Origin of the sequence: Nocardiopsis sp. NPDC006139, assembly GCF_040614155.1 — a bacterium.
GTDB classification, from domain to species: domain Bacteria; phylum Actinomycetota; class Actinomycetes; order Streptosporangiales; family Streptosporangiaceae; genus Nocardiopsis; species Nocardiopsis changdeensis.
In genome coordinates, this window is record NZ_JBEXTT010000002.1 from 454,368 (window position 1) to 499,082 (window position 44,715).

Consider the following 44,715-nt stretch of genomic DNA (forward strand, 5'->3'; position numbering starts at 1 on the left):
ACCTGGCCGTCAAGGTGCGCACCCTGCTCTCCCGCCTGGAGATCGAGCGGGTCGACGACATCGACCCGGCGGCCACCCGGGACGCGCCCCGCGACCCCGTCGACGGCGCCCACAACGTCGCCGTCCTGTTCCGGGCCGGTCCCGGCGCCCGCCCCGGCGACCGGGTGCCCGAACCGGGCACCGTGGAGGCGGTGCTGGCCGACCTCGACCCCACCGAACGGGACGGCATCGACCCCGGGGCCATCGGGGACACCGCCCTCCAGGCCCTGCTGCGGGGCCCCGGCGGCGCCGCCGGGGCGGAACCGGACCCCGCCCGCGACCCCGGCGGGCCCGGCGCCGACCCCGTCCCGATCAGCGCCTCGCCCCTGGACCAGGCCCGGTACGCCGCGCTGTGCGCGGCCATGGCCGACCGGCTCACCGCCGTGGCGGCCCCGCCCGGCACCGGCGTCCACGACCTCGTCGACGCCGTCGTCCGCACCGCCGTCGGCTCCGGCCTGCGGGTCCTGGTGTGCGGGCGCACCGAGCACGACATCCGCGAGGTCCTGCGCCGGGCCGAGGGCGGCCACCCGGTCATGCGGGTCGGCGGCAAGGAGCACCGGGCCGCCGAGGCGCGCCTCATCGGGCGCCTGCTCGCCGACCACGGCGGAGCCCCGCCCCGCCACGAGGACCCCGCCGCCCACCGCGCCGACCTGGCCCGCCACTGGTCCGTGGTCCGCGCGGTCTGGGACGAGATGGACGGCATGGCCGCGGGCGGGTACGAGCTCGCCCACCTGGCCCTGGAGCGCGAACTGGGCATCGCCGCCGGCTGGGACCCCGACCGGCTGTTCACCCCCGCGCGCGGCGGCCCGGAGTACTGGCTGCCGCGGGCCGAACGCGCCTTCGCCGGCGGCCTGGGCGCCTTCCAGCACCGCTCCGCCATCCGCCGCGAACTGGGCCTGGACACCGACCCCGAGACCCTCGCCCGGCTGTGCGCGACCGCCCGCCTGGAGAGCCGCTGGCGCGCCGCCCTGGACCGGCGCACCCGGCACGCGCCCCTGGGCGAGCTGACGGAGCGGCTGGCCCGGGCCCGTGAGGAGCACCGCCGCGCCGGGGCCGACTGCCTGGCCGCCGCCGTCGAACCCCGGCTGTGGCGGGGCAGGCCCGCCCTGGAGAACCGGTTGGAGACCCTCAACTGGCACCACGGCCCGGGCTGGCCCGGTATGGACGGGCTGATCGAGGTGCTGCCCGCCTGGACGTGCCGCACCGACCAGGTCCGCGCCCTGCCCCCGCGCGCGGGCCTGTTCGACCTGGTCGTGGTGCTGGGCGCGGAGCGGACCCGGGTCTGCGAGCTGTTGCCCGCCCTGCACCGGGCGGCCCGGGCCCTGGTCGTGGGCGACCCGGCGCACCCCGGCCCGGCCAGCGCTCTGGAACCCGACGAGGAGCGCCGCGCCCTGGCCGCCGCCGGGCTCGCCGCCGACCGGCTGGACGAGCGGGGCCTGCGCCACGGGACCGGGTCGGCGCTGCGCGCGGCCGAGCGCGCCGCCGGCGGGATCCTGTGGCTGGACGAGCATTCCGGGGCGCCGCCCCTGCTCGCCGAGACCGCCTCGCGCCACTGCTACGGAGGGCGGGTGTCGGTGTCCACCGCCCCCGACCCGGGCGGCGGCCCGGCCTTCGAGTGGCGCGACGTCGCGGGCGTCTGCGAGGCCGCCCCCGGTCTGTCCTACATCAACCGGGAGGAGGCCTACCGCGCCGCCGTGGTCGTGGACGAGATCGACGAGCACCTGCCGCTCGGGCGCACCATCGCCGTGGTCGCCCCGACCCAGCCCCAGGTGGCGCTGCTGCGCCGCCTGCTGCGGCCGCGGGCCTTCCGCCACCGCGTCGTGGTCGGCGGACCCGACCTGCTCGGCGGCGACCTCGACCGCGCGGACATCACCGTCCTCTCGCCGCTGCTCGCCCGGGGCGCTCCCGCGATCATCGAGCGCCGCGTGCGCCGCATGGGACACCTGTGGGCCGCGGTGCTCACCCGCACCGGGCAGCGGCTCGTGGTCGTCGGCGACCGCTCCCACTGGGAGGCCGGCGACGGCCCGCTCGCCGAACTGGTCGCCGTACCCGAGAACACCCCGGACGGCGCCTGCCGGGCCCTGGTGGACCGGCTCCGGGAGGCGGGCACCCGCGTCGGCGTCCAGCAGACCGTGGAGGGCTGGACCGCCGACCTCGTGGTCCGCTTCGGAGCCCGGCGCCTGCTCATCCTCCTGGACCGCGAACCCGACGGCCGCGGGCTGCGCCGGCTCATGGCCCGCGGCGACGCCCTCAACCGCATCACCGGCGACCCCGTCGTGGTGGTCCCCGCCTGGCGCTGCCTCGCCGACCCCGACCGCCTCGTCCGGGAGATCCTCGGGGCCCGCTGACCCGCACTACCCTGGACGCGGCGGGGACGAGGCCCCGCCGTGCTCAGGGAGGCAAGGGGGATCGGGTGCCCGAGGGCCACACTCTGCACCGGTTGGCGGCGCACTTCGACAAGGCCTTCGGCGGCGGCGCCGTGCGGGCCTCCAGCCCCCAGGGCCGCTTCGCCGACGGGGCGGCCCGGATCGACGGCCGGGTCCTGACCACCGGCGAGGCGCACGGCAAGCACCTGTTCCTGGGCTTCGACTCGGGGGAGTGGCTGCGGGTCCACCTGGGCCTGTACGGCGCGTGGACCTTCGGCGACGCCGACGGCGAGCGCCACCTGGGCGCGCCCCGCGCCGCCGGGGCCGGCCGGACCGACCTGGTCCGCGACGCGGACGGGTTCGTCGTGCCGCCCGCGCCGACCGGCACCGTCCGGGCCCGGCTGGTCAACGCCTCCGGCTGGGCCGACCTGCGCGGCCCCTCGGCCTGCGAGGTCGTCACCGAGGAGGAGAAGCTGGCGGTCCAGGAGCGTCTGGGGCCCGACCCGCTGCGCCCCGACGCCGACCCCGAACGCGCCTGGCGTGCGGTCTCCCGCTCCCGGACGAGCATCGCCGCCCTGCTCATGCGGCAGGAGGTCATCGCCGGGATCGGCAACATCTACCGCGCCGAGTCCCTGTTCCGCGCGGGCCTGGACCCGATGACCCCCGGCCGCGACCTCACCCGGCGGCAGTGGGACGCCCTCTGGGACGACCTGGCCGGGCTGCTCCGGGACGGCGTCCGCGACGGCTACATCATCACGACCCGACCCGAGCACCGGCCCGACCCCGGCGCGCTCCCGGTGCCCCGGCCGGACACCCTGTACGTCTGCTACCGCACCGGCGAACCCTGCCGGGTGTGCGGATCCCCGATCGCCTCGGCCGAGCTGGCCGGACGAACGCTCTACTGGTGCCCGGGCTGTCAGCCCGCGTGAGACCCGGTCCCCCTCCCCGGCGAACGCTCACGGAGCGTGCAGTACAATCCCACATCGCCGCTTAACCGGTTCAGGACTCGAGTTCAGGGGGACGTGTGGGGGGTTTGATGCGACGGCCGACCATCATGGACATCGCCAAGGCCGCGGGGGTGTCCAAGGGGGCGGTCTCCTACGCCCTCAACGGCCGGCCCGGGGTCTCCCAGGAGACCCGCGAGCGCATCCTGGCGATCGCCCACGACCTGGGCTGGGCGCCCAGCAGCACGGCGCGCGCCCTGTCGCCCGGCGGCCGGGTGGGCGCGTTCGGGCTGGTCATCGACCGGCCCGCCCGCTTCCTGGGGGTCGAGCCGTTCTTCATGCAGTTGGTCTCGGGCATCGAGGCGGAGCTCGCGGTCGCGGGCACGGACCTGCTGCTCCAGGTCACCGACGACCGGAAGGCGGAGGAGGGCGTCTACCGGCGCTGGTTCGCCGAGCGCCGTGTGGACGGGGTGATCATCGTCGACCTGCGGGTCGACGACCCGAGGATCGCGCTGGTCGACGAGGTGCCGCTGCCCGCGGTCGTCCTGGGCGGGCCCGGCGGGGCGGGCTCCCTGCCGTGCCTGTACACCGACGACGCCTCCTCCGTCCGGGAGGTCGTGCACTACCTGGCCGCCCTGGGGCACCGGCGGGTGGTCCGGGTGGCGGGGCCGGACGACTTCGTGCACACCAGGGACCGGACCCGTGCCTTCGAGGAGGCCGCCGCGGAGGCGGGGCTGCCGGGGGCGGTCACGGTCCACTCCGACTACACGGGGGAGTCGGGCGCCCGCACGACCCGCCGCCTGCTGGCGCGCGCCGACCGGCCCACCGCGCTGGTCTACGACAACGACCTCATGGCGGTGGCCGGCCTGGGCGTGGCCCGCGAGATGGGGGTCGACGTCCCGGGGCAGCTGTCCATCGTGGCCTGGGACGACTCGGTGCTGTGCCAGGTGGTGCACCCCTCCCTGACCGCGGTCGCCCGGGACGTGGTCGCCGCGGGCCGGGAGGTCGCGCGGATGCTCGCCGAGGCGGTCGAGGGCGGCCCCGTGGGCAGCCGCGAGACGGTTCCGGGGGAGCTCCAGCCGCGCGGCAGCACGGGCCCCATGGCGGGCTGAGCGACCGGTGCGCAGGCGTCGGCCGAACGAGCACCTCCGGCATGCCTCCCGAGCCTCATGGGAGCGCTACCAAAACATCATTCACTGTGGAAAACTACGCGCAAGCCGTGCGCTGCGTCACAACGCACACGAGGGGAGAAGCCCGATGGTGAACCGGTTCGACGGTTGTCGGCTGGCTGACTTGCCCACATCTGTGCTGTTACAAGCGAATAACAGCGGAGTGACGCCCATTGACGCCCTTCCCGTCGGCGTGTTGTTGTTAACGTCACTTACCCGGTTCAGCAACGGCCTGTCTCCGCGCCCCTGATTGGGAGCGCTCCCACCTCTTCGGGCCCCGGAGAGGGAAGTTCCCCCCCACGAGCGGCCGACCGGGTGGAAGAAGGAGGAGTCGAGATGAGATCTCTTCGGCTTCCGGCGGCACTCGCGGCACTGACCCTCGCGGTCACGGCCTGCGCGGGTGGCGGCGGCGGAAACGGAGAAGGTTCCGGCGAGTACCCGCGGAACGAGACGCTGTACACCACCGGGACCGCGTGGGGCCCGCCCGCCAACTGGAACCCCTTCATGCAGGGCCAGTACGCGGTCGGCACGGTGGGGCTGGCCTACGAGCCGCTCTTCCTCTTCGACCCGAACACCAGCGAGTACGTCCCCTGGCTGGCCGAGAGCGACAGCTGGCCCGAGGAGAACGTCCACGAGATCGTCCTGCGCGAGGGCATCACCTGGACGGACGGCGAGGCCTTCGACTCCGCCGACGTGGTCTCCACACTGGAGATCGGTCAGTTCGGGTCCGTCCCCTTCAGCAACCTGTGGAACTTCATCGAGAGCGTGGAGGCCGTGGACGCGCAGACCGTCCGCGTCACGTTCAGCGAGAGCCGCCCGCAGGAGTGGATGAACTGGGTCTACTCGCACCCCATCGCCCCCGAGCACATCTGGGGCGAGAAGACCGAAGAGCAGATCATGAGCGACGTGAACGAGGACCCGGTCGGCACCGGTCCCTACGTCTACGAGTCGCACACCGACGAGCGCCTGGTCTGGGAGCGCAACGACGACTGGTGGGGCACCGCGGCGCTCGACTACGAGATGAAGCCCCGCTACATCGTCGACCTCGTCAACGCCTCCAACGACGTCACCCTGGGCATGCTCCAGCAGGGCCAGGTCGACCTGTCGAACAACTTCCTGCCGGGCATCGACCAGATCATCAACGGCAACGAGACCATCACCAGCTTCTACGACGGTCCGCCGTACATGCAGCCCGCCAACACCGCCTGGCTGGTGCCCAACACCACCAAGGAACCGCTGAACGACCCCGCGTTCCGGCAGGCGCTGGCCCACTCGATCGACATGCAGCAGATCATCGAGGGCCCGTACTCCAACCTGGTCGAGGCCGCCAACCCCACCGGTCTGCTCCCGCTCTGGGACGACTACATCGACCACGAGCTGGTCGAGGAGGAGGGCTTCTCCTACGACGCCGACGAGGCGGTGGCCATCCTCGAGGACGCGGGCTACCAGGACCAGGACGGCGACGGCTTCGTCGAGACCCCGGACGGCGACCCCATCGCCCTCACCCTGGAGGTCCCGGCCGGCTGGACCGACTGGATGGAGGCGTCCAACGTCATCGCGGCGAACGCCCAGGCCGTCGGCATCAACATCGAGGCGCAGACCCCCGAGTTCGACCTGCTGGTGGACAACCGCAACTCCGGTGAGTTCGACCTGATCATCAACAACGAGCGCCAGGCGAGCAACACCCCCTGGACCTACTACGACTACCTCTTCCAGCTGCCCATCAACGAGCAGCAGACGACGGTCAACTTCGGCCGTTACGAGAACGAGGAGGTGTGGTCCCTGGTCGAGCAGCTCGCCGCCGTCCCCGCGGACGACGTCGAGGCCGCGGCCGAGATCACCTCGCAGATCCAGGAGATCCAGCTGGCCGAGCTCCCGGCCATCCCGCTCTGGTACAACGGCATGTGGTCGCAGGCCAACAACACGTACTGGACGAACTGGCCGAGTGAGGCCGAGGGCGCGCCGAAGAGCGCCGCGACCCTCTGGAACGGCTGGTGGCAGCTCGGCGCCATCACCACCCTGGCCACCATCGAGCCGGCCGGCGAGTAGCCGCACCACGGTCGGCGGGCCGGAGCACCCCTCCTCCCGAGTCCCGCCGACCGCCCGGTCCCGGCCGGGAGCGGCGCGAAAGCCCGACCGGGACCGCCCCGGAGCGGGCGGGACGGCGGAACCCCGCGGGGACCCCCTCGCCCGGGTCCCCCTCCGCCTCCCGCCCCGCCCGGGGCTCCTCGTCCGTCCGCCACCATCACCTGGAGGAACGTGTGTGGCGCTACATCGGCCGTAAGCTCTTCGTCTACCTGCTTACGTTCGTCATCGCGGTCACCATCAACTGGATGATCCCGCGCTTCATGCCGGGCGACCCCGTCCGGAGCATGCTCTCCCGCGCCTCGGTCGGCAACCCCGAGGCCCTGCAGCGCATGAACGATTACTACACGGGGGTCTTCGGCCTCGACACCCCCCTGCACGAGCAGTACCTCGCCTTCTGGGCCGGCCTGCTCCGGGGCGACCTGGGCGTCAGCGTGATGCTGTTCCCCCAGCCCGTCCTGGACATCATCATGAGGTCGGTGCCCTACACCCTGGGACTGCTCCTGCCCGCCATCCTGCTGAGCTGGATCGTCGGCAACCGGATCGGCGCCTTCGCCGCCCGCAAGAAGCTGCTCGACAACACGATCCTGCCCGTGGGGTACATCCTCACCGCCATGCCCTACATGTGGCTGGCCCTGCTGCTCGCCTGGAGCCTGGGCATCGTCGCGGGAGTCCTGCCCACCGCCGGCGGCTACGCCCCGTCGCTGCGCCCGGAGTTCAGCTGGCTGTTCATCTCCAGCCTGATCTCCCACTGGTTCCTGCCGTTCCTGTCCATGTTCATCGTGGCCCTGGGCGGCTGGGCGATCGGCATGCGCAACATGATCATCTACGAGCTGGAGGCGGACTACTCCAACTACCTCCAGGCCCTGGGCGCCCCCACCCGCCTGATCCGCCGCTACGCGTTCCGCAACGCGATGCTGCCGCAGATCACCGGCCTGGCCGTCCAGCTGGGCACGGTCCTGTCCGGCGCCCTGCTCACCGAGATCGTGTTCAACTACCCCGGCCTGGGCACCCTGATCCTCCAGGCGCTGAACAACCGCGACTTCTTCGTGCTCCAGGGCACCTTCCTGTTCGTGGTCGTCGGCGTGCTGATCGCCAACTTCATCATCGACATCGTCTACGTGCTGGTCGACCCGCGCACCCGGGTCCAGATGACGGGAGGCGCCGCGTGAGCGAGATCGCCGGAGCCCCGGGCGCCGCGGATCCCGCGGGCGACCCCCAGCCCACCCCAGAGCGCAAGACCTCCGAGGTCCTGCACTTCGCCGTGCGCAACCCCAAGCTGCTCATCGGCCTGGGCATCGTCCTGAGCCTGCTGCTGCTGGGCATCTTCGGGCCGTTCTTCATCGACCACGACCCCAACGAGTACATAGGCCCCAAGAGCCAGCCGCCGAACGGCGAGTACTGGTTCGGCACGACCAGCTTCGGCCAGGACGTCTGGGCCCAGTTCGTGTACGGCCTGCGCTCGACCTTCCTCATCGGCGCCTTCGGCGGCGGCGTGGCCTTCGTCATCGGCACGGCGGTCGGGTTCGTCGCCGGTTACAAGGGCGGGATCGTCGACGAGATCCTCAACATGCTCACCAACGTCGTGCTGGTGCTGCCCGCCCTGGTCGTCCTCATCGTCATCACGGCCTACCTGGAGGTGCGCGGCGTCTTCATCCAGGGCGTGTTCATCGGCCTGACCTCCTGGCCGTGGGCGGCCCGCGCGGTCCGCTCCCAGGCGCTGTCGCTGTCCACCCGCGACTACGTCGACCTGGCCCGGCTCAGCGGTCGCCGCACCTGGCGGATCATCACCACCGAGATCGCCCCCAACATGAGCTCCTACCTGGTGATGTCCTTCATCCTGCTGTTCGGCGGGGCGATCCTCATCGCCGCGGGCCTGGACTTCATCGGCCTGGGCCCGACCAACGGCGTCTCGCTCGGCCTCATGCTGGAGAGCGCGATGAAGTGGAGCTCCCTCTACCTGGGCATGTGGTGGTGGTTCATCCCGCCGGGCCTCGGGATCACGATGATCGTGGGCTCCCTGTACATCCTGAATGTCGGGCTGGACGAGGTGTTCAACCCCAAGCTGCGGGAGCTGTAGATGACTCTGCGCGTCAACGACCTCAAGGTCTACTACCAGACCCTGCGCGGGGACGTCCACGCCCTGGACGGCGTGACCTTCGATCTGGCCGACGGCGAGATCATGGGTCTGGCCGGCGAGTCCGGGTGCGGCAAGACCACGCTGGGCAAGAGCCTGATCCGCCTCGACTCGCGCATGCGCCACGTCGGCGGGACCGTCGAACTGGACGGCAAGGACGTGCCCATCGCCGACGACAGGGCGATGGTGCCCCTGCGGTACCACGAGATCTCGCTCATCCCGCAGTACGCGATGAGCGCGCTCAACCCCACCCGCAAGATCGGGCGGATGATCAACGACCTCCTGCGGGCGCGGGGGGTGCGCCCGGCGGACATCGCCGCCGAACTCGGACGCCGCCTCGAACTGGTCGGACTCGACACCGACGTCCTGGACCGGTTCCCGATCGAGCTGTCCGGAGGCATGAAGCAGCGCGTCGTCATGGTGATGTCCACGCTGCTCAACCCGTCGCTGCTGATCGCCGACGAGGTCACCTCGGCCCTGGACGTGTCCACCCAGCGCGCCGTCGCCGAGTCCCTGGTGGAGTTCCGGGACCGCGAGTACATCAAGAGCATGGTGTTCGTGACCCACGACATCTCGCTCGTGTACCAGATGGCCGACACGATCATGGTGATGTACGCGGGCCACGTCGTGGAGAAGGCCTCGGCGTCGACCATCGTCAACGCGCCGCGGCACCCGTACACGCAGATGCTCATCTCGGCCCTGCCCGAGGTCGGCACCACCACCGAGCAGGGCCGGCTGGAGGGCATCCCCGGCACCCCGCCCGGGCTGCTGAACCCGCCCACCGGGTGCCGGTTCAAGGACCGCTGCCCGCTGGCGTTCGAGAAGTGCAACGAGCGGCCCCCGCTGGTCGAGATCGAACCCGGCCACTTGGCCGCCTGCTGGAAGACGGGGTGAGGACGTGCTGGAACTCAGCCACGTGCACAAGGTGTACCGGGTCGGGGCGTTCGGCGGCGGGCGGCTGCGCGCCGTCCGCGACGTCAGCCTGAAGGTCGGGTCCGGAGAGGTGGTCTCCCTCATCGGGGAGAGCGGCAGCGGCAAGAGCACCATCGGCAAGATGGTGCTGGGGCTGTTCAAGCCCTCCGCCGGGACGATCTCCTTCGACGGCACCGACATCACGACCATCCGCGGGCACGCCGCCCGCAAGGCCTACTACCGGCGGGTGCAGGGGGTCTTCCAGGACCCGTTCAGCTCCTTCAACCCGATCTTCAAGGCCGACCGGGTGTTCGAGATGATCCGGAGCTCGTACTTCCCCGGGACCTCGGACGCCGACTGGCGGGAGCGGGTGCTCAAGGCGGTCGGCACGGTCCGCCTGGACCCGGAGAACGTCCTGGGCAAGTACCCGCACCAGCTCAGCGGCGGTCAGCTGCAGCGCCTGCTCATCGCGCGGGCCCTGCTGCTGGACGTGGACCTGCTGGTCGCCGACGAGGTGATCAGCATGCTGGACGCCTCCACCCGGATCGACGTGCTCAACCTGCTCGCCGACCTGAAGGAGCGGGGGATGGCGATCCTGTTCGTCACCCACGACCTGTCGCTGGGCAACTACGTCAGCGACCGGTCGGTGATCCTGCGCAAGGGCGCGATCGCCGAGATGGGGCCCACCGCCCGCGTGTTCGAGAACCCGCTGCACCCCTACAGCCGCCACCTGCTCTCCTGCGTGCCCCAGCTGCACCGCACCTGGGCCGAGGTGGACGCCGAGCTGAAGGCGAATCCGCCGGAGGACGTCGAACTCCCCGTCGCCCCGGACGACGCGTCCGCGCCGCTGCTGGAGGCGGAGGAAGGGCATTTCGTCGGGATCGATCAGGGCTGAGAACGGACCGCCGTCCGCGCCGTGGCGCGGCATCCCCGCACTGGTAGGGGGTGCCGCGCCCGTCGCTGTCAGGACCCCGGATATTCCCCTGCTGTTCGTGCGTGTTGCCACACCGAAAACCCTCGCGATCCGGGGTGCCTGTGGTACGTTCGAGGTGATTGTTAGTCGTTGAATTTCGCAGTTGGTGTCTTGCCCGCGGAGTTTGTGACCGGCGGGCGGTTTCCCTGGGGAGTCGGCTCGCGGCAATTACTCGGGCGCGAGGTTGCGCCCGATGTACACCGAGCTGAAGGAGACAACATGGCTCAGGGAACTGTGAAGTGGTTCAACGGCGAGAAGGGCTTCGGCTTCATCTCCCCCGACGACGGTGGCCCCGACGCCTTCGTTCACTACAGCGCCATCCAGGGCACGGGCTTCCGTAACCTGGAGGAGAACCAGCGCGTGGAGTTCGACATCGTCGCGGGCAACCGCGGCCCGCAGGCCGAGAACGTCGTCGCCATCTAACTCCTCGTGAGCTAGATCACCACGACTCGGGACGGCCCCGTCCGGAGGTCCTCGACCTCCCGGCGGGGCCGTCCTTCGTCTTCCCCGGGCGGGCCCGGGTCCGAGACGCGCGAAGGCCCCGGAGGGTCGGACCCTCCGGGGCCTTCGCATGTCCGGGGCGCCGGCCGGGCGCCCCGTCGGATCAGCGGACGGCGGGCACGGGCGCGCCGAGAAGCCGCTGGACGCGGGCCCGGACCCCGGGTGTCTCCAGGCCGCGTACGGTCACCGTGGTGCGGCGGCGCAGCACGTCGTCGACGGTCACCGCCCACTCGCGGTCGCGGGCGAACACCACCTGGGCCCACACGTCCGGGCCGTCGGGGTGGATGCGCTCGCCCAGCGCCGGGTCCTCGCGGATGAGCGCGGCGATGTCCAGGGCCAGGCTGCCGTAGTGGGAGGCCAGGTGGCGGGCCACCGGCGGCTCCATCCGGGCGCCCGGCTCGCGGTCGATCAGGATCCGCTGCGCCACCGCGTCCGGGCTGGCCAGCCCGGGCAGCGGGACGGTCCGCAGCGGGTCGGCCATCTCCTCGGCCAGCGGCACCGCGCGCACCTTGCGCAGTTCCTTCAGGACGGCCCGGCCGATGTGCCGGTAGGTCGTCCACTTGCCCCCGGCCACCGACAGCATGCCGCCGCGGCCCTGGGTGACCACCGTCTCGCGCTTGGCCGCGCTGGTGTCCCCGTCGCCGCCCGGCAGCACCCGCAGCCCGGCGAAGGCGTAGTCCACGTGGGAGGCGTCCAGGTAGGGCGCGTCGATGCCCAGCTCGGCCTCGCCCAGGATCTGCTCCACGTCGGCGGGCACCACGGCCACCTCGGCGGGGTCCCCGGTGTACTCCTCGTCGGTGGTGCCCAGCAGCAGGCGCCCCTCCCACGGGATGGCGAACGACACCCGGTGGCGGTCCACCGGGATGGTCAGCGCCGCCCGCCACGGCTCCGGGGTGCGCAGAACCAGGTGGGCCCCCTTGGACAGGCGCACGCTCGGGGCCGCCGCGGGGTCCTCCATCCGGCGCAGGCGGTCCACCCACGGGCCGGTGGCGTTGAGGACCAGGCGGGCGTCGACACCGAACTCCGTGCCGTCGGCGCGGTCGCGCAGCTCGGCACCGGTGACCCGGGTCCCGGTGCGGCGCAGGTCCACGACCTCCGCGTGGTTGAGGACGACGGCCCCCGCCTCGACCGCGGCCCGCACGGTCATGATCGCCATGCGGCTGTCGTTCATCTGGTGGTCGCCGTAGGCGGCGACCGACTTCAGGCCCTCGGTGCGCAGGCCCGGGGCCAGCCGGGCGGCCTGGGCCGGGGACAGCAGCCGCCCCATGCCGTCGCCGAACGCCGACAGCGCCGAGTACAGGAACACGCCCGCGCCCATCTTGGCCGCGCCGTGCGGGCCGCCCTCGTACACCGGCACCAGGAACGGCAGCGGGTTGACCAGGTGCGGGGCGACGGTGGTGGCCAGGGAACGGCGTTCGCGGTGGTTCTCGGCGACCAGCCTGAGGTTCCCGGTCTGGAGGTAGCGCAGGCCGCCGTGGACGAGCTTGGAGGAGGCGCTGGAGGTGGCGCCGGCGAAGTCGCCCGCGTCCACCATGGCGACCCGCAGGCCGGACTGGGCGGCGTTCCAGGCGACGGAGGTGCCCAGGATGCCCCCGCCGACGACGAGGAGGTCGAAGGTGCCGCGGGAGAGCTCGGTGCGGGTGCGCGCGCGGTCCGCGCCGCGGCCCGGCAGCGCGACGGCGGCGGACACCGGGGACAGGGCGTCCGGGGTGCCGGCGGTCTCCGCGGCGGGGGCTTCGGTGTCTCGGGCGGCGGGCACGGAGGCGTCGGGGCGCCGGTCGGCCGGGTCGGGCGTGGTCGTCATGGCCGGGTACTCCTCGGAGAGGGATGGCTGTGCGGCCGCCGGAACGGACTCCGCGTTCCGTGCGGACATCGCAAAGATCATACGACAATGCCGCACGCTGGTGGAGGGGGAGGGGGTCCCTGTGGTGTTCTCGTCATGCTTTCGGTGCACTTCCCGGATTCGGGGCGTGTTGGTGTGACGGTCGGTGTCCGGTGTGTGGCGTGGGGTTCCTGTGATGCGTCATTGTCGAACGCGGTTCCATAGGTCGGCCGTGGACCGGGGCGTGGCCGACCGCGGGCACGGGTCGACGTCAACGCCCGGTGTGTGACCGGCGTCTCATTGGTGAGGGCGAAAGGAACGGGGGAGCACGATGCACGCAGGACGCGTACGGATCACGGCCGCGGCGGGGGCGGCGGCACTGGCGGCCGCGGCGGCGCTCGCCGGCGGGGCCGCCCACGCGGACGAGGGGGAGGATCCCCGCCCCTGCCGCAGCGACGACTTCCGGGTGACCGAGGTCGACCGGGGTGCGGCCGCCGGGACGATGTACGTCGAGTTCGGGTTGGACCGCACCGGGGACGGGGACCCCTGCCTGATGAGCGACCGGTTCGGCGTCCACTGGACCGACGTCCCCGGCGGGGACCGCGTGGGGGAGTGGGCCCGATACAGCGAGGAGATCCGGGACCCGTGGGTGGTGCCGGGCGACGGGCGTGCCCTGCTGACCATGGCCCGGCCCGATCCGGGGAACTTCGACCCGGGGGACTGCGGAGAGGTGCTCACCGCCACCGGGATCACCGTCTACCAGGAGTTCCACGGCGACCCGGGCGTGCACGGGGAGCTGAGCGCGCCGGTGCGGGTGTGCGAGCTGGAGGCGGGCGCCCCCTCCATGTCCGTGTCGCCGGACGGGTGATCCGGGACGGCGGGAGGGCGGCGGACACGGTCCGCCGCCCTCCCGCGTTCCCCGTGGCGGGGCCGCTCAGCCGCCGAAGCCGGTCAGCCTCCACACCCAGGCGCCGAGCACGCCGCCGATGAGCGGGGCCACCACCGGGATCCAGGCGTAGGACCAGTCCGAGGAGCCCTTGCCCGGGATGGGCAGCACCGCGTGCGCCAGCCGCGGGCCCAGGTCGCGGGCCGGGTTGATGGCGTACCCGGTCGGGCCGCCCAGGGACAGGCCGATGGCCAGCACCAGCAGGCCGACGAGCAGCGGGGCGATGCCGGTGGAGAACAGCCCCGACAGGTCGATGTCGCCCTGCGTCACGTGCCCGGAGTTGGCGCCGATGCCGAGCACGCCCAGGACCAGCATCGCGGTGCCGATGACCTCGGTGATGATGTTGGCGACCGGGTTGCGCACCGCGGGCGCCGTACTGAACACGCCCAGCTTGGTCGCCGGGTCCCCGGTCTCCTTCCAGTGCGGGAGGTAGGCCAGGTACACCAGCACCGCACCGGTGAACGCGCCGACCAGCTGGGCCGCCATGTAGCCCGGCACCAGTGCCCAGTCGAAGTCGCCGATGCTGGCCAGGCCCAGCGTCACCGCCGGGTTGAGGTGCGCGCCGCTGACCGTGCCGACCGTGTAGACGGCCATGGCCACCGCCATGCCCCAGCCGAACGTGATCACGATCCAGCCGCCGTTGAAGGCCTTGGACTTGGTGAGGGTGACGCCGGCGACGACGCCGCCGCCGAGGAGGATGAGGATCGCCGTGCCGAGGAACTCGGCGAGGTAAACAGACATGATGGCCTCCGCCCGTATGGGGCAGCCGGGTCACGGGGGCGGTGTCCGCCCGCGGACGCGGGCATGGTCGGACACACCCGTCACAGGGATGGGGTGGGTGGGGCCGCCCGCCGGGGAGGCCCGGTCCGCGCCCGGGGCCGCGGGGGTCGCGGGCCGGGCCCCGGGGCGCGGTCGTCGGGGGGACGGGTGGGTCCCGTCCGGTCACTTCTCGTCGTGCTCGACCCAGCCGAGGGTGCGCTTCACCGCCTTGTTCCAGTTGTGGTACTCCCGCTCGCGCACGGCGGGCTCCATCTCGGGCGTCCACTCGGCCGCCTTGTGCCAGTTGGCGCGCAGGGTCTCCACGTCGGGCCAGTAGCCCACGGCCAGGCCGGCCGCGTACGCGGCGCCCAGGCACGTGGTCTCGGCGACCATCGGGCGCACCACCTCGGCGTCCAGGACGTCGGACAGGATCTGCATGAGCAGGTTGTCCGCGGTCATGCCGCCGTCCACCTTCAGGGTGGTCAGCTCGATCTTGGAGTCGGCGTTCATCGCGTCGACGACCTCGCGGGTCTGCCAGGCGGTCGCCTCCAGGACGGCGCGGGCGATGTGGCCCTTGTTGACGTAGCCGGTCAGGCCCGCGATGACGCCGCGGGCGTCGCCGCGCCAGTGCGGGGCGAAGAGCCCGGAGAAGGCGGGGACGAAGTAGCAGCCGCCGTTGTCCTCCACGGTGCGGGCCAGCGTCTCGATCTCCGGGGCGGTGGAGATCAGGCCGAGGTTGTCGCGCAGCCACTGGACGAGCGAGCCGGTGACCGCGATCGAGCCCTCCAGCGCGTACACGGCCGGGGCGTCGCCCAGCTTGTAGCCCAGGGTGGTGAGCAGGCCGTTCTCGGAGGTGACGGGCTCGGTGCCGGTGTTCATCACCAGGAAGGTGCCGGTGCCGTAGGTGCCCTTGACGTCGCCCGGGTCGAAGCAGGTCTGGCCGAACAGGGCGGCGTGCTGGTCGCCCAGGGAAGAGGCGACCGGCACGCCCTCCAGGTATCCGCGGGCCTGGCCGTAGACCTCCGAGGACGAGCGGATCTCCGGCAGCACGGCCGCCGGGATGCCCATGGCGTCGAGGATCTCGGAGTCCCACTCCAGGGTGGCCAGGTTCATCAGCATGGTGCGGCTGGCGTTGGTCACGTCGGTGACGTGGCGGCCGGTCAGCTTCCAGATGATCCAGGTGTCCATGGTGCCGAAGAGGACCTCGCCGCGTTCGGCGCGCTCGCGCAGGCCGTCGACGTTGTCCAGCAGCCAGCGCAGCTTGGGGCCGGAGAAGTAGGTGGCCAGCGGCAGGCCGCAGGCGGCGCGGAAGCGGTCCTGGCCCTCGTCGGCGCCGAGTTCGCGGACCAGGGCGTCGGTGCGGGTGTCCTGCCAGACGATGGCGTTGTGGACCGGCTCGCCGGTCTCCTTGTCCCAGACGACGGTGGTCTCGCGCTGGTTGGTGATGCCGATGGCGGCGACCTGGTCGGGGGTGATGTCGCTCTTCTCCAGGGCGTTCTGGACGACGACCTCGACGTTGGTCCAGATCTCCTGGGCGTCGTGCTCGACCCAGCCGGGCTTGGGGAAGATCTGCCGGTGCTCGCGCTGGTCGACCGAGACGATGCGGCCGTCCCGGTCGAAGAGGATGCAGCGACTCGATGTGGTGCCCTGGTCGATCGCGGCGACGTACTGCTGACTCATCGGATGCTCTCGCCTTCAGTGGAGGGCTCGGGAACGGGGACGGACACGCGCGAACAACGGGCTATACCCGCACGTTGTACGACATTGACGTATGAGTAGGCGTTAGTTTCATCCGCTTTTCCCACCTGTGTCAAGACGGCGTGACGCAATCGTGTCGCGTGGGTCACGTACCCTCGCGAACACCGTGACAACACCTCGGGGCTGCGGCGAAGTCGCCGCGCCCGCCGTTCGCCGCAGGGGAACGCCGACAGGCCCGCAACGGCCCGACAACACCGGCCCCGAGGCCCGCCGCCGCGGCCGCCGCGCGGGGATCGCCGTGCAACACACCGCTGGAGCGCGCCTCCAGGGGTGGGCCAGCGGGACACCGGTGCGCGACGGCCTCCACGGGGCGCGTCGGCGGAGTGTGCGGGCAGGGGGCACAGAGGGGCGTGTCGGTGGGACACCGGTACGCGGGGCCTGCGCGGGGCACGTCGTGGAGTGCTCAGGTGGGACGTGCCGATGGGGGCGTGTCAGTAGGGGGTGGCGCCCAGTTCGCGGGAGATCGCGCGGGCGGCGTCGCGGACGTAGGACACCTGCTCCATGTCCAGCTTGTTGTCGGGCCCGCGCAGGCGTTCGACGGCGCCGCGCACCCCGATCGCCCCGACCGTGGTGCCCCGCCGGTCGCGGATGGGCGCGGCGATGGACACCTCGCCGTCCACCAGTTCCTCGGCCTCCCAGGCCCACCCGTTGTCGCGGACCTCCGCCAGCTGCTTCTCCAGCTCGCCGGGGGAGACGATCGTGAAGCGCGTGTAGGCGGGCAGGAACACCGGACCCTCCTCCACCGCGGTGTCCTCCAGCGGTGTGACCAGCGGGTCGAAGGCCATGAGGACTTTGCCCAGCGCGGTGGCGTGCAGCGGCAGCAGGGTGCCGACGTCCAGGGTCTGCCGGGAGGAGTCCGGGCGGAACACGTGGTGCACCACGAGCACCTGGCCCTGGTGCGGGGTGCCGATGCGCACGCTCTCACCGCTCCGGGAGGCCAGGGTGTCGGCCCAGTTCAGGGCGCGGGTGCGCAGCTCGTTGCCGTCGAGGTAGCGGGTGCCCAGGCTGAGCATGCCCCCGCCCAGCCGGTAGCGGCCGGACTCGGGGTCCTGCTCGACGAAGCCCACGTGCTGGAGGGTGCGCAGGATGCCCAGGACCGTGCCCTTGGGCAGTTCGAGAGAGCGGGAGATCTCCGCCAGGCTCAGCCCGCGGGCACCACCGGCCAGGAGGCGCAGGATGGCGGCCGCGCGTTCGATGGACTGGATTCTTCCCGGCATGGGGGTGCTACCACTCTCTAGTACGACAATGTCATACGCGCATGCTACTACGCGATGTGACGCCCGCCATGGGACGAGTGACATCGGATCGCGCGGAACGGCCCGCAGGGTCGCAACAGTGTAGTCGCCGGGCCTTCGGAGCCCGCGCCCGACGTGCACGGACGCGGGCGCGGGCGGCCGTTCACAGCTCGGCGGCGGCCTTGGCGATCGCCGTGGCGGCCTCGTCGACGTCACGGTCGGTGATCTCCAGGTGGACCACCAGGCGGATCGTCTCCGCGCCGATGTCCAGGGCCCGCACGCCGTGCCGGGCGAACGCCTCCCGGTAGGCGGCGGCCCGCCCCCGCGGGGTCTCCACCAGCACCATGTTGGTCTGCGCCCGCGCCCCGAGCCCGGGCACCCGGGCGATCCGCTCCGCCAGCAGCGCCGCCCGCGCGTGGTCCTGGGCCATCCGCTCCCGGTGGTGGCGCAGGGCGTACAGGGCGCCCGCCGCGATGATGCCGGCCTGGCGCATCCCCGCTCCCAGCAGCTTGCGGGCCCGCCGGGCCCGGGCGATGGTGGCGGCGTCCCCGGCCAGGGCCGAGCCCACCGGCGCGCCCAGCCCCTTGGAGAAGCACACCGACACCGAGTCGAACCCCTCGGCCACCTCGGCCGGGGAGACCTCCAGCGCCGCGGCGGCGTTCCACAGCCGGGCCCCGTCCAGGTGGGTCCGCAGCCCGTGGCGGTGCGCGAACCCGGTCACCCGGCGCTGCTCGGCCAGCGGGACCACCCGGCCGGTGAAGGTGTTCTCCAGCCACACCAGCGCGGGCTCGGCGCGGTGGACGTCGCCGCGCCCGGCGATCCACGACTCCAGCAGCTCGTCGGAGGGGACCGTGCCCTCGGAGTACAGCCGGGGCAGCGCCCGGGCCAGCACCGCGGTCGCCCCCTGCTCGTCCCCGATGAGGTGGTGGTGCTCGTGCGCCCACACCTCGTCGCCGCTGCGGACGGACACGTACAGGCCCAGCTGGTTGGCCATGTGCCCGGAGGTGACGTAGAGGGCGGCCTCCTTGCCGAGCAGGGAGGCGGTCTCCTCCTCCAGGGCGCGCACGGTGGGGTCCTCGCCGAAGACGTCGTCGCCCACCTCCGCCTCGGCCATGGCCCGGCGCATGGCGGAGGTGGGGCGGGTGACGGTGTCCGAGCGCAGGTCGATCATGGTCGCTTCCTCGAGAACGCGGCGGTGGGGTGTGCGACCGACGATACTGCCCGGCGGGTTCAGCCCCGCGGGCCGATCCTCTCCAGCGCCTCCGACAGCAGGCGCAGGGAGGCCAGCGCGTCCGCGGCGCCCTCCTCGCCGAGTTCGGCGACCAGCGCCTCGGCCAGCCGGCCGTGCGCCGGGTCGATCCGGCGCAGCGCGGCGATGCCCTCCCCGGTGGGGGCCAGGAGCTTGGCGCGGCTGTGCGCGGGGTTGGGCCGGTACTCGGCGAGCCCCTGCTCCACCAGCACGTCCGCGATGCGCTGCACGCTCTGCCGGGCGCTGCCGAGTTCGCGGGCGATGGCCGACACCGCCTTGGGCGCGTCGGTGACCGAGCCGAGCACCTGCCAGCGCGCGGCGGTCAGCCCCGCCGGTCTGGCCAGTTCCTCGGCCACCGACAGGAACTGGCCATTGAGGCGGAAGACGGTGAGGGCGGTCCCGCTGAGCAGTTCGGCGCTGCGGAGGTCGGGCCGCGCCATGGTCAGGCCCCCTCCATCAGAGCGAAGTAGGCGCCGGCGTCGTGCTGGGCGTGCAGCCGGTACCAGGCGTCCAGCGTCCGGGGCGTGAACAGGTCCAGCTGGGCGAAGATCTCGCGGGCGAACTCGATCGGCGCGGTGGAGCCCGCGGTGATCAGCCCGTCGTCGGTGACGGCCAGGGCGTTGCGGTACCTGGCCGCGCCGGTGTAGCCGGTGGCCAGCAGGTACTCGGGCGCGGAGCTGGTGTGGTCGCGGTAGTCGAGCAGGCCCTCGCGGGCCAGGCCGGCGGTGGCCCCGCAGATCGCCGCCACCGGGACCCCGGCGTCGAGGAAGATCCCGGCGGCCGAGGCGAGGGAGGTCATCGACTCCGGGTCGACGTCCCAGGAGGCCGCGCCCGGCAGGATCAGCATCGCGCTGCTGGACGGCTTGAGCTGGGTGAGCGTGAGGTCGGGCAGGACGGTGACGCCGCCCATGGTGGTCACCGGGGCGCCGCTGAGCCCGACGGTGACGACGTCGTAGCGGCCCGGGGTGCGCTGCCACTCGCCGCTGCGGATGGTGGAGACGGCGTGGCCGATCTCCCAGTCTGCGAGCCCCTCGTAGACGGCGAGGTGGACGGTCTTCCTGCTCTCGGTGTTCATGACAACATCCTGTCATCCTGACAGCATGCTGTCAAGAGAGTAGGGGTGTGGGAATCAGAGTTCACGTGCATTCGATCGGGTGTCCATTGCCGGTTTCCGGGCGGAGTGTTCCGCGGGGCGCCCTGCGCCTGAAGAGCATGGTGAACCATCTTCCGGGCCTTGTGCTTTTCCGGGCAGTGAGGAAATTCGGATAGGCCCCTCTCCCAAACGGGAGTACCTGATGTCTTCGCAGGTCGTTCGGGGTGTGGTGCGGGATTCGTCGTTATGTTCGGTCGCGCTTCGGGGGGCGTTCCGTCGGCGGGGGCGAGGGTCCGGATTTCGGTGGTTCGCGGGAAAAGTGGCGGAATGCGCGTTCGCGGCCCCGGGGTGCGCCCGCGAAGCGGAGTGTGACGGGGCTCACTCTCAGTCGGGAACGCCCGTGTCATCGGGGGTGCGGGTGACCCGCATCTCGCTCGGGTCACAGAAGCCCACGCGGGTGTTCACAGAAGCTCACAAATGGTACTACCATTTCGTCCGCCTGCCTCGAGGACAGGCCGAGGTCGCGATGTCCGGCGACCCCGCACCTCCGACTCCGCTCACCGGAAGGCTCCGCTGTGGAGAACTTCACCCCCGTCTACGGGACGGGTCCCCTCCTCGGGATCGCTGTCGGGGCCATCGCCCTGCTGCTCTTCCTGATCATCCGCCTGCGACTGCACGCCTTCATCGCGCTCGTCCTGGTCAGCCTGCTGACCGCGGTCGCTGCGGGGATCCCGGTCGCCGAGATCATGCCGACCCTCCTGGGCGGATTCGGCGGAACCCTCGCCAACGTCGCCCTGCTGGTCGGCCTCGGCGTCATGCTCGGCCGCATGCTGGAGGTCACCGGCGGCGCCGCCGTCCTGGCCGGGGCCCTCATCAGGGTCTTCGGCGAGAAGCGGGCGCCCCTGGCGCTGGGCGTCGCGTCGCTGCTCTTCGGCTTCCCGCTGTTCTTCGACGTCGGCCTCGTCGTCATGCTGCCGATCGTCTTCAGCGTCGCCCGCCGGGTCGGCGGCTCGGTCCTGACCTACACGCTGCCCACCGCGGGCGCCTTCGCGGTCATGCACGCCTTCGTGCCCCCGCACCCCGGACCGGTCACCGCCGCCGTCGAGGTCGGCGCGGACATGGGCCTGGTGCTGCTGATCGGCCTCCTGCTGGCCATCCCCACCTGGTACCTGTCCAGCTACCTGTTCGGCCTGTGGATCGGCAAGCGCGTCGTGATCCCGGTGCCCGACGACATCATGTCCGACGGCACCGTCAAGCACGAGAACCCGCCGCACCTGGCCACCGTCGTCGGCCTGCTGCTCCTGCCGATGCTGCTGATCTTCGCCAACACCGGCGTCACCACCCTCGTCTCCACCGAGACCGTCCCCGCGGACGCGCTGTGGGTGCAGGTCTGCCAGCTCGTCGGCCAGACCCCCGTCGCCCTGCTCATCACCGTGCTGGTCGCCATGCTCGTGCTCAGCCGGGGCCGGTTCACCCGCCAGGGCGTGGAGACGCTGGTCGGCGACTCCCTGGGCCCCGTCTGCGGCATCATCCTCATCACCGGCGCGGGCGGCATGTTCGGCATGGTCCTGCGCACCAGCGGCATCGGCGGCGCGCTCGCCGAGAGCCTGGACGCGATCGGGCTGCCGGTCATCGTGGCCGCGTTCGTGATCGCGCTCGCGCTGCGCGTCGCCCAGGGATCGGCCACCGTCGCCATCACCACGGCCGCCGGGCTCATCGCCCCCGCCGTGCAGGCGGCGGACGGGCTGTCGTCGATCGACCTGGCGCTGATCGTCATCGCCATCGCCTCCGGCGCCACCGCCCTGTCGCACGTCAACGACTCCGGGTTCTGGCTGGTCGGCCGGTTCCTGGGGATGGACGTCAAGACCACGCTCAAGACCTGGACCGTGATGGAGACCCTCATCGGCTTCATCGGGTTCGGCCTGGCCTTCGGGCTGAGCCTGGTGCTGTGACCCGGGGCGGCCCGGCTCAGACGGGGAGGTCGTCCTCGTCGTTCCGGGTCGGGTCGTCCTCCAGGGCCTCGACGACCTCGGTGACGATGGCGCGCATGGCGGCCTCGGCCACGTCGGGCAGGCCGTCGCGGATGGCCTGGGCGACCGCCTTGTGCAGCCGCAGCGCCTCGGGGCGCGGGTGGCGGGGCATCAGGTCGTAGGAGGTGCGTCCCACGAGGACCTCCGACACCACCTGCGACAGGCCCACCAGCATCTCGTTGCCCGACAGCTCCAGGATCTGCCGGTGGAAGGCGATGTCCAGCTCGAGGAAGGTGTCCAGGTCGCCGGCGCGGCCGGTGCGGACCATCTCGTCGGCGACCACCACCAGGTGGGCGCGGGCCTGGGCGTCGCCGCGCTGGGCGGCCAGGGCGGCGGCGCCGGGTTCGACCGCGGAGCGCAGCTCGTTGAGGGAGCGCAGCTGCTCCATGCGGCCGGAACCGGCCAGCCGCCAGCGGATCAGCTGCGGGTCGAAGATGTTCCAGTCCGGCATCGGGCGCACCCGGATGCCGGTACGGGGCCTGCTGACCACCAGCCGCATCGACTCCAGCACCCGCACCGCCTCGCGTGCCACGGTCCGCGACACGCCGAAGTCCACCTCCAGCCCCTGGAGGGTGAACGTGTGGCCGGTGGCGTACTCGCCCGCGGCGATGGCGGGCCCGAGGACCGCCAGCACCCGGTTGTGCAGCGTGCGGTGATCTGTGCCCATCGTTCTCCCTGTTTCGACCGGGGGGTCAGGCTGAAGCCTAGCCGGATTGATTGATATCACTATTGATGGTGGAACTTGCGGTCGTGCAGGTCCCCACGAGGAGAAACCATGCACTTCGTCTTCATGGGCGTGTCGGGCAGCGGCAAGACCACCGTCGCCGAGCGCGTGGCCCGCGAACTCGGGCTCCCCTTCGCGGAGGCCGACGCCTTCCACCCCCGCGCCAACATCGACAAGATGGCGGCCGGGACCCCCCTCACCGACGGGGACCGCTGGCCCTGGCTGCGCGAGCTCGCCGGGTGGATCGCCGCCCACGACGCGCTGGGCGAGTCGACCGTGATGGCCTGCTCCGCGCTCAAGAGGTCCTACCGCGACCTGCTGCGCGAGGGGGCGCCGGGGGTGCACTTCCTGCACATGAGCGGGCCGGAGGAGGTCATCTGGGAGCGGATCGCCGCCCGGACGGACCACTTCATGCCGCCCGCGCTGCTGCGCTCCCAGCTGGAGACCCTGGAGCCCCTGGAGCCGGACGAGGCGGGGCGCGAGTTCGACGTCCGGTCGGACCCCGACGTGCTGGTCCGGGAGGCGCTGGCGTACGTGGAAACGGTGCTGCAACCCTCCTGACCTGCCGTCTTGCGTTGAATTGGGGGAAGCGGGACCCTTTCGTCATGCAAGATTCCGTTTCGTCCCCCGCAGCCTCCCCTGTGCGGCCCCCGCTGGACGTGCGGCAGACGTGTGTCCTGATGTTCGTCGCCGCCCCCGTGTACGGCCTGCTGGGCTACCTGACCTGGTCGCTTTTCTCGGCCGACATCCCCCAGGAGGTGGTGGGCGACCTGTGGATCCTGCTGGTCCTCACGATCCTGGCGGGTGTCGCGTCGGCGGGCCTGGCGGTGCCGGTCCGCCGCGGGGACCACGCCCTGTGGCGCACCTCCCAGGCGGTGGCCCTGTTCGTGCTGGGCGTCCCGCTGTTCGCGCTGCACATCGCCTCGAAGCTCGCGGTGACGCCGCTGCTGCTCGGGGCCCTCCTCGCGGCGGTGGTGGCCATCGTCATCAACATCGCCCTGTGGACCACCGAGGTCCGCCGCTGGTGCTCCCCGCGGCGCGCCCGCAACACCGCGAGCGCCGAGGAGGTCGAGGCCATCGCCGCCGCGGTCGCCGGACCCCGCACCCCCTCCGCCGGCGCCCCCGAGCCCGCCGTGACCCCCGAGGGCACCGCCGCCCCGGTCGCCGCCGCCATGGCGTCCGTGGCCGCGGGCGCCTCCGTGCCCGTGGACGGGCCCGAGTCGGCGGTGAGCGCCGACGCGCCCGAGCCCGCTGTCGCCCCTGAGCCCGCCGAGGCCGCGGTGGACACCGACACGTCCGAGCCGGTCGATCCTCCTGAGGCCGTCGAGGTTCCCGAAGCCGCTTCTGTGCCCGCCGAGGAGTCCGAGGCGGTGGCGAGCGCCGGTGTGACCGAGACCGCCGTGGACGCCGATGCCGACGAGGCTTCTGAGACCGCTGTGTCCGTGGTCGCTGATGCCGCCGAGGCCGCGGCGGACACCGACACGCCTGAGCCGACCGTTACCCCTGGGCTTGCTGAGGACGGCTCCGAGGTCACCATGACCCCCGAGGACGCCGTCGCCCTGGTCTCCGCCGCTGTGGCGTTCGTGGACGAGTCCGAGTCGGCGGTGAGCACCGACGCGTCCGAGACGGCTGGTGCCCCCGAGTCCACCGAGGTCTCCGAGGCCGGTGTTCCTGGGCCCGTGGACACCCCTGCCCCCGCGGACGAGGAGGCGACCACGGACGCCGACGCGTCCGAGTCGGCTGATGTCCCTGAGCCCGTCGAGGCGGCCGGTGCCGAGGATGTCCCTGAGGCTGCCGTGGCATCCGGGGCCACCGATGCGTCCGGGACTGCGGACGATGCCGGAACCGCCGAGGTCTCCGCGACCACGGACGATGTCGAGGCGCCTGCGTCCGCCGAGGGCGCTGCCGTCGGGGCCGCGGACACCCCTGCCCCTGTGGACGAGGTGGCGTCCGCGACCACGGACGGCGCCGAGGCCACCGCGTCTGCCGGGTCCGAGGGGGCGGACGCGTCCCCGGAGGGCGACGGCGGGAAGGACGCCGAGCCGGCCGGGGGCGGCTCCGACAAGAAGAAGTAGACCGAGACCGACCGAAACGGGGGACCGGCGTGGCCGGTCCCCCGTTCTCGTGCGCCCGTTCCGCGGGGCGGCCGGGTCAGGAGCCCCCCGCGGGGTCAGTCCTCGTCGTCGGCGAGGGCGTGCAGGCGGGCGAGGTGGTCGCTGTCGTCGTCGCCGTGGCGTTCCACGTAGGCCTCGCGGGCCTCGTCGGCGATGTCGGCGCTCTCGTCCTCGAAGCCGTAGTCGCCGAGGTCGTCGAGCAGGTCGATGGCGCGGTGCAGCGGGTCGTCGTCATCGGGCTCCTCCGCGGGGAGGTGCTGTACGACGGCGGCGAGGAGGACCGCCCGGGCGTCGTCCACGGCGCTCTCCGAGCCCGCGGCGGCGGTCAGCCGGATCCGCGTGATGGGGTCGTCGTCCGCGGCGAGCATGAGCTGTTCGGCCAGCCAGGTGCTGTCCTGGCCTTCGAGGAACGCGGTCAGTGCCGCGTCGTCAAGGGGAGTGGTCACCCGGAAGATGATAGGCCCGCCCGCGCCCTGCCCGAGCTCACGACCCAAGTCCCGATATAGACAAAAGGCAGACAAAACAGTCATTCGCCCCATGATCCAATACCATGTTCCATCATTGTTTCCCAGACCCCGAAAAAGATGAATCCCGTGTTACCCCGGGATCATCCGCAGTTCTCTCAGGTCACTCCCGTAACGCCGGTATCGGAGTTTCGGTCCCGCCTGAACAAGGCGGTCAACAAAACACACCTATGGATCACGCCACAGATCTGAAACGGTTGTATTAATACCCGGACGTCTACCTTCCCCGCTGGTACGGGCCCGGTCTAGGGTCCTCTCAATCAACCCCCGGGCACAGGCGCCCACCCCCCACAGAGGTGGACATGTTCACGAAGACTTCCAGGAAACCGGCGGCCCTCCTGGCCGCGGCGGTGTCCGTGATGCTGTTGGCGACAGCGTGCGCGGAGAGTGAGCGGGACCCCGAAGGCGACTCCTCCGCGCCGTTCGTATTCGGATCCGCGGGCGACATCAAATCCCTCGACCCGTTCCTCGCGAGCGACGGGGAGACCTTCCGCTACAGCCGCCAGGTCTACGAGACCCTCCTCGAACACGAATCCGGCGGCAGCGAGATCGTGGGCGGCCTCGCCGAGACCTGGGAACAGTCCGAGGACGGCACCGAGTGGACGTTCCACCTCCGCGAGGGCGTCGTCTTCCACGACGGCGACGAGCTGACGGCCGAGGTCGTCTGCGCCAACTTCGACCGGTGGCACAACCTCTCCGGTGCCTGGCAGAGCTCCAACAACTCCTACTACTGGCAGGCCATCTTCGGCGGCTTCGCGGAGAACGAGGACGAGGGGCTGCCCGAGTCCCGCTACGTCTCCTGTGAGGCCACCGACGAGCTCACCGCCGTCATCACCATCTCGGAGTACTCCTCCATCTTCCCGGGCGGCTTCAGCCTCGCGGCGTTCGGCATCCTGAGCCCCACCAGCCTGGAGACCATCGCCGAGGCCGAGATCACCGGCGAGGAGGGCAGCTACACCCTGCCCGAGTACACCAGGGAGCCGGGCGCCATCGCGGGCACCGGCCCGTTCACGGCCGAGGCCTGGAACCGCGACCAGGCCGAGGTCACGCTCCAGCGCTTCGACGACTACTGGGGCGAGCCCGCCGGGTTCGAGACCATGATCCTGCGCGCCATCCCCGACGAGACGGCCCGCCGCCAGGCCCTGGAGGCCGGTGACATCCACGGCTACGACCTGGTCGCCCCGGCCGACGTCGAGCCCCTCACCGAGGCCGGCTTCCAGGTCCCGACCCGCGACGTCTTCAACGTCCTCTACCTGGCCTTCCAGCAGGAGACCAGCGAGGAGCTGGCCGACATCCGGGTCCGGCAGGCCCTGGCCCACGCCGTCGACCGCCAGCGCATCGTCGACACCATCCTCCCGGCCGGCGGCGAGGTGGCGACCCAGTTCCACCCGAACACCCTCGACGGCTGGTCGGAGAACGTCACCACCTACGACTACGACCCGGAGAAGGCCGAGGAGCTGCTGGCCGAGGCGGGCCAGGAGGACCTCACCCTCGACTTCTGCTACCCGACCGAGGTCACCCGCCCCTACATGCCCGCCCCGCGCGACATCTTCGACGTCATCAGCCAGGACCTCGAGAGCGTCGGCGTCACCGTCGAGCCGAAGTCCTTCGAGTGGACCGAGTACGTCCCCAACACCGACAGCGGCGAGTGCTCCCTGTACCTGCTGGGCTGGACCGGCGACTACAACGACGCCTACAACTTCCTGGGCACCTGGTTCTCCGTGAAGAACGACGCCTGGGGCATGGACGAGCCCGAGCTGTTCGACGCCATGGCCGAGGCCAGCTCCAACCCGGACACCGAGGAGCGCGTCGCCGCCTACCAGGGCCTGAACGAGCAGATCATGGAGATCCTGCCGGGCCTGCCCATCTCCAGCTCCCCGCCGTCCATCGTGTTCGCGGAGAACGTGAACCCGCCGAACGTCAGCCCGCTCACCCAGGAGGACTTCTCGGAGGGTTCCTGGAAGGAGTGACCCGCACGGCCCCGTGACCCGGGGCCTCGGAAGACCGCCTCCCGCACCGCGGGAGGGGGAGGCCCGGCCGATCCGTCCCCCGGTCGGCCGGGCCCCGTCCATGTCGACCCCGCCCCCGCCAGGGCGGGGGAAGCCTCACCCTCCACTGGCGAAAGGCGGCGAAGTGCTGCGTTTCATCGTCAGGCGTACTCTGCAACTGATCCCGACCCTGGGCGGTCTGTCGATCCTGTTGTTCATCTGGCTCCAACGCCTACCCGGCGGGCCCGAGTACGCCCTCCTCCCCGACGACGCGACCGACGAGCAGCGGGCCCAGCTGCGTCGCGCCCTCGGTCTGGACGAACCCCTCACCGTCCAGTACGTGCGGTTCCTGCGCAACATCCTCCAGGGGGACCTGGGGACCTCCCTGCAGACCGGGCAACCGGTCATGGAGGAGTTCTTCACCCGTTTCCCGGCCACGTTCGAGCTGTCGGTCACCGCGATCCTCATCGCGGTCGCCGTCGGCATCCCGCTCGGCTACCTGGCCGCCCGCCGCCGCGGCGGGATCCTCGACTTCGCCGCCGTCGGCGGCTCCCTGCTCGGCATCTGCACGCCGGTGTTCTTCCTCGCCTTCATCCTGAAGGTGGTCTTCGCCGAACGCCTGGGCCTGTTCCCGTCGGCGTTCCGGCTCTCCCCGGGGCTGAGCCGCACCGACCTGAGCGGGTTCGTCATCCTCGACGGCCTGCGCACGGGCGAACTCGACGTCGTGTGGGACGCCCTGATGCACCTGGTGCTCCCGGGCCTGGCGCTGGCCTCCATCCCGCTGGCCGTCATCGTCCGGATGACCCGGGCCAGCGTCCTGGAGGTCCTGGACGAGGACTACGTGCGCACCGCCAACGCCAAGGGCCTGTACCGCCGGACGGTCCGCGGCCGCCACGTGCTGCGCAACGCGATGCTGCCGGTGGTCACCGCCATCGGCCTGCTCACGGGCAGCCTGTTCGCCGGCGCGGTCCTCACCGAGAGCGTGTTCGCGTTCCCCGGCGTCGGCTCGTTCGTGTACGCGGCGACCCAGACCCGCGACTACCCGGTCCTGACCGGGTTCATCCTGCTCATCGCCACCATGTACGTGCTGATCAACCTGCTGGTGGACATCTCCTACAGCCTCCTCGACCCGAGAGTGCGGGCCCAGTGATGCCGACGACACCCAACGCGCAGAACCCGTCGGACGACCCGGGGACCCCGGACACCGGCCCCGCCCGCCAGGACGGGGGTGGCACCTCCCTGCTCACCCGCAAGGCCGACAGGATCGACCGGCTCGCGGAGCTCATGGGCCCCCGCGACGACGGCTCCGGCGGCGCGGGCATCTGGCGCACCGCGTTCCGCCGCCTGCGCCGCAGCCCCATGGCGATCTCCGGCGCGGTCATCGTCGCCGTTTTCGTCCTCATCGCCCTGTTCGCCCCGCTCATCGCCCCCTACTCGGCCACCGCGCAGACCTGGGGCGGGGAGGTCTTCCCCAACCAGAACATCTTCGTCGGCCCGCGGGCCGAGAACTGGCTGGGCCTGGACAACCTGGGCCGCGACCAGTTCTCCCGCATGGTGATCGGCGCCCGCCAGACCCTCCTGGTCGGCGTCGTGGCGACCCTGGTCGGATTCGGCGTCGGGGCCCTGATCGGCGGCACCGCCGGCGCCGCGGCCACCCTGGGCGGGCGCTGGGGCCGGGTCGTCGACAACGTCATCATGCGCGTCATCGACATGATGCTGGCGCTGCCCACCCTGCTGCTGGCGGTCACCGTGGCGGCCCTGATCGGGGCCAGCCTCACCACAGTCATGCTCGCGGTCGGCATCGCCCAGGTGCCGGTCTTCGCCCGCCTGCTGCGCGGCGCGATGATCGCCCAGGGCAACCGCGACTACGTGCTCGCCGCCCGGGCGCTGGGGGTGCGCACCCACAAGATCGCCCTCACGCACATCCTGCCCAACTCCCTGGGGCCGGTCATCGTGCAGTCCACGCTCACCCTGGCCACCGCCATCATCGACGCGGCGGCCCTGTCCTACCTGGGCCTGGGCAACCCCGACCCGTCCTTCCCCGAGTGGGGGACGATGCTCGCCGACGCGCAGCGGTTCCTCTCCAGCGCTCCCCAGCTGGCCGTCTACCCGGCGCTGGCCATCATCGTCACCGCGCTGGGCTTCACCCTGCTCGGTGAGGCGATGCGCGAGGCCCTCGACCCGAAGCTGAGGAAGTAAGCATGGGTTCCAGCACACCGCTGCTCGCGGTCGAAGAACTGTCCGTCGTGTTCGGCGGCCGCGGCTCCGACGAGGTCCGGGCCGTGGACGGGGTCTCCTTCACCCTGGAGGAGGGCCGGGTCACCGGCCTGGTGGGGGAGTCCGGCTGCGGCAAGAGCGTCACCTCGCTGGCCCTGATGGGCCTGCTGCCCTCCCGCGGCGTGCGGGTCGGCGGCTCCGCCGTCCTGCGCACCGGCGACACCGGGGTCGACCTGCTCGGGCTGTCCCCCGCGCGGATGCGCGACCTGCGCGGCTCACAGCTGGCGATGATCTTCCAGGACCCGCTCAGCTCCCTGAACCCGGTGGTCCCCATCGGCCGCCAGGTCACCGAGATCCTCACCCGGCACCGGGGCCTGCGCGGATCGGCCGCCGAGAAGGAGGCCGCCGACCTGCTGTACCGGGTGGGCATCCCCGACCCCAAGAGGCGCCTCAAGGAGTACCCGCACCAGCTCTCCGGCGGCATGCGCCAGCGGGCCCTCATCGCCATGGCGGTGGCCTGCCGCCCCCGGGTGATGATCGCCGACGAGCCCACCACCGCGCTGGACGTCACCATCCAGGCCCAGATCCTCGAACTCCTCAAGGACCTGGTCACCGAGGAGGGCACCGCCCTGCTCATGATCACCCACGACCTGGGCGTGGTGGCGGGCCTGTGCGACGACATCAACGTCCTGTACGCGGGGCGCGCGGTGGAGACCGCCCCCCGCGCGCCCCTGTTCGCCGACCCCACCCACCCCTACACGGTGGGCCTGCTCGGGTCGATCCCCCGGCTCGACGCCCCGCGCGGCGAACCGCTCACCCCGATCCGCGGGTCGGTCAACGACAACATCGCCTGGTCCGACGGGTGCGCGTTCGCTCCCCGCTGCGACCACTACACCCTGGACTGCCTCCAGGGGCCGCCGGAGCTGGTCGTCTCGGGCGCCGACGGCGCCCACGCGCACCGCTGCGTCAACCCCGTCCGGCACGCCGACGTGGTGGACCGGGCCGTTCTGGAGAGCCCGTCCGTGGTGGGCGACGAGGAGGAGAGCGCATGAGCCTGTTGCGGATCGAGGACCTCAAGGTCCACTTCCCGATCAGACGGGGCGTCGTGTTCGACCGCACCGTCGGCCACGTGTACGCGGTGGACGGCGTCAGCCTGAGCATCGAACGCGGCAGCACCTACGGCCTGGTGGGCGAGTCCGGCTGCGGCAAGACCACCCTGGGCCGGGCGGTGCTGCGCCTGGTCGACATCACCTCCGGCTCCGTCGTCCACGACGGCCGCGACCTGGCCACGCTGGGCGGCGAGGAGATGCGCCGCGAGCGCCGCAACCTCCAGATGGTCTTCCAGGACCCGCTGGGCAGCCTCAACCCCCGGCAGAACATCGGCTCCATCCTCATGGAGGGGCTGGAGACCCACGGCATCGGCGGCCCCTCCGCGGAGGAGGCCGCGTCGATGAGCGCCGCGGAGCGCAGGGAGGCCACGCGGGCCGACCGGCGGAAGCGGGTCGTGGGGGCGCTGGAGCGCGTCGGGCTGTCCTCCAAGGCGCTGGACCGGTACCCGCACGAGTTCTCCGGCGGCCAGCGCCAGCGCATCGGCATCGCCCGCGCCCTGGTGCTGGAGCCCGACCTCATCATCTGCGACGAACCCGTGTCGGCGCTGGACGTGTCCATCCAGGCACAGGTCCTCAACCTGCTGGAGGAGCTCCAGGAGGAGCTGGGCCTGACCTACCTCGTCATCGCCCACGACCTGGCGGTGGTCCGCCACGTCAGCGACACGGTGGGCGTGATGTACCTGGGGGCCCTGGTGGAGGAGGCGCCCAGCGACGACCTCTACGAGACGCCGCTGCACCCCTACACCCGGGCGCTGATGTCCGCGGTGCCCGTCCCCGACCCCACGGTGGAGGACACCCGCGAGCGCATCCTCCTGGCGGGCGACCTGCCCTCGCCCGCGGACCCGCCCCCCGGCTGCCGGTTCCACACCCGCTGCCCCTGGCGGCAGGAGGAGCTGTGCGACACGGAGCGCCCGGAGCTGCGGCCGATCAACGGCGGCGCGCACCGGGTGGCCTGCCACCACGCGGAGAGGATCCTGTCGGGGGAGATCCTGCCGAGCGAGGAGCGCGCCGAGCGCATCGTGCACGGCTCCGCGGGATGACCCCGGGCCGGCGGCGGGCGGGGAGAGCGCGCCCGCCGCCGGACCCGGTCCGCCCCCGCCCGCGGATCCCTCCCGCGGGCGGGATTTCCGGACGTGCGTGCCGCCCGGGGGTTTCGGTCAGGGATGCCGGTGCGACTTCGTGACCAGGGTCGAGGGGTTTCCAACCGGACGATTGGCTATATTCGGCTTGTCCCGTATCTCCGGTATCCCCGCCTACCGGAAGCATCTCTGTCCCCAGGAGACCCTCTTGTCCCCCGACTTCCGTCCGGGTGCCCGCGCGCCCCGTGTCATCGCCGTCTCCGCGCTCGCCGCGGGCCTGGCCTTCGGGGCCGCCGCCCCGGCCTTCGCGTCCGCGCCCTTCGCCCCGCCCGGCGACAACGGCACCGTCAAGATCCACTCCCCGCAGACCCCGGAGGAGGACGACCGGAACGAGCCCAAGGTCTGCGAGTTCCAGGTCGTGGGCCACGGGTTCGACCCCGCCCAGGAGGTCACCTGGGAGATCCTCACCCAGGGCGGCAAGCCCTCCGAGCGCGAGGTCGTCCTGTCGGGCGGGCTCGAACTGGACGGGGAGGGCGCGGGGAGCACCGAACTGCTCACCCTCGACGACGGCCACTACCGTCTGGAGTGGACCTTCGAGGGCCAGCAGAGCAACGCCGCCAAGCACAAGGTCTTCAAGGTCGAGTGCTCCGAGGAGGAGCCCTCCCCGGAGCCCTCCCCGTCGCCCGGCGGCGAGCCCTCCACCCCGCCGGAGAGCCCCGAGCCCACCGACCCGCCCACGGTCGAGCCCACCGACCCCGCGACCCCGGTGGACCCGACCGAACCGGAGACCCCCGTGGACCCGACCGAACCCGCCACCCCCGGCCCGTCGGACGAGCCCACCGCCCCCGCCGGGGAGGAGCCGAGCCTGCCCCTGACCGGCTCCGCCATCGCCGGGCTCGTCGCCGCCGGCGCGGCCGCGGCCGCCGGCGGCGGTGCCGCGATCTACTTCGGCCGCAAGCGCAGGCTCCAGTAGGGGTCCGGGCCCGAGGAGCGCAGGGGTGCGCCGCGAACGTGGCGCACCCCTCGCCCCCCTCCCGCTTCGCCGGCCCCCGACCGGGTAGGGGCCGGATGTGACCCCTCCCCGGCGGCGGGGTCCCGCCGCTCCGGCGGGGGCAGGCCCGCCCGCCGGACCCGTATCCGCCAGGAGAGCGCGATGGCAGTGTTCCTGTACGACGACGACTGCGGTTTCTGCAAGCGCATGGTCGCGCTGGCGCGGGACCGGCTGGGCGCGCGCACGGAGTTCGCGGCCTGGCAGGACACCGACCTCGACGCCCTCGGCCTCACCCCCGAGCAGACCTCCGAGGCCGCCTGGGTGGTCCACCCCGACGGGCGCCGCTTCAGCGGCGGCGACGCGGTCGCCGAGGTGCTGCTGTCCTCCCGGCCCCTGCTGCGGCCCGTCGGCCGCCTGATGCGGCTGCCGCTGCTGCGCTCGGCCAACCGCCTCGCCTACCGGTGGGTGGCCGCCAACCGCTACCGCCTGCCCGGCGGCACCGCCTCCTGCGCGCTGCCCCGCCCCTAGGCTGTGCTTTTTGAACCTCCGCTGCGCTTCGGCCCGCCCGTCGCCCGCCACCGCCCTCAACGGATGGCCTACGGCCACAGGCTTTCCTCGAGGACGTCTCCTCCGGGCCTCCAGGACCCCACCGGGCGCCTCACGAAACCCCAGGAAGCACCGGAGAGCGTTCAAGAACAGGCGCTAGGCGACGGCCTCGCGCAGTGCGCGGCAGACGTCCAGCAGCCGCCCGCGCAGCACCGCGCCGCGCTCGGCGAACCCCTCCTGGCGGCGCATGTACTCGGCCTTGCCCTCGGCAGTCTCGATCCGCACCGGCGCGTACCCCCACTCCCGCAGGTCGTAGGGGGAGGCCCGCATGTCCAGTTCCCGGATCTCCCGGGACAGCTCGAAGCAGTCCACCACCAGCTCCGACGGCACCGCCGGGGACAGCTTGTACGCCCACTTGTACAGGTCCATGTTGGCGTGCAGGCAGCCCGGCTGGTCCAGCTCGGCCTGCGTCTCCCGGGTCGGCCGGAGCGTGTTGAGCGGCCGGGCCGGCTCGGTGAAGAACCGGAACGCGTCGAAGTGCGAGCACCGGATCCGGTGCGACTCCACCACCCGGTCGGTCCCCTCGGCCCCCAGCCGCAGCGGCACCTGCCCGTGCCGCACCTCCCGGGTGCGGTACACCATCGCCCACTCGTGCAGCCCGAAGCACCCCAGGTGGGCGTCCCGGGAGGCGACCGCCGACAGCAGCCCCTCCACGAAGCCGACCACCGGCCGGGCCGCCAGGAACGCGGCCGCGTCCAGGCCCACCCCCTCGGGGACGGCCGCCGCGAACCGCTCCGACAGCCGCTCGCGCGCGCCCTCCCCGGCCAGCACCGTGCCCACCCCGGGGTCCCAGCGCCGCAGCCGGGAGGGCTTGAGGTTGTAGTAGGTGAACAGGAAGTCCTCCACCGGGTGGCGCTCGCCCGCACGGCGGCGCCGCAGGTGGTCGGCGGTCAGCGCGTCCACCCGCTCCTCGTGGCGGCGGGCGCGCTCGCGCCACGCGTCCTCCGCCAGTACCTCCACGGCCCGCACGGCCCCGGTGTCCGTTCCCATCACGGGCCCCAGGGTACGCGGCGGTCAGTTGGACTGCTGCACGGGCAGATGGCGCCCGAGGTACCCGATGTACACCCGGTTGGTGGTCCCGGGCCCCAGGTCGGGGAAGAAGTACAGCCGCGGGCAGATCCCGTACTCGATGTCGAGCTTGATGTGCGCGTACATCGGCACCCGCCCGGCGGGGTGCACGTCCTCCGGCACCCGGAAGAACCGCTTCTCGTTGAGCTTGCCCCGGTTGCGGACGTGGTCCGACTCCTGCGACGCCAACCGCTTGACCGGGATCACCCGGTACCCGTCGGGGTTCTCCTTGAGGTACGAGTGGAACCCCAGCCCCCGGTCGGGGTTGTCGAACTGGTAGCGGGCGTAGTCGTTGAGGGCGATCAGGGCCTCCCAGGCCCGGGTCACCCACAGGGACTCCTTGCGGCTGTCGGACAGCTCGTAGACCGTCTGGTCCTCGATGGTGAAGTACAGGTGCGGCAGCGCGGTGTCGTCGGTGATCCGCTCCAGCAGCTCGGACACGCTGCGCGGCGGGCGCAGGGCCGGGTCGCGCGGTGCGGGGGCGGCGGCCAGCCGGAACAGCCCGGCCTCGCGGGCCTGCTCGCGCAGCCACCGCACCTCGTAGCGGGCGCCGCGCAGCCGCCCGCGCTCCTCGTCCAGCTCCTCGGCCAGGTCGGCGGTCTCGGCCAGCAGCTGGCGGCGCTCCTCGGCCAGCTCGCCGATCCGCTCGCCCTGCCGGGTGACCTCCTCCTTGAGGCGCTGCACCTGGAGCTCCAGGGCCTTGACCTCCTGGGCGGCCGCCAGGTCCGCGGCCTGTCCGGACTCGCCCGCCGGATGCGCCCCGGCGACGCCCGGGGAGACGCCGGTCTCGGGGGAGGGAGCGCGGCGCAGGTCCTCGGTCTCCTCGTCCAGGAGGGCGTCCACCGCGCGCAGGGGGCCGGGCAGGTCGATGTCCAGGGCGTTCTCGCGCACCCGCCGGGACAGCGCCGCGCCCACCCAGTTGCGGATGCGCTCCCCGTCGCGGGCGGTGTCCAGGGTGCTCGGGCTCATCCGGGGGTGCCGGGAGGGGTCGCCCCCCGTCCCGGGTAAGAAGGTCCGCACCCCGCCGGAGGGGATGTCCATCCCCTCCGGGAGCAGGTGCACGATCCGCTCCTGGGCGGCGGAGTCCAGCACGTACACCGACCCCATCCCGGTGCACCGGGACAGGGCGGCGGCCATCGCGGTGCGCCAGTCCGCGACGGTGACGTCGCCGGGGGCGCCGGTCGCCAGCACCGCGAGTCTTCGCTCCGGGTCGCGGATCGCGGACACCAGCGCGTCCATCAGCGTGTCGTCGCGGCCGCGCACGATCACCGGCACCGGGGGGATCCGGTGCCCGCCGTCGTGCGCGGGCAGGGCGTCCAGCAGCATCCGCGCGGCCTCGGGCGGCATGATGTCGAGCCGGGGCTGCTCGGAGGCGCCCGCGGTGTCCACCGCCATGTCCAGCCACAGGTACCGCCACGGTGCCAGCTCCGGGTCCACGACGACGGTGACGACCGTCCGCCACACCCCGTCGGGCTTGTCGGACTCGGTGGTCAGCCGCAGGAAGGACAGGCCCTCCTCGGGGTTGTCGTGCCGCACGACCAGGGCCCGGGAGCGGTTGCTCAGTTCGTAGCGCCCCGAGGCGGTGAAGTCCACCCGCGCTCCGGAGTTCCCCCGTTTGCTCAGCCACCGGGACAGCACGGCCGACGCGGTGGCGATGGGGTCCCCCTGGTCCTCCGGGACCGCGATGAGCGTGCGGTAGACAAGCGGCAATGGGCACTCCCGGGCTTCCGTCGTCGGCGGCGGACCCGAGGACCCGACCCGAACGAGCCGGTAGGGCCCTCATCACCACTGTGTACGAAAGAGCACCCCGGCGCCAGTCGGGCGACCGGAGGTGGTCTTCACGGGGTCCCGTCGCCCAGGGTGTACCCGTCCTCGGTCCAGGGAATCTCGGCGTCGTCGATGTGCACGTGCCACCGGGCGCCGGGCAGGGCGCGGCGCATCCTGCCCAGGGCGTCCAGGTAGTGGCGCAGCTGGGCGAAGAGGGGCTCGAACCCGCAGGCGGGCGGCGGCACCTTGCTGGACCCGGCCAGCACCTGCGCCCCGTGGAGGTGCTCCTCGGAGTAGAGGAACAGCCCCTCGAAGACCTCCGCGGGCGACCGGTACTCCTCGGGCATCTCGCCCGAGGCGTGCCAGGCCGGGAACAGCTCCAGGGCCTCCTCCCGCAGGGCCTCCTCCCCTTCGGAGGCCAGGCGCGCGATCGTCGCGCGCTCGTCCCCGGTCAGCGGGGTGTCGCGTTCGGCGCTGTAGTAGAGGGAGACTCCCATGGGCCGGCCTTCCTTCGGGTGCGGGTGTGCGCGGTGTGTCCTGTGGGACGACCCTAGAAGAGGGGGCCGACATGCTCCATTGCGGCCAATCCGCGGCGTCCGCCTGGCAAGTCTGGACAAGGCGGGGGCGGGGTCCGGGTACTAGCGTCCCTTCCATGTCCACGCACCCGTTCTGGCTGGCCGGCACCGCCGCGACCGGCGACAGCGAACTCACCGTCGTCAACCCCTACACCGGCGAGGTCGCGGGCCGCGTCTCCGTGCCCACCGCCGACCAGGTCGAGCAGGCCGTCGCCGCCGCGCACGCCGCGGCCGCCCAGGCCGCCGCCCTGCCCGCGCACGCCAAGGCCGCCGCCCTCGACCACATCTCGCGCCGCATCGGCGAGCGCGCCGAGGAGATCGCGCAGACGATCACCGCGGAGAGCGGCAAGCCGATCAAGTGGTCCCGCGTCGAGGCCGCCCGCGCCGTGTCCGTGTTCCGCTGGGCCGCCGAGGAGGCCCGCCGCGACAGCGGCGAGCTCCAGCGCCTGGACACCGACGCCGGCGGCACCGGCCGGATGGCCCTGGTCCGCCGGGTCCCGCACGGCCCGGTGCTCGGGATCTCGCCGTTCAACTTCCCGCTGAACCTGGTCGCCCACAAGATCGCTCCGGCGATCGCCGTCGGCGCCCCCATCATCCTCAAGCCGGCCCCGGCCACCCCGATGACCGCGCTGCTGCTGGGCGAGATCATCGCCGAGACCGACCTGCCCGCGGGCACCGTGTCGGTGCTGCCGATGCCCAACGACCTGGCCGGCCGCCTCATCGACGACGCCCGGCTCCCGGTCATCTCGTTCACCGGCGGCGCGTTCGGCTGGGAGATCCAGAAGCGGGCCCCGCACAAGCACGTCACCCTGGAGCTGGGCGGCAACGCCGCGGCCGTGGTGCTCGACGACGCCGACCTGGACTGGGCGTCCTCGCGCGTCGCCCTGTTCGGCAACAACCAGGCGGGCCAGGTCTGCATCGGCGTGCAGCGGGTCGTCGTCACCGGCGCCGTGTACGACGAGTTCGTGTCGCGCCTGGTCGAGAAAGTGGAGGCGCTGGGCACCGGCGACCCCGCCGACGAGGGCACCGACGTGGGCCCGCTGGTGGACGAGGCCGCCGCGGTCCGCGTCCAGGAGTGGGTGGAGGAGGCCGTGGCGGGCGGCGCGAAGCTGCTCACCGGCGGCACCCGCGACGGCGTGACCGTCGCGCCGACGGTGCTGGCCGACGCCCCCGCCGACAGCCGCGTGATGCGCCAGGAGGTGTTCGGCCCGGTGCTGGTGCTCCAGCGGGTCGCCGACACCGACGCCGCCTTCGCCGCGGTCAACGACAGCGACTTCGGCCTCCAGGCGGGTGTGTTCACCCGCGACCTGCCGACCGCGTTCCGGGCCCACCGGGAGCTGGAGGTGGGCGGCGTGATCATCGGCGACGTGCCGACCTTCCGCGCCGACCAGATGCCCTACGGCGGCGTCAAGGGTTCGGGCGTGGGCCGCGAGGGCGTGCGCGCGGCCATGACGGACCTGACCTACGAGCGTGTCATGGTGCTCACCGGCATCAGCCTGTGAGCCGCCGCCGACGGCTCCCGCTCACTGCCGGGCGGGGGCCGTCGGCGTACGGGGACCGCGGCCGCGGTCCGTCCGTACCGGGGGCGGCGCCGGCGCCTACGCCCCGGACGCGTGCTCGTACAGCCTGCGGGCCTCCTCGCCGAACCGCGGCCCGTACTGGGTCCGCCGGTCGTCGGCGTACTTGAAGCTCACCACCGAGGACACCGTCCCCACCCCCGTGGCGGGGTCGAAGCCGGTCAGCCACGGCCCGCCGCTGGAGCCCTGGGTCATCCCGCAGCGCATCCCGTTGGCGGTGGTCCCGCCGGTGTCGGCGCGGGTGCGGCCGGAGCAGTAGTGCAGCTCCCGGCCGTTGTACGGGGAGGCCGCCGGGTACCCGAACGAGTACACCTGCACCCCGTTGCGCACCCGCGTGTCCGTCCAGGTGTCGAACGCGATCCGCTGGGAGCCGACCCGGTCCTGCACGGTCCTGCCGTCGGCGGTGTTCACCACCGCGACCGCGAGGTCGTAGCTGTCGTCGGCCCGCTTGGACCACTCCGGCGACACCAGCAGGTCGCGGGCGGTGTAGCGGCCGTAGGGCGAGGACCCGTCGTCGAAGCCGGGCACGAACGTCCAGTTGCGCGCCCAGGAGCCGGTCCCGTCCTTGGCACAGTGCCCGGCGGTGACGACGGTGCTCCCGTTGGGGGCGTCCACCACCGAGGCCGAACAGGTGAAGTCGCGCCCGTCCATGGTCAGGAACACCTTGCCGGTGGTGCGCACGACCCGGCCCCCGGCCGTCCACCTCTCCCCGGTGCTGTCGTCGCGCGGGGCCGCCTGGTGCTCGGCCTCGGGGCGGGGGACCACCCCCTGCGCGCCGGACAGGGTCCGGTCGAGCAGCTCGGTGATGGGGCGGGCGGCGGCCATGCGCTCGGGGGTCCAGTAGGACAGCACGGCCCGCTGTTGGTCCTCGGTGACCGCCGCGCTCTGCCGCACCACCCCGTCGGCCTCGGAGAGGGCGGTGTGCGCCTCCTGGAGGCGTTCGGGGACGGTTCCGGCCTGTGCGGGGTCGGGCATCCGGTCGGCGTAGACGAGGCCGCCGACGGAGAGGGCCGCCGCGGCGAGGGCGGCCAGGAGCTTGTGCGCGGTGGACGAGGTCATGGACCGCATCTTTGCACACATGAAGTAATCGCATGACTACTTTGAGTTTGTGTCCGGGGTTTTTCGGGAAAGCGCGGACGGCCGCCTCCGACACGGGGGCCGTATCGGAGGCGGCCCGGGCGGTCGCGCCGTGCCGCGGGAGTGGTGCGGCGCGCCGCCGGCCGGGTGGCCCGCTTTCCGGTCACGCGCCCGGCGGGGTTCGCGTCGGTGCCGTTTCGGCGACGCGGGCCCCGCCGGAGCGGTCCGGGGCCGGTGTCCGGGGTCAGGAGAAGGGGATGGTCACCCGGGTGGGCTCGGCCTCGGGGGAGGACACCGTCACCCGGTTCCCGATCGTGCTCTCGCTGTCGTAGCGCAGGTCGCGGGTGTCCACCACGACGGACAGCCGGTGCCCGGCGGGCACGTCCCACACCACCGGCGCCAGCTCGGTCGTCACCGTCACCGGTGTGCCCGGGCTCGCGTCGCGCAGCGTGTAGGGGGCGTGCGAGAGCAGGGCGCCCCGGCCGCCGGCGTCGATCGCGTACAGGTACACGAACACCGACTGCGTGCTCGCGGTGGGCGTGAACGTGAACGTCGCCTCCGGGGTGCCCGCCACCCGGGCGCCGTCCGGGTAGGCCGGGCTCGTCCACACCCCGGCCCGGTAGCGGTCCACGGTGGGCAGCAGCACCCCCGTGGGCACGTCGAAGAACTGCTGGAGGGCGCCGCTCAGCATCACGGTCCCGCTCTCCGCGGTGGTGCCGATCCCGGTGCGCACCCGGTAGTCCCACCCCGTGTCGGGGTCGGCGCCCATGGCGCCGCTGTTCTGCCAGCGGGCCCAGTCCGTGCTGGGCTCGCCCAGGTAGAAGGTCTGCTCGCCGCCGGTCACCGACTCCCAGTCCGGGTACGAGGTCCAGGTCCCGCGCCCGTTGTTGGGCTTGACCATCACGGGGTCGGCGGTGTCCACGCCGTTGTCCTCGCCCTTGAGGTGGTGGTCGAACCAGTCGCCGACCCCCGCCCAGATCTCGTCGGGCAGCCCGGCCGCGCCGAAGATCTCCTGGGTGGCGTGGTCGCCGGGGGCGATCATGAGCCGCTTGGGGCCGGTCAGCTCACCGTAGAAGTCGGTGATGTGTCCGACCGGGAACATGCCGTCGTTCCAGCCGTGGGCCATCATCACGGCGGTGCCGTTGGCGTTGAGCCGGTCGACCTTGGTGGCGGCCGACCGGTCGGGGGCCATGTCCAGGGCGGGCCGGATGTCCCCGCGCCGGTAGGCGCGCTCCACGTTCTGGAGGGTCTCGCCCTTGCGGCCGGTCAGCGCGGCGGCGCCCAGCAGCAGCTCGGCGGACTGCACGTCGACCGTCTCGTTGGGGTAGAGCGACTCCCGGAGGTCGGCCCAGCCGCTGAGCGAGGCCACCGCCTTGATCCGGTCGTCCTCGGCCGCGGTGAGCAGGCTGATGCCGCCGCCGTAGGAGATCCCGGCCATGCCGATGCGCTCGGGGTCGGAGTCGGTGTTCTCCAGGGCCCAGTCGATGACCGCGCTGGCGTCGGCCCGGTCCTCGGGGCCGGCCACCTCGATGGCGCCGCCGGAGTCCCAGAAGCCGCGCGAGGAGTAGGTGACGACCTGGTAGCCGGACTCCTGGGCGAGCCGGGCCCCCGCGCCGACGTACAGCAGGTGCGGGGTGGCCCAGGCGGACGGCATGACCAGCAGGGGGTGCGGGCCCTCGACGCCGGTGGGCGTGATGACCTTGGCCTTGATCTCGGTGCCGTCGTGGCTGGTGATGGTCACGTAGCGGATCTCGGAGCCGATCGCCGCGGCGGCCGGTGCCGGGGTCAGCAGGACCGCGGCCAGTACGGCCGCCGCGAGCCCGGACAGCAGCCGGACGAGGGCGGGGCGGCGGAGCGGGGGAGAGGGACGCGGGGTCTGGGAAGGCATGTGTCGGGAACCTCGGGGGAGCAGGGACGGGAGGTTTCCGATGGGTCGTCGCGCCGCCGAGGCCATCGGGGGGTGCCGGCCGGGGGAGGCCGACGCGTAGGGGACCGCGCAGGGGGACGGGGGCAGGGAGATGGGGGGAAGGGTGACGGGGGTCGCAAGTGACTGTGAGGTAACTTACCCACCGGTTAAGTTAAGACAGCGGACGCCGCTTGTAAAGCCCGCGTGACACCGGGCTCCCCGCCGACCCGCGGGTCGGCTCCCGCGTCCGGTCCCGCGGACCTGACAGTTCGTCCACAGGCCCCGGCGGCGGTGCCCCGCTTGGGCGACAATGGGGACGTGCGACAAGAACAGCAGCGAACCGTAGTCCTCCTCGGCTCCACCGGCTCGATCGGCACCCAGGCCCTGGACCTCGTCCACCGCAACCCCGACCGCTTCCGCGTCGTCGGCCTGGCCGCCGGGGGCGGCCGGGTGGACCTGCTCGCCAAGCAGGCCGCCGAGTTCGGCGTCCCATGGGTGGCCGTCGCCGACCCCGCCAAGGCGGACGAACTGCGCCGCGCCCTGGCCGGGCACGGCTCCACCGCCACCGTGCTCGCCGGCCCCGAGGGCGTCGCCGAGCTCGCCGCCGAGCCCTGCGACACCGTCCTCAACGGCATCACCGGCGCCCTGGGCCTGGAGTCCACGCTGGCCGCGCTGCGCGCCGGGAGCACCCTGGCGCTGGCCAACAAGGAGTCCCTCATCATCGGAGGGCCGCTGGTCCGCGACCTGGCCCGGCCCGGCCAGATCGTCCCGGTCGACTCCGAGCACTTCGCCATCGCCCAGTGCTTCCCCCACCTGCCCGACGAGGAGCTGCGCAGCCTCGCCCAGGGGCACGTGGCCGCCCGCCGCGACGAGGTGCGCCGCCTGGTCGTCACCGCCAGCGGCGGCCCCTTCCGCGGCCGCCGCCGCGAGGAGCTGGAGGGCGTCACCCCCGCCGAGGCGCTCGCCCACCCCACCTGGAGCATGGGCCCGGTCATCACCGTCAACTCCGCGACCCTGGTCAACAAGGGCCTGGAGGTGATCGAGGCCAACCTGCTGTTCGACATCCCCTTCGACCGCATCGACGTCGTCGTGCACCCGCAGTCGATCGTCCACTCGATGGTCGAGTACGTGGACGGGTCCACCATCGCCAAGGCCAGCCCGCCCAGCATGATGATCCCCATCGCCTACGGCATGAGCGCCCCCGACCGCGTCCCCGACGCCGCGCCCGGCATGGACTGGACCAGGGCCCAGAGCTGGACCTTCGAGCCCCTGGACCACGAGGCCTTCCCCGCCGTCCGGCTGGCCTGCGAGGTCGGCGAGGCGGGCGGCACCGCCCCGGCCGTGTACAACGCCGCCAACGAGGAGGCCGTCGACGCCTTCCTCGCTGGAAACCTCGCGTTTCCGGCGATCCTGGACACCGTCGCGCGGGTAGTCTCTGAGCATCAGCGAACGGAACGCCCCGGTGAGGCGTCCCAGCGACCAGGGGGCCTCACCCTCGACGACGTGTACGCCGCTGACGGATGGGCCCGTACCCGAGCGCGCGAACTGGTCGCACGCCGGGCCTGACACCGGTGTAGGGAGAGATGCATGGTCCTGCTGCTGACCGTGGTCGGGATCGTCCTGTTCGTTCTGGGGCTGCTGTTCTCGATCGCCTGGCACGAACTCGGCCACCTGGGCACCGCCAAGCTGTTCGGCATCAAGTGCACCGAGTACATGGTCGGGTTCGGCAAGACCCTGTGGTCGTTCCGCCGCGGTGAGACCGAGTACGGGGTCAAGGCCGTCCCCCTGGGCGGCTACGTCCGCATGGTCGGGATGATGCCGCCGGCGCGGAAGACCGCCGACGACAGCGGCCGCAAGCTCTCCCGCTGGCGCGCCATGGCGGAGGACGCCCGCGAGGCCTCCTACGTCGAGCTGGGGCCGCAGGACCAGGACCGGCAGTTCTACCAGCGCGCGCCCTGGAAGCGCCTCATCGTCATGTTCGCCGGGCCCGGGATGAACGTCGTCCTGGCGGCCATCCTGCTCGGCGTCCTCTTCATGGGCATCGGTGTCCCGCAGCAGACCACCCAGATCGCGGTGGTCAACGAGTGCGTGGTCTCCGCCGAGGCCGAGAGCCGGGTCGACTCCTGCGAGGGGCTGCCGCCCACCCCCGCCAACGAGGCGGGCCTGCGGCCCGGCGACGTCATCGTCGAGGTCGACGGACGGCCCACCCCGGAGTGGAACGACGCCAACCAGCTCATCCGCTCCTCCCTGGGTCCCACCGAGATCGTGGTGGAGCGCGACGGGGAGCGGCTCCCGCTCACCGTCGACATCATCGAGAACGAGCTCCCGGCCCGCGACGCCGAGGGCGAGTTCATCTACGAGACCGACGCCGACGGCGACGAGATCACCGACGAGCAGGGCTTCCCCGTCTACAAGATGGAGACGGTCGGGTTCCTGGGCATCATCTTCGCCACCGAGCGCGCCCCGCTCACCCTCGCCGAGTCGGCCGGGGAGATGGGCAACATGATGATCGGCGTCGGCGAGGCGCTCATCGCGCTGCCGTCGAAGATCCCCGGGGTGTTCGCCGCCGCCTTCCTGGGCGAGGAGCGCACCGCGGACTCGCCGGTGGGCATCGTCGGCATCTCCCGCATCGGCGGCGAGATCATGGCCCAGGGGCTGCCCATCGCCGACACAGCCTCGATCATGATCCAGATCCTGGCGGGCGTGAACCTCTTCCTGTTCGCCTTCAACATGCTCCCGATCCTGCCGCTGGACGGCGGGCACATGGCGGGGGCGATCTGGGAGTGGATCAAGCGCGGCTGGGCCAGGCTCACCCGCAGGCCGGAACCGGCCCCGGTGGACGTGGCCATGCTGACACCGGTCGCCTACATCGTGGTGGCCTGTTTCCTGGCGTTCAGCGTGGTGCTGCTGATCGCCGACCTGTTCAACCCGGTCCGCCTGTTCGGCTGACCGGGCCCGGACCGGCCGCGGACCGCGGCCGGCCCGGGCGCCCGCCGCGCGCATCCGGGCGGGGTCCGGCCGCCTTCGGCCGGACCCCGCCCGGTCTGCGGGGATCCGCCCCGATACGTGGGTTCCGTGTGATGCGAGGCACCCCCCGGGGTGCGGGTAACCTGGGTGCGCGATCCGGGAACGGCGGCACGTCCCGCACGGCCGCCCCGCACAGGCGTCGATTCCCCGGTCGTGGCTCCGCGCAGCGCGCCGGGCGCCTTCTCTGTGAACCGGACGAAATTCCAAGTGCCGCCCCTCCCTCCGGCGGCAGACGAGGTGAATCAAGCGTGACGACCGTCGATCTCGGCATTCCCGCCACCCCGCCGCGCCCGCTGGCGACCCGGCGCAAGACCCGGCAGATCATGGTCGGCAACGTCCCCGTGGGCG

Annotated in this window: 37 protein-coding genes (1 of these 37 cut by a window edge); 23 read left to right on the plus strand and 14 right to left on the minus strand. The window is 72.4% G+C overall.

Features of this window, described 5'->3' with window-relative positions; all coding sequences use genetic code 11:
• The 9 genes from ABZ249_RS04175 to ABZ249_RS04215 all read left to right on the plus strand — a co-directional run.
• Positions 1 to 2,387: the 3' portion of a DNA helicase gene (locus tag ABZ249_RS04175; RefSeq protein WP_355256969.1), read on the plus strand. It extends 610 nt beyond the left edge of the window; only the last 2,387 of its 2,997 coding nucleotides appear in the window; its start codon lies beyond the left edge, outside the window; the stop codon is at positions 2,385 to 2,387.
• Positions 2,388 to 2,452: 65 nt separating this feature from the next.
• The gene (locus ABZ249_RS04180) at positions 2,453 to 3,334 is read left to right on the plus strand and encodes a zinc finger domain-containing protein (protein WP_355256972.1); all 882 of its coding nucleotides are present in this window, start codon (positions 2,453 to 2,455) and stop codon (positions 3,332 to 3,334) included.
• A 107-nt stretch (positions 3,335 to 3,441) separates the two neighbouring features.
• Positions 3,442 to 4,461, plus strand: a complete 1,020-nt coding sequence (locus tag ABZ249_RS04185) for a LacI family DNA-binding transcriptional regulator (RefSeq protein ID WP_220565164.1) — start codon at positions 3,442 to 3,444, stop codon at positions 4,459 to 4,461.
• 393 nt (positions 4,462 to 4,854) lie between these two features.
• Positions 4,855 to 6,567 carry an ABC transporter substrate-binding protein gene (locus tag ABZ249_RS04190; RefSeq protein ID WP_220565166.1) on the plus strand — a complete coding sequence of 571 codons (1,713 nt, stop codon included), beginning with the start codon at positions 4,855 to 4,857 and terminating at the stop codon, positions 6,565 to 6,567.
• A gap of 212 nt (positions 6,568 to 6,779) precedes the next feature.
• On the plus strand, positions 6,780 to 7,775 hold the full coding sequence (locus tag ABZ249_RS04195) for an ABC transporter permease (RefSeq protein WP_220565167.1): 996 nt from the start codon (positions 6,780 to 6,782) through the stop codon (positions 7,773 to 7,775).
• On the plus strand, positions 7,772 to 8,683 hold the full coding sequence (locus ABZ249_RS04200) for an ABC transporter permease (protein ID WP_220565169.1): 912 nt from the start codon (positions 7,772 to 7,774) through the stop codon (positions 8,681 to 8,683). The genes ABZ249_RS04195 and ABZ249_RS04200 overlap by 4 nt, the downstream gene beginning before the upstream one ends.
• On the plus strand, positions 8,684 to 9,634 hold the full coding sequence (locus tag ABZ249_RS04205; protein WP_355256976.1) for an ABC transporter ATP-binding protein: 951 nt from the start codon (positions 8,684 to 8,686) through the stop codon (positions 9,632 to 9,634).
• A gap of 4 nt (positions 9,635 to 9,638) precedes the next feature.
• The gene (locus tag ABZ249_RS04210; RefSeq protein WP_220565172.1) at positions 9,639 to 10,547 is read left to right on the plus strand and encodes an ATP-binding cassette domain-containing protein; all 909 of its coding nucleotides are present in this window, start codon (positions 9,639 to 9,641) and stop codon (positions 10,545 to 10,547) included.
• 297 nt (positions 10,548 to 10,844) lie between these two features.
• On the plus strand, positions 10,845 to 11,048 hold the full coding sequence (locus ABZ249_RS04215; RefSeq protein ID WP_355256980.1) for a cold-shock protein: 204 nt from the start codon (positions 10,845 to 10,847) through the stop codon (positions 11,046 to 11,048).
• A 181-nt stretch (positions 11,049 to 11,229) separates the two neighbouring features.
• Here the strand turns inward: ABZ249_RS04215 and ABZ249_RS04220 are convergent, their stop codons facing one another.
• Positions 11,230 to 12,999, minus strand: a complete 1,770-nt coding sequence (locus ABZ249_RS04220) for an FAD-dependent oxidoreductase (RefSeq protein WP_355256983.1) — start codon at positions 12,997 to 12,999, stop codon at positions 11,230 to 11,232.
• 280 nt (positions 13,000 to 13,279) lie between these two features.
• Here ABZ249_RS04220 and ABZ249_RS04225 point away from each other — a divergent pair, with 280 nt between their 5' ends.
• On the plus strand, positions 13,280 to 13,816 hold the full coding sequence (locus ABZ249_RS04225) for a hypothetical protein (protein WP_355256986.1): 537 nt from the start codon (positions 13,280 to 13,282) through the stop codon (positions 13,814 to 13,816).
• Between the two features lie 66 nt (positions 13,817 to 13,882).
• Here the strand turns inward: ABZ249_RS04225 and ABZ249_RS04230 are convergent, their stop codons facing one another.
• The 6 genes from ABZ249_RS04230 to ABZ249_RS04255 form a co-directional block, all read right to left on the minus strand.
• Positions 13,883 to 14,635, minus strand: coding sequence for an MIP/aquaporin family protein (locus tag ABZ249_RS04230; protein ID WP_355256989.1), 753 nt, complete (start codon positions 14,633 to 14,635; stop codon positions 13,883 to 13,885).
• Between the two features lie 201 nt (positions 14,636 to 14,836).
• Positions 14,837 to 16,333: a glycerol kinase GlpK gene (gene glpK / locus ABZ249_RS04235; protein WP_220565177.1), complete on the minus strand. Its 1,497-nt coding sequence runs from the start codon at positions 16,331 to 16,333 to the stop codon at positions 14,837 to 14,839.
• 509 nt (positions 16,334 to 16,842) lie between these two features.
• Positions 16,843 to 17,628: an IclR family transcriptional regulator gene (locus tag ABZ249_RS04240; protein ID WP_220565179.1), complete on the minus strand. Its 786-nt coding sequence runs from the start codon at positions 17,626 to 17,628 to the stop codon at positions 16,843 to 16,845.
• Positions 17,629 to 17,809: 181 nt separating this feature from the next.
• On the minus strand, positions 17,810 to 18,817 hold the full coding sequence (locus tag ABZ249_RS04245; RefSeq protein ID WP_355256994.1) for a GntG family PLP-dependent aldolase: 1,008 nt from the start codon (positions 18,815 to 18,817) through the stop codon (positions 17,810 to 17,812).
• 59 nt (positions 18,818 to 18,876) lie between these two features.
• On the minus strand, positions 18,877 to 19,335 hold the full coding sequence (locus ABZ249_RS04250) for a MarR family transcriptional regulator (protein ID WP_355256997.1): 459 nt from the start codon (positions 19,333 to 19,335) through the stop codon (positions 18,877 to 18,879).
• A gap of 2 nt (positions 19,336 to 19,337) precedes the next feature.
• Positions 19,338 to 19,970: a DJ-1/PfpI family protein gene (locus tag ABZ249_RS04255; RefSeq protein ID WP_220565185.1), complete on the minus strand. Its 633-nt coding sequence runs from the start codon at positions 19,968 to 19,970 to the stop codon at positions 19,338 to 19,340.
• A gap of 593 nt (positions 19,971 to 20,563) precedes the next feature.
• Between ABZ249_RS04255 and ABZ249_RS04260 the strand changes: the two genes are divergently transcribed.
• Positions 20,564 to 21,940: a GntP family permease gene (locus ABZ249_RS04260; protein WP_355257001.1), complete on the plus strand. Its 1,377-nt coding sequence runs from the start codon at positions 20,564 to 20,566 to the stop codon at positions 21,938 to 21,940.
• Positions 21,941 to 21,956: 16 nt separating this feature from the next.
• On the opposite strand, the gene ABZ249_RS04265 is transcribed toward ABZ249_RS04260, so the two are convergent.
• Complete coding sequence (locus tag ABZ249_RS04265) at positions 21,957 to 22,685, minus strand: FCD domain-containing protein (protein ID WP_220565189.1); 729 nt, start codon at positions 22,683 to 22,685, stop codon at positions 21,957 to 21,959.
• Positions 22,686 to 22,793: 108 nt separating this feature from the next.
• On the opposite strand from ABZ249_RS04265, the gene ABZ249_RS04270 reads away from it, so the two are divergent.
• Positions 22,794 to 23,303 (plus strand): gluconokinase, encoded by a 510-nt coding sequence (locus tag ABZ249_RS04270; protein ID WP_355257005.1) that lies wholly within the window; start codon positions 22,794 to 22,796, stop codon positions 23,301 to 23,303.
• A 44-nt stretch (positions 23,304 to 23,347) separates the two neighbouring features.
• Entirely contained in the window at positions 23,348 to 24,817 is a 1,470-nt protein-coding gene (locus tag ABZ249_RS04275) for a hypothetical protein (protein ID WP_355257008.1), read from the plus strand.
• 95 nt (positions 24,818 to 24,912) lie between these two features.
• On the opposite strand, the gene ABZ249_RS04280 is transcribed toward ABZ249_RS04275, so the two are convergent.
• On the minus strand, positions 24,913 to 25,302 hold the full coding sequence (locus ABZ249_RS04280; protein ID WP_355257011.1) for a hypothetical protein: 390 nt from the start codon (positions 25,300 to 25,302) through the stop codon (positions 24,913 to 24,915).
• Positions 25,303 to 25,682: 380 nt separating this feature from the next.
• On the opposite strand from ABZ249_RS04280, the gene ABZ249_RS04285 reads away from it, so the two are divergent.
• The 7 genes from ABZ249_RS04285 to ABZ249_RS04315 all read left to right on the plus strand — a co-directional run bounded on the left by ABZ249_RS04285 (position 25,683) and on the right by ABZ249_RS04315 (position 33,292).
• Positions 25,683 to 27,350: an ABC transporter substrate-binding protein gene (locus ABZ249_RS04285; RefSeq protein ID WP_355257014.1), complete on the plus strand. Its 1,668-nt coding sequence runs from the start codon at positions 25,683 to 25,685 to the stop codon at positions 27,348 to 27,350.
• A gap of 163 nt (positions 27,351 to 27,513) precedes the next feature.
• A complete protein-coding gene (locus tag ABZ249_RS04290) occupies positions 27,514 to 28,518 on the plus strand; it encodes an ABC transporter permease (protein WP_220565197.1) in 1,005 nt (334 codons plus the stop codon).
• Positions 28,518 to 29,567 (plus strand): ABC transporter permease, encoded by a 1,050-nt coding sequence (locus tag ABZ249_RS04295; RefSeq protein ID WP_355257018.1) that lies wholly within the window; start codon positions 28,518 to 28,520, stop codon positions 29,565 to 29,567. The genes ABZ249_RS04290 and ABZ249_RS04295 overlap by 1 nt, the downstream gene beginning before the upstream one ends.
• Before the next feature lie 2 nt (positions 29,568 to 29,569).
• Positions 29,570 to 30,637, plus strand: a complete 1,068-nt coding sequence (locus ABZ249_RS04300) for an ABC transporter ATP-binding protein (protein ID WP_355257021.1) — start codon at positions 29,570 to 29,572, stop codon at positions 30,635 to 30,637.
• The gene (locus ABZ249_RS04305; RefSeq protein ID WP_355257024.1) at positions 30,634 to 31,734 is read left to right on the plus strand and encodes an oligopeptide/dipeptide ABC transporter ATP-binding protein; all 1,101 of its coding nucleotides are present in this window, start codon (positions 30,634 to 30,636) and stop codon (positions 31,732 to 31,734) included. Before ABZ249_RS04300 ends, ABZ249_RS04305 begins: the two co-directional genes overlap by 4 nt.
• A 247-nt stretch (positions 31,735 to 31,981) precedes the next feature.
• Positions 31,982 to 32,746, plus strand: coding sequence for an LPXTG cell wall anchor domain-containing protein (locus ABZ249_RS04310; protein ID WP_355257027.1), 765 nt, complete (start codon positions 31,982 to 31,984; stop codon positions 32,744 to 32,746).
• Positions 32,747 to 32,926: 180 nt separating this feature from the next.
• Entirely contained in the window at positions 32,927 to 33,292 is a 366-nt protein-coding gene (locus ABZ249_RS04315) for a DUF393 domain-containing protein (RefSeq protein WP_220565203.1), read from the plus strand.
• Between the two features lie 174 nt (positions 33,293 to 33,466).
• Here ABZ249_RS04315 and ABZ249_RS04320 read toward each other — a convergent pair whose 3' ends face one another.
• The 3 genes from ABZ249_RS04320 to ABZ249_RS04330 all read right to left on the minus strand — a co-directional run bounded on the left by ABZ249_RS04320 (position 33,467) and on the right by ABZ249_RS04330 (position 36,702).
• Positions 33,467 to 34,360, minus strand: a complete 894-nt coding sequence (locus ABZ249_RS04320; protein WP_355257030.1) for a 3-methyladenine DNA glycosylase — start codon at positions 34,358 to 34,360, stop codon at positions 33,467 to 33,469.
• Positions 34,361 to 34,384: 24 nt separating this feature from the next.
• Positions 34,385 to 36,148: a hypothetical protein gene (locus ABZ249_RS04325; protein WP_220565206.1), complete on the minus strand. Its 1,764-nt coding sequence runs from the start codon at positions 36,146 to 36,148 to the stop codon at positions 34,385 to 34,387.
• Between the two features lie 128 nt (positions 36,149 to 36,276).
• Complete coding sequence (locus ABZ249_RS04330) at positions 36,277 to 36,702, minus strand: hypothetical protein (protein ID WP_220565945.1); 426 nt, start codon at positions 36,700 to 36,702, stop codon at positions 36,277 to 36,279.
• A gap of 155 nt (positions 36,703 to 36,857) precedes the next feature.
• On the opposite strand from ABZ249_RS04330, the gene ABZ249_RS04335 reads away from it, so the two are divergent.
• Positions 36,858 to 38,282, plus strand: coding sequence for an aldehyde dehydrogenase family protein (locus ABZ249_RS04335; protein WP_355257034.1), 1,425 nt, complete (start codon positions 36,858 to 36,860; stop codon positions 38,280 to 38,282).
• A 96-nt stretch (positions 38,283 to 38,378) separates the two neighbouring features.
• On the opposite strand, the gene ABZ249_RS04340 is transcribed toward ABZ249_RS04335, so the two are convergent.
• Positions 38,379 to 39,416, minus strand: a complete 1,038-nt coding sequence (locus tag ABZ249_RS04340; RefSeq protein WP_355257037.1) for a trypsin-like serine protease — start codon at positions 39,414 to 39,416, stop codon at positions 38,379 to 38,381.
• Between the two features lie 262 nt (positions 39,417 to 39,678).
• Complete coding sequence (locus ABZ249_RS04345) at positions 39,679 to 41,322, minus strand: alpha/beta fold hydrolase (protein ID WP_355257040.1); 1,644 nt, start codon at positions 41,320 to 41,322, stop codon at positions 39,679 to 39,681.
• A 336-nt stretch (positions 41,323 to 41,658) separates the two neighbouring features.
• On the opposite strand from ABZ249_RS04345, the gene dxr reads away from it, so the two are divergent.
• Entirely contained in the window at positions 41,659 to 42,906 is a 1,248-nt protein-coding gene (gene dxr / locus ABZ249_RS04350; protein ID WP_355257043.1) for a 1-deoxy-D-xylulose-5-phosphate reductoisomerase, read from the plus strand.
• Between the two features lie 21 nt (positions 42,907 to 42,927).
• A complete protein-coding gene (locus ABZ249_RS04355) occupies positions 42,928 to 44,289 on the plus strand; it encodes a site-2 protease family protein (protein WP_355257046.1) in 1,362 nt (453 codons plus the stop codon).
• The last annotated feature ends 426 nt before the right edge of the window (positions 44,290 to 44,715 follow it).

Bases quoted from the DNA above. Each gene is read 5' to 3' on its own strand.
- ABZ249_RS04185 (WP_220565164.1), top strand. From the start codon at position 3,442: ATGCGACGGCCGACCATCATGGACATCGCCAAGGCCGCGGGGGTGTCC.
- ABZ249_RS04190 (WP_220565166.1), top strand. From the start codon at position 4,855: ATGAGATCTCTTCGGCTTCCGGCGGCACTCGCGGCACTGACCCTCGCG.
- ABZ249_RS04205 (WP_355256976.1), top strand. From the start codon at position 8,684: ATGACTCTGCGCGTCAACGACCTCAAGGTCTACTACCAGACCCTGCGC.
- ABZ249_RS04215 (WP_355256980.1), top strand. From the start codon at position 10,845: ATGGCTCAGGGAACTGTGAAGTGGTTCAACGGCGAGAAGGGCTTCGGC.
- ABZ249_RS04220 (WP_355256983.1), bottom strand. From the start codon at position 12,999: ATGTCCGCACGGAACGCGGAGTCCGTTCCGGCGGCCGCACAGCCATCC.
- ABZ249_RS04225 (WP_355256986.1), top strand. From the start codon at position 13,280: ATGCACGCAGGACGCGTACGGATCACGGCCGCGGCGGGGGCGGCGGCA.
- ABZ249_RS04230 (WP_355256989.1), bottom strand. From the start codon at position 14,635: ATGTCTGTTTACCTCGCCGAGTTCCTCGGCACGGCGATCCTCATCCTC.
- glpK (WP_220565177.1), bottom strand. From the start codon at position 16,333: ATGAGTCAGCAGTACGTCGCCGCGATCGACCAGGGCACCACATCGAGT.
- ABZ249_RS04240 (WP_220565179.1), bottom strand. From the start codon at position 17,628: ATGCCGGGAAGAATCCAGTCCATCGAACGCGCGGCCGCCATCCTGCGC.
- ABZ249_RS04245 (WP_355256994.1), bottom strand. From the start codon at position 18,817: ATGATCGACCTGCGCTCGGACACCGTCACCCGCCCCACCTCCGCCATG.
- ABZ249_RS04250 (WP_355256997.1), bottom strand. From the start codon at position 19,335: ATGGCGCGGCCCGACCTCCGCAGCGCCGAACTGCTCAGCGGGACCGCC.
- ABZ249_RS04255 (WP_220565185.1), bottom strand. From the start codon at position 19,970: ATGAACACCGAGAGCAGGAAGACCGTCCACCTCGCCGTCTACGAGGGG.
- ABZ249_RS04265 (WP_220565189.1), bottom strand. From the start codon at position 22,685: ATGGGCACAGATCACCGCACGCTGCACAACCGGGTGCTGGCGGTCCTC.
- ABZ249_RS04270 (WP_355257005.1), top strand. From the start codon at position 22,794: ATGCACTTCGTCTTCATGGGCGTGTCGGGCAGCGGCAAGACCACCGTC.
- ABZ249_RS04275 (WP_355257008.1), top strand. From the start codon at position 23,348: ATGCAAGATTCCGTTTCGTCCCCCGCAGCCTCCCCTGTGCGGCCCCCG.
- ABZ249_RS04285 (WP_355257014.1), top strand. From the start codon at position 25,683: ATGTTCACGAAGACTTCCAGGAAACCGGCGGCCCTCCTGGCCGCGGCG.
- ABZ249_RS04295 (WP_355257018.1), top strand. From the start codon at position 28,518: ATGCCGACGACACCCAACGCGCAGAACCCGTCGGACGACCCGGGGACC.
- ABZ249_RS04300 (WP_355257021.1), top strand. From the start codon at position 29,570: ATGGGTTCCAGCACACCGCTGCTCGCGGTCGAAGAACTGTCCGTCGTG.
- ABZ249_RS04305 (WP_355257024.1), top strand. From the start codon at position 30,634: ATGAGCCTGTTGCGGATCGAGGACCTCAAGGTCCACTTCCCGATCAGA.
- ABZ249_RS04315 (WP_220565203.1), top strand. From the start codon at position 32,927: ATGGCAGTGTTCCTGTACGACGACGACTGCGGTTTCTGCAAGCGCATG.
- ABZ249_RS04320 (WP_355257030.1), bottom strand. From the start codon at position 34,360: ATGGGAACGGACACCGGGGCCGTGCGGGCCGTGGAGGTACTGGCGGAG.
- ABZ249_RS04330 (WP_220565945.1), bottom strand. From the start codon at position 36,702: ATGGGAGTCTCCCTCTACTACAGCGCCGAACGCGACACCCCGCTGACC.
- ABZ249_RS04335 (WP_355257034.1), top strand. From the start codon at position 36,858: ATGTCCACGCACCCGTTCTGGCTGGCCGGCACCGCCGCGACCGGCGAC.
- ABZ249_RS04340 (WP_355257037.1), bottom strand. From the start codon at position 39,416: ATGACCTCGTCCACCGCGCACAAGCTCCTGGCCGCCCTCGCCGCGGCG.
- ABZ249_RS04345 (WP_355257040.1), bottom strand. From the start codon at position 41,322: ATGCCTTCCCAGACCCCGCGTCCCTCTCCCCCGCTCCGCCGCCCCGCC.
- ABZ249_RS04355 (WP_355257046.1), top strand. From the start codon at position 42,928: ATGGTCCTGCTGCTGACCGTGGTCGGGATCGTCCTGTTCGTTCTGGGG.